This is a genomic window from Pectobacterium versatile (assembly GCF_020166435.1).
GTDB classification, from domain to species: Bacteria; Pseudomonadota; Gammaproteobacteria; order Enterobacterales; family Enterobacteriaceae; genus Pectobacterium; species Pectobacterium versatile.
In genome coordinates this window covers 288358-346028 of sequence record NZ_JAINZP010000001.1, presented here as the reverse complement: position 1 = coordinate 346028, position 57671 = coordinate 288358, and the positions used below count along the sequence as shown (strand labels likewise).

Sequence of the window (57671 nt, the reverse complement as noted above, 5' to 3'; positions counted from 1 at the left end):
TGAGAGATGCGCAGCATACCTGTCTGCTGTCGCATGATGATTTCGCTGCTGCATGACGTTACGCAACCAGCTATGAACGCCATATCGCCGCGCAATGCCCAGTCAATGCGAAACCTCATAGGATAAAGTGCTGATGATAGGAGCGCCAGCGTTTAACACGGATATTTCGCGATTAAGGCGCTAAACGATCGATCTGCCAGCCCTCGTCCTGCCGCTGGTAGAAAAATCGGTCATGCAGGCGGTGTTCACCGCCCTGCCAAAACTCAACAGAATCGATAACGACGCGGAAGCCCCCCCAGAAGCTCGGCAAAGGCACCTCACCATTCTGGAATTTTTGCTTCAATTCCAAAAATTTGCTTTCCAGCACGCCACGCGCTGAAATCCGGCTGGACTGCTTTGATACCCACGCACCAATCTGGCTGTCTTTCGGGCGACTGTGGAAATATTTCAGCACCTCAAGCGCCGGCAGCTTCTCTACGCGTCCCAGCACGATGACCTGCCGCTCCAGCATATGCCAAGGGAACAGCAGGCTGATGCGTGGATTGTTTTCCAGATGATGGGCTTTGCGGCTGCCCATATTGGTATAAAACACCATGCCTTTCTCATCATAGTGTTTCAGCAGAACGATACGCTGGTAAGGCTGTCCGTGTTCATCCACGGTCGCAACGGACATCGCGGTAGGATCGGCCAGTTTCGCGTCGCAGGCCTGCTTCAGCCAGCGTTCAAATAAATCCAGTGGATTAGCGGGAAGATCGCTACGGCGAAGCCCGCCACGCGTGTATTCACGGCGGATGTCAGCAATATCGGCGGGTTGAATAAGAGGAGAACCGTCAGAAGAGGAGCGTTCCTGAGTCATAATATCCTGCTGTCGCAATGTCGGGCCAGAAGCGGGCGAAAATCCCATTTTGCTCCCGTACCCGAAAAATCGCAATCAGCAGCGGCATCCGACCGTGCGGCGTCAGTTACATCGGTGCCAACACACAGTCGTCTACGATAACCCGTTCACCCCGTTGGATAAATGCACGGTCGCCTTTACTCCAGAAGGTGTAGGTATCATCACTGTATCTGACGCCAGACGCGGACACCACTTGAGGGAGCGTCAGACGTTCACCGTCCATCAGGAAACTCACCTGTGGAGTCGCTTCACCGCCCTGCTGTAGCGTAACGGTTAGCGGCATTGTGCCGCATTGATAATGCAGCGTTTCCACCGTCTGTTTATGGCCAAAATAGCTGCACCCGCTCAGCAGCATGAGCGCTGTCCCCGCCAGCAATCGTTTCATTTTTTCTCCTGTCATTTTTGTCGATGGCGGCAACTGGCGCTGCCGTTCATTTAAGTTTAACAAGAGGATAACCATGAGCCTCTCGGCAAAATCTGATTAATCCGCGCTGACCGGATAAATCGCGCCTAACACCGTTTCCTGACTTGCCCCCGTGACGGACGGCAGATTGCCCGGCAGCCCTGATAGCGTGCGTGACGCCAGCCAGGCAAACGCCAGCGCTTCCATATCATCGCCACTCACGCCACATTCATCCGTCGTGCTGACTTCGATGCCCGGCAGCAGCGCCGAGAGACGCGCCATAATGAGAGGATTACGTGCGCCACCGCCGCAAACCAGTAAGCGTTCGCATCCACCGACCAACAGCACCTGTTCAGCGATGCTCATAGCCGTTAACTCAACCAGCGTCGCCTGAACATCCTGCGGCGCTATCGGCGGCAGACCAGCCAGCATTCTTTCCAGCCACCCCAGATTGAAATACTCACGCCCGGTGCTTTTGGGCGCTCGCAACGCAAAATAAGGATCGGTCAACATTCGGCGTAGCAATAGCGGATTTATCTGACCGCTCATCGCCCACACGGCGTCTTTATCATACGGTTGCGTGCAGTGCCGCCAGATCCAAGCATCCAACAACATATTCCCGGGCCCCGTGTCGTAACCGCGCACGGGCGCACCCGGCACCAGCAGCGATAGATTGGCGATGCCACCGATGTTGAGCACGATACGTCGTTCGACAGGATGCAATAGCAATGCATGGTGGAACGATGGCACCAGCGGGGCGCCCTGTCCGCCATAAGCCAAATCTCGGCGGCGAAAATCCCCTACGGTCGTGATACCAGTCAAGGCAGCAACACGGTTATTATCGCCTATCTGCAACGTACAAGGTGCATCACCCGTGGGCTCATGCCAAACCGTCTGCCCGTGGCAGCCAATCGCAGTGATATCCTGCGCACCTAGCGCCACCTCTTTAAGCAGCGTCAGCACGGCTTCTGCAAACAAGATTCCCAGACGCGTATCCAGTTGGCCAAGGGCAGACAGCGTTACCGCCTGCCCCTGACACATCCCCAGAATGGCCATTTTGATATCCTGCGGGATCGGGTGACAATAGCTAGCCTGCTGAGCAACCGTATGCTCGTCAATCGCGACTAGCACGACATCCACACCATCAAGACTGGTTCCGGACATCACGCCAATATATCTGCCTGATCTCATCATATAGCCTTTGCCCTGTGGGATAAAAAGAGAACATCGATAACAATCGTTACCACGGGGATAAAAATAGCACGTTAACACACTGAATTATTAAATTTTTTGTGTTTTTGCCACACAGGTTAGATTTTAACCCAGAGTGGGGTTTTGATAAAATTTGCTACAAAAAAACCATTTCTCATGCGCTTTACCCCTCTGTTTATACGCAATTTAAGCGCACTATTATATTCTGAAAAAAAGAGTAAAAAGAGTGGCATGCTATACTGAGCCAGACCATAATTTATTGGTATAACACTGCGTCGGCCGAGGCTGAGCCAGCCCGACATATTCGCTATTAAGGAGTCCGTATTATGATGAAGCGTTTACTTGTGGTTACCCTTGCTGGGATCACACTGGCTGGTTGTGCTAATACCAGTACGCTTTCAGGTGATGTTTACAGCGCATCCGAAGCTAAACAGGTACAGACCGTGACCTACGGCACCATCGTTTCTATGCGCCCAGTTCAGATTCAAGCGGGAGAAGATTCTAACGTTATCGGTGCGTTGGGTGGTGCGGTACTGGGTGGTTTTCTGGGCAACACTATCGGCGGCGGTTCTGGCCGTAGCCTAGCGACAGCGGCTGGTGCGGTGGCAGGTGGCGTAGCAGGTCAAAGCGCAACGGGTGCACTGAACCGGACACAGGGCGTAGAGCTGGAAATCCGTCGTGATGATGGTAGTACCATTATGGTGGTACAAAAACAGGGCGATACGAAATTCAGCGCGGGTCAACGCGTTGCCATGGCAAGCAATGGCCGCAGTATCACCGTTTCTCCACGCTAATATTGTATGACGATCGCCGCTATCCGCGGCGATCGTCACAACGAATTAATTAACTCCCAGAATGAATAACCAATAACAGGTATTGGTATACTCGTCATAACTAAAATTGCATGTACGTTGGCTACGCTATTTGGCACACTGACGTGTACCTCGCCCTGCTGGGGTCGCTGCAAGCAGCGTTCAAATCTGCCTTTGGCAGAGTTGTTACCTCGCCCGAATCACTTACTCGTGTAAGCTCATCGGGACTCTTTCTCTTGCCGCGTTACGAGACACATCTGCATGCGCCTCGCCCTTACGGGCCAACGCTTTGCGTTGTTCAAAATGCTAACGCTTTGTCCTGAAATTCGAATTATTTAGAGTACAATATTGCTGGGATTTAATTCTCCCTTTGCGTAACCCAAATTTAGCTACGCTTGATTTTCATGTAATGCCAATATATTTTTCTCAAGTCGCGAAACTAGCAGCGCTAATTCATCAACCTGCTCCGGCGTAATACCAAATAATACTTCATTACGTGTATGACTAATTACGCCATTAACTGCCTGTATTATCGGTTCTGCCGCATCAGTCAACATAATACGTTTTGCCCGACGATCGTGTGCACAAACGTGGCGAGTGATTAACCCTTTCTCTTCAAGCTGATCCAACGTCCGAACTAATGAGGGTTGCTCTATCCCTATCGCTTTGGCCAGTTGAATTTGCGACTGGCCCGGTGGCAAATGGTATATATTATGCAACGTAACCCAATGTGTTTGAGTTAATTCGAGTGGTTTTAAACGATGATCGACCAGTGCACGCCATACACGCACTAGACGAGCTAAATCAGATCCTAATGGCAGTTCCATCATCTTTCCTTATTGTTAGCACGCTAAATTATATCCCTGGATGGCAATCAACTCTGATTTATAAAAATAAAAAAATGGTTTTATTATTGTATAAAATAAATCCTTCACGGAAGGTGACTTTATCAAATAAATGTTTTTTAAAATAATCTCCCGTTTATTTTATTTAAGCGAACATATCAGCATTTCTTAAGCAAAATTTCTGCGAAAATAGAACGCTTAAAAAATCATCTAAAAAAACGATAACTGACTAGATCCTACGGGCATATCGGCTCTATCCGAACGTTGTAACCGTTTCATTCTCTGACGGCACAGGCGCAGTATATCCTGTTTCTGCATATCACTCATTTGGTTCCAACTAAAACGTTCATTACGGCTGCGAAAGCAACCACGACAATATCCGCGTTCGTCCGTTTGACAAATACCACTACATGGATTAAGGACGGCAAAGAGTTCAAGTTGCTCTGGCACAACCCCTCCCGCTACAACTCTCTTTATTGAAGCCCTGTTCTTCTGTACTGGCAAGCCCAAATGGACAGTCACAATGAAAATAATTAGATAATCATTGTAATAACTGACTATTTTTTACACGTAAGGCAAATCCATATCAACCCAGCGCACCGTTTATCCTTGCTTACAGTACGTTTTAACACAAACCTTATCGCAGTGCCGCATTTTTAGCATCATCCGAATGGCTTAGACTCTGCAGAACCACGACGTTATACTTTTCCTCTACTGCATGTTTTAACGAGGATACTATGCGCTTACTTCATACCATGTTGCGTGTTGGCGATTTACAACGTTCTATCGATTTCTATACCCAGATCCTAGGCATGCGCGTGCTGCGCACCAGCGAGAATACCGAATACAAATACACGTTGGCTTTCGTCGGTTATACCGAAGAGAGCGAGGGTGCGGTTATCGAACTGACCTACAACTGGGGTGTCGACAGCTATGATCTGGGCAACGCCTATGGTCATATCGCATTGGGCGTTGACGATGTTGCCGCAACCTGTGAGCGTATCCGCAAAGCGGGTGGCAATGTGACACGTGAAGCAGGCCCAGTCAAAGGCGGCACCACGGTTATCGCATTCATCGAAGATCCAGACGGTTATAAAATTGAATTAATCGAAAATGCCCACTCTGGCAAAGGCCTCGGTCACTAATTTTCTGCGCACTACATTCTGATCACTACAGGTGCTGTATCAGCGCCTGTTCTTATCTCTCCCCTGTCATCTCCACCGTTTGAAACGGCAACGGGCATGCTGCATCTCCAGCCAAAATTTGCAATAATGCGCGCTGCGTTTTGCTAACGATTAAGAGAAAAATGGCTGATAAAAGTGATCTGAACGCCCTGAACGGCCGTTTTCGTGGGTTTTATCCGGTAGTGATTGATGTTGAAACTGCTGGATTTAATGCGAAAACCGATGCCTTGCTGGAAGTCGCGGCAGTAACATTAAAAATGGATCAAGACGGTTGGTTGCAGCCAGATGAAACGCTACATTTTCATGTTGAGCCATTCGAAGGCGCGATTCTGGAACCCGCCGCGCTGGCATTTAACGGCATTGACCCCACCAATCCGCTACGCGGTGCGGTGAGTGAATACGATGCACTGCATGAAATTTTCAAAGTCGTGCGTAAAGGAATCAAAGATCAGGGCTGTAACCGCGCTATTATCGTGGCACATAATGCCACATTCGATCACAGCTTTATGGCCGCAGCAGCGGAGCGTTGTAGTCTGAAACGTAATCCATTCCACCCTTTCGCCACATTCGATACCGCAGCGCTCAGCGGGCTGGTTTTAGGCCAAACGGTTCTTGCTAAAGCCTGTATTACCGCCGGTATTTCGTTTGACTCCAGCCAGGCGCATTCCGCGCTGTATGACACTAATCAGACCGCGTTGTTGTTCTGTGAGTTGGTTAATCGTTGGAAACGTCTGGGTGGGTGGCCAATGGCGCTGGAAGGAAATTCGCTCGAAGACACGTCAACCAAAGACTGAGAAGGCACCAACACGAATAGTAAAAAACGGGTGCCATAAGGCACCCGCTGGGAATATTCACGCTCGCAGCCTAACAATGCCTGGCATTGTCATTACGCATGATGAAAGAATTATTCTTGATCGGCCTGCTGCGCTTTGTATTTGTCAGCCGTTTCTTTGATCAGCGGTTGCAATTCACCGCGCTGAAACATTTCCATCACGATATCACAACCCCCAATCAACTCACCGTCAACCCACAACTGCGGGAATGTCGGCCAGTTCGCGTATTTCGGCAGCTCAGCACGAATGTCTGGGTTCTGCAAAATATCAACATACGCAAAACGTTCGCCACAGGCAGACAACGCCTGAACAGTCTGTGCGGAAAAGCCGCAGCTTGGCAATTTCGGGGAGCCTTTCATGTACAGCAGAATCGGGTTTTCAGCAATTTGGCGCTGAATTTTTTCAATTGTCGGTGTCGTCATCTTCTTGCTTCCTTAATTCTATAGGATGGCTAACGTCCAAAGCGCTAGCCATGAGCCGCCGTCAGAGGTGCTACGACAGCGACATTGACTCAGTGATATTGTACCGATGCCACGAGCCACAAAAAAACGCCATTTTTTGTAGGGTTATTTTTTCCTGAAGTCATTCATCATTGATGAAATCAACGTCAGAAAGCGCTGATAAATCAAGCGAAAAAATAACTATTAACGTTTTTTCACTATTCTGTATGAATAAAGCGACCGTGCCCACTTTTTTATGACGCCGTTTTCAGGAATACTGTAAGGATTGAGCGAGTTAAGGATTATGTTCGGTCACTGTTATTATGCGCTTATTTATTACTCTTTTTATATTATTTTTCAGTAACCTATCCCTGAATGTGGTTCAGGCTGCGCCGCATACCCCGCATTCTGCGCCGAAAAAAAGCACCGTTGAAGAAACGAATAAGAAAAGCCGTCAAACAAAGGGTAATGCCAAGTCACCGACTCCGATCAAAAGCAAAAAACCAGAACCTACCGCCGCCAGCAATAAAACCAAATCCCGCAACGCTAACAAATTGACAGAAAAAAAACCGTCACGGACGCAAAGCGGCACGCCTGCACTAGTGAAAAAAAATCTTAAAAAACTGAAGCTTGAAGAAGTAAAGCAAACAACGGCACAGGCCAGAGTCAAAACTGGGTTAAAAAAGACCGCTTTCAAAGGGAAGGGGGATAAAAATCCGTCCCCCACAGAGAAAGGCATGGCGCTGAGCGCAGCGCATAAAAAACGTTATCAGCATGCAAAAACAACGGCAATGAATAAATTGATGAGCCAAATAGGTAAACCTTACCACTGGGGAGGATCCTCTCCCTTTACCGGATTCGACTGTAGCGGGCTGGTCTATTACGCCTATAAGGATGTCGTCAAGATCCAAATTCCACGCACCGCAAATGAAATGTATCACTTACGTGATGCCGCCCCGATTAAAAAGAGCGAACTGGAAAGTGGCGATCTGGTCTTCTTCCGCATCAATAATCGTGGCGCAGCCGATCACGTCGGAGTTTATCTGGGTGAAGGGAAATTTATTCAGTCGCCGCGTACGGGGTCAGATATTCGCATCAGCAAGCTGAGTGAAGATTATTGGCAGGAGCACTACGTTGGCGCGCGCCGCGTAGTTACGCCACAGACAATTCGTTAAGAACGGATTATATTTGGTATACCCTAAATAATTCGAGCTTCAAGAAGCAGACAAGAGAAGATCAAATTCGTCGGGAACGAATTTGACCAGCAAACGGCTGGCCTTTGAACGCTGCTTGCAGCGGCCCCAACGGGGCGAGGTCCACGCAAGTGGACTGAGTATCGAAGCCAACGCACAGGCAACGTGAAGTATGACGGGTATAAAAGCGATTCAGACACGTTTATGCATCACAAACGTGTCTGAATGCCTAATCAGCACATGAGCGCCGATCGGTTAGTTCAGCACCGCAATAAAGCTAAACGTGATGATCACAGCCAACGAACCAACGGTTGTCAGCAAAGACATCTTCAGATCTGTATCCATAAATCACTCCTTATTAACGAATAATTTTCATCTGAAACTTCATCTAAAAAAAACACCACCATACGCAGCAGAACCGATTTAAGCAGTTATAGCTACAAATAATAGGGTTATTACGATTCTTTCATAATTCTAGCGAAAAATCTCGGATGAATGCATCACTATCGGATAAACGCATCACTAATAGTATAAATTAGCCCTTTCACTTTCATGATAAATCGGACACAATCCGCTGTTTATGAAAGCGCTGCGTATCAGTCGAAAAACGTCAACCCAGACCCCTTCGGTATAACATTCGGCATTCTCCTTCTGAAATCCTGTTTTTTAGCTTAGAAGAAGAACTTTAAACGTAGGCAAACGATTAACAATATACTTACGTCTGTAACAGGTAAGTTCAGGAGTCATTTTTAGATGGCAACGATTAAAGATGTGGCAAAACGTGCTGGCGTTTCCACCACAACCGTATCGCACGTGATCAATAAAACACGTTTCGTCGCCGAAGAGACTAAGGCAGCCGTCAGGGCAGCAATCAAAGAATTGCATTATTCACCCAGCGCCGTCGCCCGCAGCCTCAAAGTTAATCACACTAAATCTATCGGCTTGCTGGCCACATCCAGCGAAGCCCCCTATTTCGCCGAGATCATTGAAGCCGTTGAAAACAGCTGCTATGCCAAAGGCTACACGCTGGTGCTGTGCAATTCGCATAACGACATCGGCAAACAGCGCGCTTATCTTTCCATGCTGGCGCAAAAACGTGTCGATGGCCTGTTGGTGATGTGCGCCGAATACCCGCCCGAATTATTAGGTATGCTGGAAGATTATCGCAGCATTCCGATGGTCGTTATGGACTGGGGACAGATGCACAGAGATTTTACCGATACGATCATCGATAACGCCTTTGAAGGCGGTTATATGGCGGGCCGCTACCTGATTGAACGCGGCCATCGGGATATCGGTGCCATCCCCGGCACTCAAGAACGCAACACCGGAAGCGGGCGCTATCTCGGCTTTTTGAAAGCGTTGAAGGAAGCCGACATCACCGTGCGCGACGAATGGGTGGTTCGGGGCGATTTCGAACCGGAATCCGGTTATAAAGCCATGCATCAGATTCTTGCGCAGAAACAGCGACCAACAGCCGTGTTCTGTGGCGGCGATATCATGGCGATGGGTGCCATCTGTGCGGCAGACGAACTGGGCCTACGCGTGCCGCAGGATATTTCAGTGATCGGTTATGACAACGTGCGCCACGCGCGTTTCTTTACACCGGCGTTGACCACTATCCATCAACCGAAAGAGCGGCTGGGGCAATCCGCCTTTGCGATGTTGCTGGATCGTATTACCAGTAAGCGGGAAGATGCACACGTCATTGAAGTACACCCGACGCTGATTGAACGGCGCTCGGTGGCAGACGGCCCCTACCTCGACTATCGCCGCTAACTACAGCAAGTCTGAGCAGGAATAAAATTAAAGTGGGCTGTAGATTGCGCGTCGGCAGAAAAGGGATACCGGACGGTAAAGATGCCGTCCGGTATCCTAGGATGTACAATGTAGGAATTACTCTTCGTTGGCGAGTTCGCTCGCCTGCTTGCTAGCCAACACGCGCTCGACGGTATCCACCACGGCCTGTGTCTGCGGGTCGATTTCAATATTGATGCGATTCCTCAGACGTTTCTGCCCCAGCGTGGTACGGTTCAGCGTTTCTGGAATTAAATGCACGCAGAAGCGCCCGCGGGTGACTTCCCCCACCGTCAGGCTGATGCCATCAATTCCAACAAAGCCTTTATGCAACACGTATTTCATCAGCGCTTCATCAGCCAGGCGGAACCAAATCTGATGGTTATTTTCTGAAACCTGAATCTTGACCACTTCCGCCGTACACATGATGTGCCCCGACATAACATGTCCACCGATCTCATCACCGAATTTCGCGGCTCGCTCAATATTGACGACATCGCCTTCATGAATATCGCCCAGATTCGTTAATCGCAGCGTTTCCTTCATGAGATCAAAACTGACACGATCGCCGTCAATGGCGGTTACCGTCAGGCAGCAGCCATTGTGCGCCACCGATGCACCGGGCACGAGCCCAGGAAGCAGCTCGGGTGGGAGTTGGACAATGTGCGTGCGAAAGTTGGATTTTTCTTCAATCGACACCACCGGCGCGGTGCCCTGAACAATACCGGTAAACATGCGGTTTGCCTCTTAAAAACAAAGAAATGACTCTGTGCAGTGTGCCCGATATTTCACGGAAAACCAAACCGGAATGCCATATACCACATTGCTATCGAAACTGTAGCGTAACAAAAAGAATATATTCTCTTCCATGCTGGTTTACTTTCGTTAAGCCGTTACAATAACGCTCTCTTTATCCCGATCTGTTTTTCATATCTGAGTCATTTATCCTGCTATTACGTTAGTCATTCAAGGAAGGTATCCGTGCAACAGTATCTGACAGAAGCGCGTAAATTATCGGCGCTTGCTGTTCCTGTCATTATTGCGCAAGTGTCTCAAACGTCGATGGGTGTGGTTGACACCATCATGGCCGGTGCTTATAGCGCCACCGATATGGCCGCCGTCGCAGTGGGAACCTCAATCTGGCTCCCCGCTATTCTTTTTGGTCATGGCCTGCTACTGGCGTTAACGCCTGTTGTCGCCCAGCTCAACGGTTCCGGCCGTCGCAATCGTATTTCTCATCAGGTGCGGCAGTCCTTTTTCCTCGCTGCCATCATTTCGGTGCTGACGATGCTGGTGCTGTATCAGGGGGAATACGCGATTAACCTGATGAGCGACGGTTCACCTGAACTGGCTGCGAAAGCTATCGGCTATCTGCACGCGTTGCTGTGGGGCGTACCCGGCTATCTGTTCTATCAGGTTTTACGCTGCCAGTGTGAAGGGCTATCCAAAACCTACCCCGGCATGATGATTGGATTCATCGGGTTGTTAATCAACATCCCGATTAACTACATATTCATCCACGGTAAATTTGGTATGCCCGAACTGGGCGGCGTAGGTTGCGGCGTCGCCACCGCGTCGGTTTACTGGATCATGATGCTGCTGATGATGCTCTATACCCGACGTGCCTCCTGGCTACGTGATATCCGTCTTCATCGCCCGGCATTCCGGCCAGATTTTACCGTGCTGAAGCGCCTGTTTGGCCTTGGTTTACCCATCGCGCTAGCCCTGCTTTTTGAAGTCACGCTGTTTGCCGTGGTTGCCCTGCTGGTGTTACCGCTGGGGGTTGTCGATGTAGCAGGTCACCAAATTGCCCTGAATTTCAGTTCGCTGATGTTCGTCCTTCCGCTCTCGGTGGGTGTCGCTACTACCATTCGCGTCGGACATCGGTTAGGGGAAGGTTCGGTTGAGAACGCCCGCATTGCCGCGCATACAGGGATCATGGCCGGCGTAGCGCTAGCCTGCTGTACGGCAATCTTCACCACGCTGCTGCGTGGGCCGATTGCCCTACTCTACAATCAGGATCCACTGGTAGTAGCAATGGCCTCGCAGCTCATGTTGTTGGCTGCGCTTTATCAAATTTCTGATGCCGTTCAGGTAATCGGTACTGGCGTATTGCGTGGCTATAAAGATACCCGTTCGATTTTTTATATTACCTTTGTCGCGTATTGGGTGTTGGGGTTACCGAGCGGCTATTTGCTGGCGTTGACCGATGCCATCGTGCCACGCATGGGGCCTGCGGGTTTTTGGTGTGGTTTCATTATTGGCCTGACGGCGGCGGCGGTGATGATGGTGACGCGGATTCGTTTCCTTCAACGTCAACCCGCCGCACGGATTTTAGCGCGCGCCGCCCGCTAGATAACGTTTCACCCAGTTTTATACCCTAAATAATTCGAGTTGCGTGAAGGCGGCAACCGAACGAATCCCCAGGAGCTTACTCAAGTAAGTGACTGGGGTGAGTAAGGGCAGCCAACGCACAAGCAGCTTGAAGAATTACGGGTAACGTCGAAAAAAACGACGAAATGGATACAACCCCAGCAATCAAACTGGCAAGAGCACAAAATTGCATTTTTCCTCTTGCCAGTTTTCCCCTTGATCGCTACTATTCGCATCGCTGTCAGACATGCAGCACGGTATCTCAATGCGTTCATAGCTCAGTTGGTTAGAGCACCACCTTGACATGGTGGGGGTCGTTGGTTCGAGTCCAATTGAACGCACCATTTCTTGTTTTTCCTGCGAATTAATTCTTTTTTATTTCACCTCTTTTATACCTCATTTGTCCGTTTATACTGGCGGTTGCAGGCACCGTATATTACCCCATTGACACAGCGGTGAGAGTAAAAGGCCAGAAGAAGTTGACTCCCCTACCAGGTTTTTAGGGTTATTCATTGGCGAACCACGTTATTCGCGAATTAGACTTGCGGGTGAATCAAACAATACTCATCCCGATATCAAACCCTTCTCTGGCGGCAACCAATGCGTTGCTGGTTTTCACCGCACCGCCAATTACCACCGTGTGATGAGCCCCCCCCCTTAATTCCTCGATCAATGCTGTCGCTGGCGTATACCCCAACGCAATGACCACCGTATCAGCTTGCAGCGCATACTGACCACGTTCATTTTCCACCCTGACTTCAGTTTCAGTAATTTCCGTTACACGCGTGTTCAGACAAGATGCCACGTCATAGTCGTTGAGTAATGCCTGAAGATGGACTTTACTCACGCCATCCAGCTCGATCAGCAGTTTATCGCGCAGTTCCACGAGGGTGACCTCTTTCTGCTGCATGGCAAGATGCGCGGCAGTTTCACCGCCGACCTCACCACCACCTGCGACGACAACCCGTTGCCCAACCGTTACATTTCCCAACAGGACATCCTCAGCCAATACGACATGAGGTCGGTGAATCCCCTTAATCGGCGGCAGCGAAGGGTTACCTCCGGTAGCAACAATCACCATATCGGGTTCACCTTGCTCCACCAGCGTTTTAGTCAGCGTGGTATTGCAGAGGACTTGCACATCGTGTTTCGCCAGCTCTCGGACAAGCCAGCCGGTATACGTTGCCAACTCTCCCTTGCCCGGCGGAAAAGCCGCAGAACGGAACTGCCCGCCCAATGAGGCATTTTTCTCGAATAGCGTAACGTGATGCCCACGTAGCGCAGCGCTACGTGCCGCTTCCATCCCCGCTGGGCCGCCTCCCGCGATATACACGCGTTTAGGTTCATCCACCTTGCTGTAATCCAACTCACCTTCTCGCCCGAGGGAAGGATTGACCAAACAGGTAAACGGCGCGCCGTGATACAGGCTTCCCGTGCACCCCTGCATACAGCCGATGCAATAGCGGATGGACGCTAAATCGCCCGCTTTAGCCTTATTCGGCAAATGCGGATCTGCCAGCGACCCACGACCCATAGCAATAAAATCCGCTTTTCCCATCGCCAGAATAGTATCCGCCATGCGCGGATCGTTGATTCGGTTCACCGTGATAACCGGAATCTGCACCAACTGCTTAATCTCTTCTGCCAGCGATACCGTCCAGGCATGGCCGACATACATGGGTGATACTGTACCGTACTTGTTGCGATCGCCGTAAGCACCTACGGACACATTCAGTGCATCAACACCCCACTTTTCAAGCAGTTGCGCCAATACACGCGCCTCGGAGATATCCCTCCCACCGACCACGCCTTCATCGGCAGAAAAACGCACGGTGATAGGAAAGTCCGCACCGACCTGCTGTCGAACTGCCTGATAGATCTCCTGCAAGAAACGAACGCGATTATCAAAATGACCGCCATATTGATCGATACGCTTGTTAGCATACGGCGAAAGAAATTCCGCAATCAGATAGCCATGCCCAGCATGAATTTCCACACCGTCGAAACCAGCCAGCTTAACCCTGCGCGCGCAGTTACCGAAATCCTGCACGAGCTGCTGAATCTCACTCATCGTCAATGCTCTAGGTATCTCCTGCAACCATGGACAGGGAATGGCAGAGGGCGCGACAGGCTGCATGCCACCATTGACACGTGAAGAACTTTGTCTGCCAGCATGGTAGATCTGCGCGAAGATTTTACTTTCGTATTGATGGATGGTGTCGGTCAGTTTTTTATGGCTGGAGATTTGCTCGTCATTCCAAAGCCCGGCAATAAACTGGTATCCCATAGCATGTTCATTGATGGCATAGTCTTCCGTGAAAATCAGCCCCCACCCGCCTTTCGCTTTCTCTTCATGGTAAGCGATATATTTATCACTGGCCGTTCCATCACGATGACAATAATTTGCCACCATAGCGGGGACGACAAGCCGGTTAGGAATAACACACTGATTTATTTTATAAGGGTGAAACAGTTTCTTAAACATGGTTTACCTCTCTCACGACATTTTTATGTGAATGAAATTTATTTCAATTTATTTCTTAAATTTTAAATTCAGTATCCAAATAGACTGAAAATATAATTCAATACATACTGAGCATTAGAATTTATTTTAAAAGATTACACTGAATAGCAAATATCATTCAATAAAAGTTGAGTAAAAGATCACGAAAATAAAAAAATTACAAAATAAAAAAACGACAACCCATCGAAAATGGATACCAATGTAAATAACAATTAATTTTGTGTTATTGTTTTGTTCGGGTCGCTTCTACATACTGGCAACATAATAGACACACACATCAACACTATATTTATATTCCGTAAAATAATGATATTATATTAATAATATATACTCTAAATAATTCGAGTTTCAGGAAAGCAGCAAGCGAAGGAATCCCGATGAACTTACTCAAGTATGTTCATCGGGTGACTGACAAATCTGCCAGAGGCTGGTTTGAACGCGGCTTGCAGCGGCCCCACGGGGCGAGGTCCACGCAAGTGGACTGAGTATCGTAGCCAACACACATGTAACTTGAAGTATGACGAGTATATCCATAATCATTGAAGATGCTTGATTTTATGTGACGTGGAGATCATGCTGATCCGCTATGAAGATATTTATTACCGACGAGCAGAAAGACGAACTTGAGCACCTTCATGACACAACTTATACAGTTCGTAATCGTATTAAAGCTGTTCTTCTTGCCTCGGAAGGCTGGACCTCTGCGCCTGCACGAAACGACGGGAAGCCGAATCCGGCTGAATATACTGGGCGCGCTGAATCTGAGCGCAATAGAATGCTCATGGAAAGTGATGAACGGACATGTGTGGAATAATCAATTTTTAAAAAAAACTCGTGACGTTCGGAATGCAATATTCAATCTTTATCAACCACATTGCCAGAAATAGCAGACTCACTGACGTCTGGAATTCACGCTCTTTTTCAGGTACTCAAACCTGCATCTTGAGGTTTATTGGGTATATAATAATTAATACTCTATATAATTCGATTTTCAGGACGGCGGCAAGCAAAGGAATCCCGATAAATTTACGCAATCGAGTGATTCGAACCAATACGCATGCAACTTGAAGCTGGCGAATATAGCACCGATAAAGAAATACAGGGCATAGCCTATTGGGGTTACCATTATTTCAATTTACCGAGACCATTATGGGAAACGTTTATCAGATCGCGCTGGCAGAAAAAGCCGAGCAGAAACGCACGCTGTCGTTTGAATGCTCAATTCACGATGATTTGTTCAAGATTCTGGAAAAAGTCGATGGCAAAATGGACATGACGCCGGAACAGACTCAGACCTTTATTGTGGGGTTGAAGCTATTTAGTGAAGTGATGATGCAGAATAGAAAGCACCCGCTGTTTAAGGAATTCGCTGCCCCGTTCAGAGAATTTATGCTTAATCTCAAGAAGCAGTGATCCACACAGGGTCACGCAGCAAAAATGCTGCTCCCCGCGCCGTGAAAACACCGGCGTGGGGAGCGTGACGTCTTACTCTGCCAGATCGAAGCGATCCGCATTCATCACTTTCACCCAGGCTGCGACAAAGTCATTCACAAACTTCTCTTTGCTGTCGTCCTGTGCGTAAACCTCAGCGTAGGAGCGCAGAATGGAATTGGAGCCAAAGACCAGATCCAGACGCGTCGCGGTCCATTTGACTTCACCCGTTTTACGATCGCGGATTTCATACAGGTCTTTACGGTACGGCTTCCACGTGTATTTCATATCGGTCAGGTTGACAAAGAAATCATTCGTCAGCGCCCCTTCACGATTCGTAAATACGCCGTGTTTGGTGCCACCGTAGTTGGTCCCCAGTACACGCAGGCCGCCAACCAGCACGGTCATCTCTTTCGCCGTCAGCCCCATCAGCTGGGTACGATCGAGCATCAGCTCTTCCACGCTCACGGCATAGTCTTTCTTCAGCCAGTTACGGTAGCCATCGTGAATAGGTTCAAGGACGTCAAAAGACTCTGCATCGGTCAGGGCATCGGTGGTGTCGCCACGTCCCGGTGCAAAAGGCACGATTACCTGCACACCAGCCGCTTTCGCTGCTTTCTCAATCCCCACATTGCCCGCCAGCACAATGGTATCGGCCACGCTGGCCCCCGTTGCAGCGGCAATACTTTCCAGAACGACTAACACACGCGCCAGATGTTCAGGTTCGTTCCCTACCCAGTCTTTCTGCGGGGCAAGGCGAATACGCGCGCCGTTGGCACCGCCACGCATATCAGAACCACGGAACGTACGGGCGCTATCCCAGGCGGTTGAGACCAGTTCACTGATGGAAAGGCTACTTTCTGCAATGCGTGCTTTGACCACATCAACATCATAGTCGGTACGGCCAGCCGGAACCGGATCCTGCCACAGCAAATCTTCCTGCGGCACATCTGGGCCGATGTAACGCGCTTTTGGCCCCATATCGCGGTGCGTCAGTTTGAACCACGCACGGGCAAACACTTCGGAGAAGTAGGCCTGATCCTGATAGAAACGCTCGGAAATCTTGCGATATTCCGGATCAATTTTCAGCGCCATATCGGCATCGGTCATCATCGGGTTGTAGCGGATAGACGGGTCTTCAACATCAACCGGCTTGTCTTCTTCTTTAATGCTGACGGGCTCCCACTGCGATGCACCGGCTGGACTCTTCTTCAATTCCCATTCGTGATTGAACAGCATGTGGAAGAAACCGTTATCCCATTGCGTCGGGTGTGTGGTCCAGGCGCCTTCCAGCCCACTAGTGACAGTGTAACGACCCTTACCCGTTCCTGTCGGGTTACTCCAACCAAAACCTTGTTCTGCCACATCCGCACCTTCCGGTGCCGCCCCCAGCAGGCTGGCATCGCCATTACCGTGGGTTTTACCTACCGTGTGCCCGCCCGCTGTTAGGGCAACAGTTTCTTCATCATTCATCGCCATACGGGAGAACGTCACACGCATATCCTGTGCGGTACGCAACGGATCGGGATTGCCATCGACGCCTTCCGGGTTAACGTAAATCAGCCCCATCTGTACGGCCGCCAGCGGGTTTTCCAGCGAGGTACGATCGTCGCTGCCATAACGCCCTGTGCTCTCTGCCAACCACTCTTTTTCCGATCCCCAGTAGGTATCTTTTTCCGGATGCCAGATGTCTTCACGACCAAAAGCGAAACCGAATGTTTTCAGCCCCATGGATTCATACGCGATATTGCCCGCCAAAATAATCAGGTCTGCCCAACTGAGCTTATTGCCGTATTTTCTTTTGATTGGCCACAGTAAACGGCGCGCTTTATCGAGGCTGACGTTATCCGGCCAAGAGTTAAGCGGTGCGAAGCGCTGATTACCGGTTCCGCCGCCGCCGCGACCATCGGTCGTACGGTAAGAGCCCGCCGAGTGCCAGGCCATACGAATCATCAGGCCGCCATAGTGGCCCCAGTCCGCTGGCCACCACTCCTGGCTATCGGTCATCAGTGCATGCAGATCTTTTTTGAGGGCATCGACATCAAGAGTTTTAAGGGCGTCGCGGTAGCTGAAATCGCTGCCTAACGGGTTGGTCTTGGTATCATGCTGATGAAGAATGTCGAGATTGAGGGCATTTGGCCACCAGTCGGTGTTTGATGAGCCAGTAGAAGTATTTCCGCCGTGCATAACCGGACACTTGCCGGCTGGTTTAGTGTTATTTTCGTCCATCGTTATCTCCCAGTATGTTGCATTGCCTTAATCACTGCGCAAGAAGGTGGGGTCGTTCTCCAATAGCCTTACCTTATGGCAGCGGAGCACATCACCGATTCCTTCTTCTTGATGCAAGACAGTGCCAGAGTCTCCCTATCATTTATAATTGTATATGCTAACTTCTGCGATAGCTTAACCTGATTAAAAGCGGCTCAATGCACATTTTTCCTATCTGCATCAATAATCTCGCCGATAGAACAGTTTGCGATAATGAGCCTGCTTATCATGGATAGTACCCATCGTTTAAGGATCGAGGTATCGGGGCTACCGCGACGGAGAACGGAGTATGAACTGAGTAATTTCGGCGCGTTTCCCTAAGCGGATCGGAAAACCGTTCCACAGGCCCGCGCCGTTGCTCACGTAGAGATGCATGCCATCCACGTCATAGCCGCCGGACACATAGCCTTCATTCGCCAATTGCGTCACCCAATGCATACCCAACACCTGACCGCCGTGCGTATGGCCGGAGAGCTGTAAATCCACTCCGGCACGCGCATTCTCTTTCGCCCCGGTTGGTCGATGACTAAGCAGAACAACGGCGGTATCCGGCGCTATCCCGCTGAGCGCCGCAGCCGTATCTGGTAGCAGCTGTTGAAAATCAGCAGCGGTGCGATCGGTGATCCCTGCCAGCACAAACGCGGCATTATCGCGTTCAATCGACACATTTTCATTGAGTAACATACGTAAGCCCAACGTATTCAGTCGTTGCACCCATTGCGTATATTCCACGTAATATTCATGATTGCCCACGATGGCAAACACGCCGTGTGGCGCGGTCAGGTTACGCAGCGGTTCCATATCATCGTGACGAGCACTGACGGTGCCGTCGGCCAGATCGCCGGTAATCACCGTCAGATCGGGCTTAAGTGCATTGGTTTTTGCCACCACCGCCTCCATCCAGGGGCGCTGTAACAGGCGGCTGGCATGTAAATCCGTTAGCTGTACCAGCCGGAAACCATCCAGCGCGGGCGGCAACTGCTTCAACTCAACCTCTACCGTACGTACCTCGGGAACGCGCACGACTTCCCACACGCCAATCGCCGCCAGCCCCATCGCCACAACGAAAATTCCACCACGCAGCGCCATATTGTTCAGCAGAACCTGTCCAGCAGACCGGGATAACAGACGCCCCACGACACCGATAAGATCGATAGCCAACAACAAGAACGCGGATATCAGCAGCGCGCCAAACGCCCATCCCAGAAACATCAGGACAAACGCGGGCACTTCCGGCGACGCCATCGTGCCAAAGAAGGTACGTGTAATCAGATGATGCTGCGACACGAGCAGCAGCAACAGCGCCAGTATGCGCTTCACGGGCACACCGACACGCAAGCGCCAGACCAGACGCCAGATAACATAGAGGGCGATAAGCCCGGTAATGACATGAAACACGGCTAGTTTTCTCTCTTTATCGGTGATGTCGGTATATTGACGCGTAAATTTTACACTATGACGCACACATTGCAGATCAACGCGGTAGAGGTGTTGTGTTGCCAGAAGGTGCAGATTAACATGACGCCATTCCATGCTGTACACATCATTGAGCAGAATGAACCCCGCTCGCTGGGGGCAGGTTGTGCATCATTTTGATTAACCAAGGACATTTATGTTCGATTACACCGACTTTCCCGAGCAACGGCAGTCCAAAATCAGGCAGATCCTCAGCGAGGAAGGTAAAGTCGTCTGCGCCCAGCTCTCACGTGAATTGAACGTATCCGAGCACACCATACGGCGTGACCTGAAAGAACTGGCGCAATCCGGTGCCTGCAAACGCGTCTACGGTGGTGCAGTCAGCATGCCACCAGAAGTGATTGATTTTGCCAGTCGAGCCACTATTGATGCCGCCCAGAAAGATCGCATCGCTCAGGCGGTCATCCCGCTGATAAAGCCCAACAGCTGTGTCTTCTTTGACACTGGCACCACCAATCTGGCGGTGGCGAAACAGATCCCAATGGGCCTGAAGTTTACCGCCGTGTGTAATTCGCCCATTATCGCGGCAGAACTGATGCAGTATCCGGATGTAGAAGTGATTTTTCTTGGCGGAAGGATTCAAAAAGAGGTCGGCGGCGCGATTGGCATCGATACGCTCAGGCAGCTAGAGAAGATGTATTTCGATCAATGCCTGTTAGGAGGCTGTGCCTTTGATGCAAATGAAGGCCTGACCGTTTTTGAATATGACGACGCCGAATTCAAAAAATGTCTGGTGACCCGCAGCAGCGAAGTGATCGTGGCTCTGACTGCCAATAAGATCTCCGCATTAACGCGCTATCGCGTGGCGGCATGTGATGAAATCACCACGCTGGTGACCGATGATGAAATCTCTCCTGCCTGCCAGAGCGTATTAAGCGAAAAAAATCTCGATGTGATTATTGCCCGATAAAGCGACGGTAGCCCCAGCGGCTGCCGGTTCACTTTATGAAAGCAGCAGCTTTATCGTTTTTAATACCCCATCGTCGTCATTGCTGCGGGCAATAAAATTCGCCGCCGCTTTAGTTTCTTCAAACGCATTGCGCATCGCAAAGCTGTAAGCCGCACGGCTCATTAGCTCAATATCATTGTAACCATCGCCGAACACCATCGTTTCATCGGGTGTAATCGCCAATTTATCCTGAAGGATTTCGACGGTGTGTCCTTTGTGTACGCCAACGTTGGCAATATCTATCCAGGACGCTTCGGAAACCACGATATAGACATGGTCGTGAAACGCATCGAGGTACTTCGCCGTCTCGTGACAGTGCCCTTCTGGGTCATAAACCGTGATTTTCACAAAATCATCGGTCACAGCAGCAAAACTGGGTATCAGCGTCACGTTGGTGTACGACTTTTTCACCTTTTCCAGTAAGGCAGGGCTAATCGTTTCTTTCACCATCGCTCCCTGTGAGGTACAACCGATGACCACGTGCCGATCGTCTACGCTTTCCAACACGCCAATCAGGCTCAAGGCAAGACGGTTTTTGATGAGCGATTGGTAAACGTAATTTCCCTGATGCTTAATGCGCGTCGCGCTGTCACCCAGAATCCAGATATCTTTCGCTGCATCGCCAAAAAGCGCTTCGACCCGCTCACACTGTTTGCCTGTGCAGACAGCAAATCGCACATCCTTCTCTTTCATTAATGCATAAACGTCGGCAAACAAGGCTCTGTTGTAATCGCCATCGCTGTGAAGAAACGTGCCGTCCAGATCGGTAATTACCAACTTGATCATTCCACTCCCCTTTCAGATTGTACGTACACAGATAGCCGCGAGTCAGGCTGTAATCTGCCTGAACAAAGAGACATCGCTTTTGTGCGGTGTGTTAGATGATTGACGTGATGATTAACCGTTAACGCTCGATTTAGCTCGACAAAGTAATAAACACTCTACAACGAGCATAACGCGGACAATAACAATCACTTTTCGTCAGATTTATTGAGATATTACGCGAAAATAAGCATAGCATTTATTGATAATGCGCAACAAGAATCAACATCAATCAATAATGAGCAATAAAGAAAAAGAGTGAAAAGCAGTGGCAGAGCCGCGATGAAGATGGCTCTGCCACACGTCAGAGGTTATTCAGAAAGTAAACATCATGAAGATAGCTTCATCAGAACCAGGCCGCTAACGATCAACAGCGCAGCAATAATCCTCATCAAGCTGGCAGGTTCATTCAGGAATACCAATCCCACCACAAACGCCCCCACCGCGCCAATTCCCGTCCAGATGGTGTAAGCCGTGCCCAAAGGGAGAGATTTCATCGCCATGGATAACAGCGCAAAACTGACGATCATGGCGACAATCGTGACAGCCGATGCGCCTATTTTCGTGAAGCCATCAGACAGTTTCATGCTGTAAGACCAGACAATTTCAAACAAACCGGCGAGCGCTAACAGAAACCAGGCCATACCCAGTTCTCCTTTACAGTGAAGATGGGTCGTCCCATGAGTCCTTTTCGCGCCAGGGGTCGTCCCCTGTCAGGATGATATGCCGCGATACGATAACGTTGCGCTATCAGGGAGTAAAGTCTTTGCGCAACAGGCCACCAGCCGTCTAATCGCTTAAAAATTTTCGGGAGAAATTTTTAACGTTGCGTCAGCAACAGCCCGTAAAGGAGGCAGGTGGGAAGCTCGTCATAAAAATGAACCACCACAGGGGCATCATTCGACGAATTCGGCTAAACATTCAACACTTGAAAGAAGATGATAAACAAAGCGCTTGCCACCAACGCCGGAGCCGTCCATAATAGCGCCCATTCCAAACGCTGGAATGAAGAAAAGCATTCTAATCAAAACGTTACTGATTAAGATGTTATCTACTGTACGACCGTAGCTCAGTTGGTTAGAGCACCACCTTGACATGGTGGGGGTCGGTGGTTCGAGTCCACTCGGTCGTACCAATTCATGTTCTGCAATTTTAACCTGCGCCCGTAGGTTGATGAATGTGAATTGAAATTCTCCCTTACTCGTATCCTGTTAAATTTATCAAAACCCATTCGAATTCAGTATATTTACCCCTTATTTTAAGCCCGAACTCAGCGCTGAATCCCAATCAGGAATGACAATTCTGCGACCGATACATGGGCGAGTGTGCCAAGCGTAGCTGCACACATTTCCCAGCAATCGGGCACGTATCGCCCTGCCCCGCTCACGATACAGGGTGGAGGCTTTTTTTGGCGATGTGCATACGATTGGCCTGTGCCTTGTGACCCTCATTTCAAGCAGCTTTTTTTCTTATAATAATAGTTACATACCAGCACATATTAATGTCATTCATAATCAAAAATCTTGACGAAATAAATGATGACCATCATTATAAAAGCCAGATCATTTTCTATAAGAGATGATAAACCATGGCTGGCTGCCTATTTGTCGAAAGAGCATCTTGAAAACAGCGAGAACGGTTGTCCCATAGCAGCCCTCGGTTCAGAAATGCTACGTCAAGCGCCCGAAGTGCGGCACGCTGCCACCAGACAGTGTACTGGAGTCAGGGATCCGCAAGGACCTGCAACTTGATGTGAAGAAGTCTTCGTAAATCAATGCATACCAGTCATGCCGGCTGGTTTGAGCCCAGACAGGCTATATTTCCCTTGCTGGGTAGATGCACGGCATAACCCAACGAATGTGAATTGGAGAAAAAAATGACGTTCAAAGCACTGCTTGCTACCAAAACTGGCGATATAGCCTCAACCCATCTCGTCAACTTCAAAGATGAAGATCTCATGCCTGGCGATGTTACCGTCTCCGTTGAGTATTCTACAGTAAATTACAAGGATGCCTTGGCCGTCACTGGCCGCAGCCCCATCATCCGTCATTACCCGCTCATTCCTGGCATCGATTTCGCCGGTATTGTCGAGCGCTCAAGCTATCCGGGCATTACCGTTGGCGACCGTGTGCTGGTCAATGGTTGGGGATTAAGCCAAACCCACCACGGCGGCTTTGCACAGAAAGCACAAGTGCCTGGCGACTGGTTGATCAAGATCCCTGACGTATTTTCAACCAAAGATGCCATGGCCATCGGTACTGCTGGTTATACCGCAGCGCTATCCGTGCTGGCACTGGAACACGGCGGTCTGACGCCCGATCGCGGCGACATTCTGGTGACGGGTGCCAATGGCGGCGCAGGCTCGATAGCCATCGCGCTGCTCTCCGATCTGGGCTACCGCGTGGTCGCTTCCACCGGGCGTCCTGAGGAAGCGGATTACCTGCACAGCCTTGGCGCCGCCGAAATCATTGATCGCAGCACGCTATCTGAGCCTGGTACACCAATCGGCAAAGAACGCTGGGCTGGCGTCATCGATTCAGTCGGCAGCCATACTCTGGCCAATGCTTTAGCACAAACCCAGTATCGTGGGGTAGTCACTGCCTTCGGTCTGGCTCAGGGTACGGATTTGCCTGCGTCCGTATTCCCCTTCATTCTGCGTAACGTCACCCTTGCAGGTATTGATTCAGTCAACGCGCCCCAGTCCGCACGTTTGCAGGCGTGGGCGCATCTTGCCCGCAATTTGAATCTGGACAAACTGGCACATACCACGCAGGTGATCGGTCTGGCCGATGTGCCCGTCATCGCCGAACGCGTACTGGAAGGCAAGGTGCGTGGGCGCACCGTTGTGGACGTGAACGCATGAGTATTCACACCGCCTCTCGCAGCTTCCGCTATCTGTCCATTCTATCGGCGCTGCTGTTCTTTGCGCTGGCTGCGATCTGGTTATTCACTCCCGCAACGCTACTCGCCAACTGGGGCGTCGCTTTCGGTGGCGGTGTCGAAGGTCTGATCGGCCGCCGTGCTGCACCGCTATATGCTGGTATCGGGGTCATGCTTTTTGCCCTGAGAAATGCGCCACCTTCCGCCGGGCGAACGGCCGCAGTCGCGGGCTTCATCACGGCCTGCCTGCTGCTGGCGTTGCTGGGTGCTGTGGAGTGGGCCGCAGGACGGGTTAATGCGGGCATCCTGTCGGCAATTGTGGTCGAAATCGTTCTGCCGCTGGCCTTTGTACTTGCCATTCGTGCAGAACGGAAAGGCCCGTCGCGCCGCTAGGCGGGCTGCAACATAGAGGGATACACCGTCGGCGTTATCCCTACTTCAAGCGTTATTCCTCCCTCAACAGGCAAAGGACTACATCATCATGAAGGCATTTTTCATCAATCGCTACAAGGACACGGGCCAGGTTGGTCAACTACCCGACCCCGAAGTCGGGCACAATGACGTATTAGTGCAAGTGCACGCCGCCAGCATCAACCTGCTGGACGCCAAGATCCGTAAAGGCGAATTCAAACTTATTCTACCGTATCGTCTCCCACTGGTATTGGGCAATGATCTGGCCGGTGTGGTCGTGCGCGTCGGTCGCAATGTCCGTCAGTTCAAGGCGGGTGACGACGTTTATGCGCGTCCCCCGGAGGATCGTATCGGCAGCTTTGCCGAGCTGATCGCCGTGAAAGAGGACGCGCTGGCACTCAAGCCGGCTAATCTCGACATGGAACAAGCGGCTTCCATCCCGCTGGTTGCTCTGACAGCCTGGCAGGTGCTGGTCGATACCGCACAGTTGAAGCAAGGTCAAAAGGTGCTGATTCACGCAGGCTCGGGCGGCGTAGGCACTATCGCCATCCAGCTTGCTAAGCACCTCGGTGCGTTTGTCGCGACCACCACCAGCACCAGCAATGTCGAATGGGTGAGAAATCTGGGTGCCGATGTTGTGATCGACTACAAAACACAGGCGTTCGAAAACGAGCTGAAGGACTACGATGTCGTCCTCAACAGTCTGGGCAACGACGTACTCGAAAAATCACTTCAGGTGCTCAAGCCCGGCGGTCGGCTTATTTCTATCTCTGGACCACCAACCCCCGCCTTCGCCGAGCAGCAAGGGCTATCCTGGTTCCTGAAGCAGATAATGCGCCTGTTGAGCCGACGTATCCGCAAAAAAGCCGACAAACACGGCGTGCGCTATGACTTCGTTTTCATGCGCGCAAACGGCAACCAGCTACGGGAAATCACTGCACTGATCGAATCCGGTGCAATCAAACCCGTCATTGATCGTACTTTCCCACTGGCATCGACCACAGAGGCACTGGCTTATGCCGAGCAGGGAAGATCGAAAGGCAAAGTCACCATCAGTATTAGATAACTCGATGTCGCTAAATAGCGAAAGACGTTTCACTCACGGGAACACGGTGATGTGCTGGTGTGATACCCAATGTGCCATTAGATGGCTCTGATCGGACAGGCCAACGGAGGCTGCTACATCGGCGGCACCGCGGACCGAAACGAACACTGTTTCTCGGCATTTAGGTGCATTACATTAAGACAGGCGTGGAGAGGAAGGCGATAAGCTGCACTAAACCATTGATTCAATCGAACGAAGCTAAGCACGCCAGCAAATCCTGCTCATCACGTCAGAAAGCGCGAGATTTCAACACGCCTATAGGTAACATCCAAATAACCTACAAATAACTTAGGGCACGAGAATTCTCCCCACCACACGCCTTCGTGCACTTTTATTCTGGCAAACAATACCCCTAAATGATAAATTAACTCGCTGATTTTAGTCAGTTAAAAACTGTTAGCAGACGGATTCTGCCTCGCAACAAAGATAAAAATAATCACATCAGGAATGTAAATGAAACCTTTCATTAAAGTTACAATGCCTTTACTTGCGCTTTCCGCCGCATTTTCGTCTCATGCCGACGAGACCATTCCACCAACGGCCGTATCCGATCTTTATATTAAGACTCTGGTCAACCATGACGATCAGGCTATTCGTCAGCTAAATGATTACCTTCGCCCCGACCGTCTGCGTTCAGGCCGAAGTGCCGACTATGCAAACGCGGCTGAACTGAAAGAAGCCGATAAAGCCTTTCCTGGTGAAATAGCCGAAATGGCGCAGGCCTTGTTTCCAGAACCGCTTAGAGAAGGGCTCCGATCGCCTCTGGAAAGCTTGATGACGACCGTGCAGCAGGCCAGACAAAAATCCGAATGCAAATCCCTGTCAGCTGGCGAGCCAGAAAAGGACAGTAACGGCATACTAACCACTCAGGTGACATTTGAATGCGTTCTGGTGAAAACGAATGAAACCTGGGCAGAAGGTGTGCAGCGGCTGGCAAAAAGTAATTGCAGCGCCTCACAGTGCAGCAGTGAACTGAAAAAACTACAGGATGCTTACTCAGCGCCCGTCAGTTTTACCTATCAGGGAACCTTTTCACTGAGCAAAGTGCCTCAAGATAAAGACAAGGCATGGCGCAATGATTTCGCCAGGGAGACGTTTGACGAAATGCTAAGCCAGTTCTGAGCCTGAGACCTCCAGCCCCTTTGGGGTAGAGGTTCCATCGTTTAAGACACGTAAATCGTTTTTTTCGGCGGGCGACAATCCGCCGTTAACGAGCAGCGGCCTTACTGGCCGCGAGTCTCCAGATACAGCACCGTGGCGGCAACGCGGGAGCGCACATTTAGCTTGCGCAGCATGTTGCGGATATGCACCTTTACCGTCTCTTCTGAGATATACAGCACGCCAGCAATTTGTTTGTTGGACAACCCTGAAGCCACTTCCTGAAGTACATCCAATTCGCGCTCCGTCAATACGGTAAAAGGCGACGGCGTGTCCTGTATAGCAATTCGGTGGCGCAGTACCTCTCGCACCTGTTCACTAAAGGCATCACCGTTGCGAATGGCCTCCAATAAGTGTTCTGGGGCGCTGTCTTTAAGCAGATAGCCATCGGCCCCCGCATCCATCAGCGTATAAATATCGCTGGGTGCATCAGAAACCGTCAGCACAATAACGCGAGCGCAGATCCCATCACGCCGCAGCGCGTGAAGCGTATCCAACCCGCTTAATCCTTTCATGTTGAGATCGAGCAAGATGATATCAGGAGAATCCCGATTCGCGAGGCTTAACGCCTCCATGCCGTTGCTGGCTTCCCCAATCACGTCAAAGATGGCGTCAGTTGCCAGTAACTGACGGATTCCCCGGCGCATAAGCGGATGATCGTCAACGATCAGCACACGATAAGATGGTTTTTCTGACATGCCCAGCCCCAATGTAATATGGATCTTATTATTTTTTATTTATGATTTATCCCTGTCATCTTTCAAGTTACGTGTATGCCGCTCGAATTATTCAGGGTAGAGATTGTTCGTGTTGTCGCGTTCACGCGCGGTCGTCGGCGTCGAAAAACAGACGCTAACCTGCGTTCCCCCTTCAGGGTGGAGGCCAATAGATAACGTTCCTCCTAACCGTTCGGCGCGCTCCTGCATAATATTTAAACCATAATGTCCTGCGGGTTCCTCCTGATTGATAATGCCGCAGCCGTCATCACGAATATCAACACAGTAACGCCCATCTGGCTGCGTACGACAGTTGACGGTAATCGTCGTCGCCTGCGCGTGTTTAATGGCATTCAGCACCGCTTCACGGATGATTTGCAGCAAGTGAACCTGCTGTGATGCATCCAGCACCTGCGTAGGAATACGGCAATCGATATCAATCGTCGCTGGCGTCTGCGCTCTTAGCGGCTCAATCATCTCCTGCATCGCCGCCGGCAAATCGGCCTGTTGCAGCGTCAGCCGGAAGGTTCCCAGCAGCTCTCTCAGTTGGCGATAAGCATCGCTTAACGCCTGTTCAAAATCTGTGATGATCTGCCGAGCCTGCGCATTTTCTTCCGATACTGCACGTTTTAATAACGCCATCTGGATATTCAGATAAGACAGCACCTGAGCCAGTGAGTCATGCAGTTCACGTGCAATGGTGGCGCGCTCTTCCATCAGTAACAGCTGCTGGTAGTGCTTCTGCGCCTGATTGAAATAGAGCCCGCGACCCAACATATTAGCGACACTTTCCATCAGCTGCGCCGACGGCTGCTGCGCTGATGCCTGCCACCGCAGCTGTCCAAACTCGACCTCTTGCAAACGGATCGGCAATGCCCGCCACGCGATCTGCTCATCCGGCTGGCCTTCACACAACCGCCAGTTCTCCCCTACCCGCATTTCCAGACAAACGACCGTTTCATAGCGGTGAACAATTTGCAGAATCTGCTGAAAGCAATGCCTGTCGATCGTGCTGACGTTCATCGCCTGAGAGCAGTTGTACAGCACCTTCAGCATGCGGTTCACTTCCTGCAAGCGCAGCGTTTTCTGACGAACCTTATCTTCCAGAGAGCGATAGAGTTTTTGCAGTTCGTCAGTCATGCTACTGAAGGTTTGCGCCAGTAACCCCAATTCGTTAGGCAGATTGACGTCCAGCCGCGAATGGGTAAAACGCCCTTTCTCGATGGACGAACAGGCCGCCATCAGCTTATTCAACGGCACGACCACCTGGCGACGAATGCGGCGCAGCGTAAAGAAGATCAGTATATAGATAGTGATCGAGCCAATTATTGATGTCACAACGACTATCATCATCTTGCGTTCGGAATAGTGCTGCAACGCCAGCACAAAGAGATCGATCTGCGTGACATAGCGAACAATATTGTCCTGATACCACACCCGATCCCCCGCATTCAGGCGCTCATCCATCGTTTTCCAACTCTGTAACAGCGCCGCATAACGATCGCGCACATCGCGCGGTACATACCAGCGATCCAACAGGTGAAAAACCGGGGAATCCAGCGTTTGCGCATAGAGGCGGCGATGCGGTTCTAACGCGGCACGATCGCCCTGTAGGTCATACCCCATGCGATAGCTTTGCATACGCATCGATCCAGCAACGTTGATCGCTTCCGCATCGCGTAAACCGCTGGCTAACGTCAACAGCGCAATGCCCGTCGTCAGAAATGAAAGCAACGCGATATAAAAAAACGCGCGAGCCAGACTGGTAGAAACAGGACGTTTGACCATCACAACGAATAATCCTCTTTGGCGTCATACCTACTCTAAATAAGTAGATCAGCATTTCAGCGTACTATCACGATCCCCACTTACTCCCGCAAGCCGATAAGGCGCGAATCCTACATAAGCTTGATCCGGCACCACCATTTACCTCTAAAGGGTGATTATCGCATACAGCCTAAGAGGAATAGTGTAACCCCTACAAAAACAGCGTGTTTTCTATTGGATATTTCATTGAGTGCCAGAGCGAAAAACTGCCATGACTAACCTCTCCCGGCGTTCCCTACTGACTGGTGGCCTACAGCGGGCAGACAACGCGTTGCGTCCGCCGTGGAGCGGTGTGGAAAGCCATTTCCTGAGCCAGTGCACGCGCTGCAACGTCTGCGTTGATGCCTGCGGCGCGGGGATTATCCAGCGTGGTTCAGGCGGTTTTCCCACTGTCGATTTCCAACACGGTGAATGCACATTCTGCTACGACTGTGCTCGCGCGTGTCCAGAAGCGCTGTTCGCGGAGAGTCACACCTCGCCGTGGGAATACCACCTGACGATCCAGGATGCCTGTTTATCACTGCATCAGGTGGAATGCCGCAGCTGTCAGGATGCGTGTGAAACAGGCGCGATACGATTCCGCCCCACCATTGGGCGCGTTGCTGCACCGTCCATCGACGACGACGCCTGTACCACCTGCGGCGCCTGCATTTCCGGCTGCCCTGTCGGCGCCATATCGATGAAAAAAATCACAGCGGGATATCACACCGCGCCAGCGCGTCTGCCGACGCAACAGGAAAACCGATGAGCACAGTCTGGCATGTTTGCAGTGTAGTAGTTCACGTCAACACGGCGCAGATGGCAGCCGTTGGCGAGGCGTTAGCGACGCAGCCCAATCTAGAAGTGGGTGCCAGCGATAGCGATACCGGAAAAATGGTCGTGGTATTGGAGTCAGATTCAGAAGACACGCTGTTAAAACAAATAGCGTCAATACGCGAGCTTACAGGCGTACTGGCGGTTTCGCTGGTTTATCACCAGCTTGATGAACAGCCTTTTGATGAACAATCTTTTGCTTTCGATGAACAACCTCTTGATCAACAAGCTCAGGGTGAGGAAATACTATGAAACTCAGTCGACGACACTTTATGAAGGCGAACGCGGTCGCAGCGGCAGCCGCGGTCGCAGGCATCACCATACCCACCGCGGTTCGTGCCGTGACCGAACAGTCGGATGCTATCCACTGGGATAAAGCCCCTTGCCGCTTCTGTGGCGTAGGGTGCGGTGTGTTGGTGGGGACGCAAAACGGCCGCATCGTCGCCAGTCAGGGCGATCCTGAAGCGCCGGTTAACCGTGGATTAAACTGCATCAAGGGCTATTTCCTGCCAAAAATCATGTACGGACAGGATCGCCTGACCCAACCTTTGCTGCGTATGCGTGACGGCAAATTCGATAAAGAAGGCGAATTTACTCCGATTTCCTGGGATCAGGCATTTGACATCATGGCGGAGAAATTCAAAACCGCACTGAAGGAGAAAGGCCCGAACGCGATAGGCATGTTTGGCTCTGGGCAATCAACCATTTGGGAAGGCTATGCGGCCGCCAAACTGTTCAAAGCGGGCTTCCGCTCCAACAATATTGACCCCAACGCGCGCCACTGTATGGCATCAGCGGTCGTCGGCTTTATGCGTACCTTCGGGATGGATGAACCGATGGGCTGCTACGACGATATCGAGCAGACCGATGCGTTTGTCCTGTGGGGCTCTAACATGGCGGAGATGCACCCGATTCTCTGGTCACGCATCACCGACCGCCGTCTGTCGAACAGCAATGTCACGGTCGCCGTGCTGTCCACCTACCAGCACCGCAGTTTTGAACTGGCGGATAACGGCATGGTGTTTACACCGCAAACCGATCTGGCCATTCTCAACTACATCGCCAACTACATTATCCAAAACAATGCGGTGAATGAGGCTTTCTTTACCCGCCACGTCAACCTGCGCCGAGGCGTGACCGATATCGGTTATGGCCTACGTCCGACACATCCGTTGGAAAAAGCGGCGAAAAATCCGGGTTCCGATGCATCTGAGCCGATGAGTTTTGAAGAGTACAAAGCCTTTGTCGCCGACTACACGCTGGAAAAAACGGTCGCGCTCAGCGGCGTTCCCGCCGACCAGTTGGAAGCGCTGGCAAAACTCTATGCCGATCCGAAGAAAAAAGTGATCTCTTACTGGACGATGGGCTTTAACCAGCACACGCGCGGCGTCTGGGCGAACAATCTGGTTTATAACATCCACCTGCTGACGGGCAAGATCTCTCAGCCGGGCTGCGGGCCGTTCTCGTTAACCGGGCAACCTTCTGCCTGCGGCACCGCGCGTGAAGTCGGCACCTTCGCCCACCGCCTGCCAGCAGACATGGTGGTGACTAACGAGAAACACCGCGCGATGGCGGAAAAGCTGTGGCAGTTACCGACAGGCACGATTCCTGAAAAAATCGGCTTACACGCCGTCGCACAGGATCGGGCGCTGAAGGACGGCACGCTGAATGCCTATTGGGTAATGTGTAACAACAACATGCAGGCCGGCCCGAACATCAATCAGGAGCGTATGCCGGGCTGGCGCGATCCGCGTAACTTCATCGTCGTTTCCGATCCCTACCCGACGATCAGCGCCTTGTCCGCTGACCTGATTTTGCCTACCGCAATGTGGGTGGAAAAAGAAGGTGCCTACGGCAATGCCGAGCGCCGGACGCAGTTCTGGCGTCAGCAGGTTAAAGCGCCGGGCGAGTCAAAATCGGATCTGTGGCAGGTGGTGAGCTTTGCCAAGCGCTTCGCCATCGAGGAAGTGTGGCCGGAAGAACTTCTGGCGCAGAAACCGGCCTACCGCGGCAAGACCCTCTACGACGTGCTGTTTGCTAACGATGTCACCACGCGCTTCCCGCTCAGCGAATTAGCGGAAAACCAGTTGAACGATGAATCTCGCGACTTCGGTTTTTACCTGCAAAAAGGCCTGTTTGAAGAATACGCCGCGTTTGGCCGCGGGCACGGTCACGACCTAGCGCCGTTCGATACCTACCACAAGGTTCGCGGGCTGCGCTGGCCGGTCGTTGACGGCAAGGAAACACAGTGGCGCTATAGCGAAGGGCACGATCCTTACGTCAAAGCGGGAGAAGCCTACCGTTTCTACGGCAAACCGGATGGCAAGGCGGTTATTTTTGCGCTGCCGTACGAGCCTGCCGCAGAAGCGCCGGACGACGAATACGATCTCTGGCTCTCCACCGGCCGCGTGCTGGAACACTGGCACACCGGCAGCATGACGCGTCGCGTACCGGAACTGCACCGCGCCTTCCCCGAGGCCGTGCTATTTATGCACCCGCAGGATGCCAAAGCGCGCGATCTACGTCGCGGCGAGAAGGTCCGCATTATCTCGCGCCGTGGTGAAGTCGTCTCGATTGTTGAGACACGCGGTCGCAATAAGCCACCACGTGGGCTGGTCTATATGCCGTTCTTCGATGCCGCACAAATGACTAACGTCCTGACGCTGGATGCGACCGATCCGCTGTCGAAAGAAGCGGACTTTAAGAAGTGTGCCGTCAAGCTGGCTAAGGTGTAACGCGCATGGCACGCCCGGAGAATTCATCACCCGCTCGCCGTCGCTTTCTGCGTGACGCCGTCCGCGCCGTTGCTGGCTTATCAGCAGCGGTGACGGTTCTCGGCATTCAGCAGCGACGCGCTCAGGCAGACGTACTCCGGCTACGGCCGCCGGGTGCACTGTCTGAGGCGGCGTTTTCCGGTGCCTGCATACGCTGTGGCCAATGTGTTCAGGCCTGTCCGTACGACACGCTAAAGCTGGCAACGCTGGTCTCCGGCTCCGCAGCCGGTAGCCCTTACTTTGTCGCACGCGATATCCCGTGTGAGATGTGTGAGGACATTCCCTGCGTGGTCGCCTGCCCCAGTGGTGCATTACAGCCGCTGGACGCTATTGATGACGCCCGCATGGGATTAGCGGTGCTGCTCGATCAGGAAAACTGCCTGAACTATCAGGGGTTACGCTGCGATGTCTGCTATCGCGTCTGCCCCCTCATCGATAGCGCCATCACGCTGGAACCAGAGCGCAATGCCAGAACCGGAAAACATGCCCGTTTTCTGCCGACGGTGCATAGCGATGTCTGTACCGGCTGTGGCAAATGTGAAAAAGCCTGTGTGCTGGAACAGCCAGCGATAAAGGTCTTGCCGCGCGCGCTGGCAAAAGGCGAACTCGGACACCACTACCGTTTCAGTTGGCTGGAGGCACGCGATGGCAAATCGTAAGCAAGACGCCGGACGAGAAGCCCGGACGAAAAAAGGCTGGTGGCGCAGCCACCGCTGGCTGGTCTTACGTCGACTGACACAGTCTCTGGTGCTGCTCATGTTCCTCAGCGGCCCGCTGTTAGGCTTCTGGATTCTGCGCGGTAACTACAGTGCCAGCCGCTTGCTCGACACCGTGCCGCTCAGCGATCCGCTGATGGTGCTGCAAAGTTTGGCTAGCGGTCATCTGCCTGCCGCCCTCGCGCTGGTCGGTGCGCTGATTATCGCGCTGAGCTATGCGCTGGCAGGCAAGCGCCTGTTCTGTAGCTGGGTCTGTCCTGTGAATCCGCTCACCGATTTAGCCGCCTGGCTGCGTCGCCGTTTCGGCATCACCGCCTCGGCAACGCTCCCCCGCAATCTGCGCTATCTGCTGTTGATTATGATCGTGGCAGGCAGTGCGCTGACGGGCGGGCTGCTGTGGGAATGGGTCAACCCGGTTTCACTGATGGGTCGCGGGCTGATTTTCGGGTTTGGTGCAGGTATCTGGCTGCTGCTGGCGCTATTTCTGTTTGATTTATTGGTCGTGGAACACGGCTGGTGCGGACACCTTTGTCCAACGGGCGCGCTGTATGGCGCGCTTGGCAGCAAAGGCGCACTGGTTGTGGATGCCACCGAGCGTGAACGCTGTACGCGCTGTATGGACTGCTTTCATGTCTGTCCAGAGCCACAGGTACTTCGCGCGCCCTTGCTCGATAAACACAGTCCGGTACAGGTCACTGACCGAGACTGCATAACATGCGGACGCTGTATTGATGTCTGCGCTGAAGACGTTTTTAAAATAACCCTTAGATGGAAATCGGGAGCAAAGTCATGAAAAGCCTGAGAATGGGATGGTTTCGCTGGATCACCGCCCTGGCGATAATGGGCAGTGCGATAGCAACTGCACAGGTCGATTTAAGCCAATCGCCGGAAGTCGCCGCGACACAGCCGGGAAATAGCCGGATGCCGAAGCAGCAGGAGCGTATGGCGCTCAACTATGTCAACCAGCCACCGATGATCCCGCATAGCGTGGATGGCTATCAGGTCACCCCGACCTTTAACCGTTGCCTACAGTGTCACGGCGTGGAGAGCTATCGTTCCACCAGCGCCCCCCGCGTCAGCCCAACCCATTTTGTCGACAGAGACGGCAAAGTGCTGAGCAATGTCGCACCTGCACGCCATTTCTGCCTGCAATGTCACGTGCCGCAAGCGGACAGTTCGCCGATTACCGGTAACACGTTCGCCCCTTCTAAAGGCTTTGGACAGTGAGGTTTGCTATGAAACAACCAGGAAAAGTGGGACGGTTGTTGCGCCAGCTGTGGCAATGGTGGCGTCGCCCAAGTCGGCTGGCTCTGGGAACGTTGCTCATTATCGGCTTTGCGGGCGGTATTTTCTTTCTGGCGACATCCCAGAAAGGCATGGAAATGAGCAACAGCGAGGCGTTCTGCATCAGCTGTCATGAAATGCGCAATACCGTGTATCAGGAATATATGGAAACCGCGCACTACAGCAACCGCAGCGGCGTACGCGCCACCTGCCCGGACTGCCACGTTCCGCATGAGTTTGTGCCGAAAATGGTGCGTAAGATTCAGGCCAGTAAAGAGCTGTACGGCAAAATAATGGGCACGATTGATACGCCACAAAAGTTTGAAGCACACCGACTGACGATGGCGCAGAGCGAATGGCGGCGCATGAAAAATAACAATTCTCAGGAATGCCGTAACTGTCACAATTTTGACTACATGGACTTCTCAGGGCAAAAAACGGTCGCGGCGGAAAAACACAGCGAAGCGATAAAACTCGGTCAAACCTGTATCGATTGCCACAAAGGCATCGCACACAAACTGCCGGACATGCACGGCGTCAAAAGCGGGTTATAACCCGCCCCCTTCGTAACACTCGGGACGGCGTATGCCGTCCTCAACACAAGCGGAAGCATCCGCCCTTCCCTAGTATTTTTGTGAATACCGTGAGGGTTTCGTGCGCAATAAGTAGTGAGATCTTCTGCAACTCACGTCGCACGCGCCCGACGCGGGACGGCTCAATTGCCGTCGCCCCGCGACCCCTGGCTTTTTGCGTGGAATTACGCCGCTTCGCGGTGCCTTCGGCGTTCGTATCCGCTGTTCGGACCGCCTGCGACGTGCTCCCAGCACGGCGCAGACTTTCGCGGCGTCCATGCCGCTCATCCGGCGTTTACGCTCACCTCAGCGCAATTATTTACGCGAACTTACCCCATAAAATCAAAAGATTGAACTTCGTTCATTGTTATTTTGGGGCGGATGTTTCCGCCTGTGCTGAGAGCGGCCTTAGCCGCCCCGTGTCGGGCGCGTGCTGCAACGGTTGCAGAAAAAACCGTGGGTAATGCGCACGAAACCTTCACCGTAACAACAGAAACAACAAAAGGGCGATATATCGCCCTTCTGCTATTGATGATGAAAATAAAAAAGGATTATTTCCCCGTGGTCGCCTGCACCGACATTGACGCTTTCGCCTGTGCCACGCTGCGCTCAATAACTGCTCGGCGCGTGTCGTTTTGCGGTAACAGTTGCAACATGGCTTCCCAGGCGTTAATCGCGTCCTGATAGCGCTGGGCTTCATAGGCATTGAAAGCCAATAGGCTCAGTACACGCACATTGGTCGAGCCGGAATTCATCAGTTCACGCAGCATGTCACCACCGCGTTGGCTATCACGCGGGTCGGTAGATCGCGACAGCAGATCTGCATAGTCCAGCGCTAGGTCCGTATTTTTCGGATCGAGCTGGAAAGCCTTGGCAAACGCCTGCACGGACATATCGTAGTTATTCAGCAATCCCGCAATACGCCCCAGCATCCACCAGTCTTGTGGATTGTCTGGCTGCATTTCCAACTGGCTACGCAATCCCAGACCGAGACGCGCGACGTCTTCAATGGTCAGTGGTTCGGCGTCAGGATCCAGTGCTCGCTTCATCAGGTCCGGCGTTAACGCCACAACCTGCTGTAACTCCTGCACCCGATTAACCGCGGAAATCTTCCAAAACACACCGAGGCTGACGATAACCAGCAACAGCACACCCGGCAGCAAAACCCAGCTGTTTAGCGGACGCTGTTGTGCCTTCGCATCGCTGGGAATGTCCTGCAATAGCGTATGCTGGAGTTCCTCAACCAGTTGAGCACGTTCCTGCTCATTGGCGACATCCACAGTAAGCTCACGCAGACGATCGCGATACAGCGCCTGATTGATCGCATCGCGATCGTATTCGCCTCGTGACGACCACGGCGCAAGCAGCAGCGCGGAAAGCGCAATCAGTGATAGTACAATGGTTGCGATCAGTAGCATCATTCGGATTTCCCCTCACGTTCCAACAGCGTCTGCAAGCGCTTCTTATCCTGTTCGCTCATCGGTTCTTTGGCACTTCTGATGCGACGAGCACGCCGAATAATCACCCATGATCCCACAGCCAGAAACAGCGCAGGCAGGAGCCACAGCAGAACCGTAAAAGGCGTGATCGGCGGTTCATACGTCACAAAATAGCCGTAACGATCCACCATATAATCGACAACCTGCTCTTTCGTTTGTCCCTGCTGCATCAGTTCATACACTTTCTGCCGCATATCCGAAGCAATCATCGAATTGGAATCGGCAATGCTGTTGTTCTGGCATTTCGGGCAGCGCAACTGCATCGTCAACTCACGAAACTGTTGCTCCTGCGTAGCATTGTCAAAACGCAATACCTCGGAAGACGCCAGCACGCTGAACGACAGCAGCAGCGCGCTAAGGAAACTCAGCACTCTCATGCGCCGCCCTCCTTGCTGTATTTGTCCCACAGCGGTTGCAGCGTTTCTTGCCACACCTGCATGTTGAGATCGCCCGCATGGCGATAGCGAATGATGCCTTTCCCGTCGATCAGGAACGTTTCCGGCGCGCCATACACGCCCAAATCCAGCCCCAGCATGCCGTCGCCATCAAATAAGCTCATCGCATAGGGGTTGCCTAGCGTCTTCAGCCATTCGACCGCTTTGGGACGTTCATCTTTATAATTCATGCCCACGACGCGGATTCCCTGCGCCGCCAGCGTGTTGAGAAACTGGTGCTCCGCACGGCACGTCGGGCACCAGGTCGCCCAGACGTTCAGCAGCAGCGGTTTGCCATCGCTCAGCTCAGATTGGCTATAAACCTTTCCTGCCTGATCCAGCGATTCAAGACGAAACGCGGGAATCGGTTTGCCAATCAGGGCTGACTCCAGCCGCATGGGATCGTCGCCGTCGCTGTTACGCACCAGTTGCCATAGCAAGGCAACGGCCAGCAGTAAAAACAGGACAAGCGGAATTAACAGAATCTTACGACTCATGATGCTGTCCCCCGAACCGCGCGACGCAGGCGATAACGAGGATCGAACATGCACAGGATGCCCCCTAACGCCATCAGCCCCCCGCCGTACCAAATCCAGCGGATAAAGGGTTTGTAATACAGCCGCACCGCCCAGCTACCGTCATCCAGCTTTTCACCCAAAGCCGCATAGAGATCGCGCGTCACACCCGCATCAATGGCGGCTTCCGTCATGATCGCGCCACTGGTGTTGTAGAAGCGTTTTTCCGCCTTCAAGATCGCTTCCGGCTTGCCGTTGTGCGTCACCTCAATCGTCCCTTTCGCGCTTTGCCAGTTCGGCCCCACGACATCACGCACGCCTTGAAACGTAAAACGGTAATCGTGGATTTGTATGCTGTCGCCTGCCCGCATCCGCACATCGCGCTCAACGCTATAATTTTGGCTGAAGGCGATCCCTACCACCGTCACCGCCAGCCCAATATGACCGCACACCATGCCCCACTGGCTCAGTGAAAGTGTGGTCAAGCCGCGCAGCAGACCATGACGACGGGTGGAACTGGTATGCAGCTCGTACACCGTTAAGAAGAACACCCACAGCGCCATCGACAGGCCGACCACCGTCATGGCAACAACGGAATCCTGTAACAGCCACGGCAGTAGCAGCGACAGTGCCGCCGTTACGACCAGCGCAATCAGCAGCAGCTTACGCAGCTTTTGCGGTTCGTCGCGCCGCCAGCGAACCAGCGGCCCCACGCCCAGCAATAAGGCAAAAGGGGCCATCAACAGGGTAAACATGGTGTTAAAGAACGGCGCACCAATCGAAATGCTGCCCAAGCCTAGTTGCTTATGCACCAGCGGCAGCAGCGTTCCCAGCAGCACGACGAGCGTTGCCGCCATCAGGATCAGGTTATTGCCAAGCAGGAAAGTCTCACGCGACCAGAGCGAATTCGTGACCCGCGCCCGTACTCGGTTGCCTTTGATAGCGAACAGCAGCAAAGAACCGCCGATGACAATGACCAGAAACGCGAGAATAAACATGCCGCGCGCCGGATCGGAGGCAAACGCATGCACCGACACCAATACACCGGAACGCACCAGAAACGTCCCTAAGAGGCAGAGCGAGAACGCACCGATGGCCAGCAACACCGTCCAGGCCTTGAAGCTGCCGCGTTTTTCGGTGACCGACAGAGAATGTAGCAGCGCCGTGCCCACCAGCCACGGCATCAATGACGCATTTTCCACCGGATCCCAGAACCACCAGCCGCCCCAGCCGAGTTCGTAATACGCCCAGCCCGAACCGAGCACGATACCTAGCGTCAGGAACGACCAGGCCGCCTGCGTCCACGGTCGGGACCAGCGAGCCCATGCGCTGTCCAGCCGCTCAGCCAGCAGCGAGGCGACCGCAAACGCAAACGCCACGGAAAACCCGACATAGCCCATGTAAAGCAGCGGAGGGTGGAAGATTAACCCGACATCCTGCAACAGCGGATTGAGATCGCGTCCGTCAATCGGATAGTCCGGCAGCGTGCGCGTAAAGGGATTCGACGTCAGGATGATGAACAGCAAGAAGCCGACATTAATCATCCCCATGACGGCCAGCACGCGGGCGACCGCATCCAGCGACATCCCCCGGCTGAATACCGCCACGGCGAAGGTCCAGCCGCTCATCAGCAGCACCCAGAGCAGCAGCGATCCTTCATGTGCGCCCCACGCGGCTGCCACGCGATACCACACTGGCAGCGCGCGGTTTGAGTTATTGGCTACGTAGAGGACGGTGAAATCATTAATCACCAGTGCATGCACCAACACGAGGAAAGACGCCAAAATGCATGCAAACAGCGCCCAGGCAAGAGGACGCGCCAAGGCCATCAGACGAGTATCCTGACGCGATGCGCCCCACAGCGGATACACGCTGAGCAACAGCGCAACGCCTAGCGCCAGACAGAGCAGATAATTGCCCACTTCAGGCATCATAACCGTTTACCCTCTGTGGCCGCCACCGGCGCATGACCATGCTGCCCTTCCATCGCCGCTTTGATTTCCGGTGGCGTGTAGTTTTCATCATGTCGGGCAAGTACTTCTTTCGCCATAATATGATCGTCGGTATCCAGAATGCCCTGCGCCACCACCCCTTGCCCCTCGCGGAACAGATCCGGCAGCATCCCGTTATAGGTCACATCCACTGAACCCTGCGCATCATAAACGGTGAAGCGGACTTCCAGACTTTGGCTGTCGCGGCGCACGCTGCCCGGCATCACCATGCCACCGACGCGTAAACGCTGCCCAATCGCCGGTTTTTCCTGTGTTTCGTTCTTGCCGTAAAGAATTTCACTGGGCGTATAAAAGAGATCGATATTTGAGCTCAATGCATAGAGCGTCAGCGCTATCGTCACTACCGCACCGCAGACCACGGCCACGATGGCATAGAGGCGGGTTTTACGCGGCGTACTCATTGCACCACCTCCATCGTTTCCGACTGACGGGCCGTACTCTTACGCTGCTCGCGCGCCTGCTGGCGGCGGATATCACTCAGTAATGTGCGGCGACTCAAGAGGGTATGACCGACCAATGCGCTCAGCGGTAACAGCGTTAGCACCACTGCCAGCCACACGTAAAAGGCATAGCCGCCCATCGCAAAGAAATCTTGCCAACTCGTGAAAGCGATGTTCATCGTGCTATTCCTCCTTTATTAAGCAGCGCAGCCACCCAAGGCGCGCGGCGCTGCTGCACCAGTATCAAGTTACGCAACCGCATGAGTGACAACGTCACGAACAAGCTCATAAATCCTAACATCATGATTCGCAGCGGGAGACGCATAGCGGGATCGATCGTTTTCTGCATTTTTGTCGATCCCTGATGCAGGGTATTCCACCACTCGACCGAGAAATGGATGATGGGTAAATTCACCACGCCAACTAGCACCAGAATGGCCGCCGCACGACCGGCAAGACGGCGATCGTCAAAGGCGTTGTAGAGCGCGATGATGCCCACGTACAGAAACAGCAGAACGAGTTCCGACGTCAGACGCGCATCCCACACCCACCAGGTCCCCCACATCGGTTTGCCCCAGGTGGCGCCCGTCGTCAGCGCAATAAAAGTAAACACCGCGCCGACCGGTGCCATCGCCGCCACGGCCAGCTCCGCCGTTTTTGACTGCCGAATCATCCCGATAAGCGCACATATCGCCATCACCGCATAGACGCCCATCGACCACACGGCCGCTGGCACGTGCAGGTACATAATGCGATACCCTTGCCCTTGCTGATAATCCGCAGGCGCAAACCCAAATCCCAGCAGACAACCGCCAATCAGCAACGCGGCGCTGATCAAGGCAACCCAGGGGATAAGCCTGCCGCAAAGGCCATAAAGGCGATCCGGCTGCGTAAGCTGATAGTTTTTTTTCAACATAATCGTGTGCTCACTTTGCGTAAAACTCATCCCAATGGGACGATGAAGGCGATCCTGAGATCGGAAAATTATTGTATGCTCACCCGCAATGCCGCCGCCGTGGCAAACGGGCTCAGGGTGGCGCTGCCCGCCAGAAAGGCACCGAGGATGGCCAGATACCCACCGACTGGCAGTTGCATCATCGCGGCCTCGACCGACGCCGTCGCAAATATCAACAACGGTATGGTGAGCGGCAAAACCAGCAGGCTTAACAACACGCCGCTGCGGCGCAGCCCGACCGTTAATCCCGCGCCAATAGCACCCAGAAAACTGAGCGTTGGCGTGCAGAGCAACAGCGTTAACGCCATCACCCACCAGCCGTGGCTGTCCAGCCCAAACAACAGTGCCGCCAGCGGAGAAAGCAGTAACAGCGGCAGCCCACTGACCATCCAGTGCACCACCACTTTCGCCAACACCACTAACGGCAGCGGCAAAGGCAACAGCGTCAGCTGTTCCAACGAGCCATCCTGATAGTCATCGCGGAAAAGGCGATCCATCCCCAGCAGCGAAGCGAGCAGCGCCGCCACCCACACCACGCCGGGTGCCACACGCATCAATAGCTGCGGCTCTGGTCCAATAGCCAGAGGAAATAAGATGATGACGATCAGGAAGAACCACAGAGGGTTAAGAATTTCCGCGTTATTGCGCAACGCAACGCGCAGTTCTCGAGCAATCAGCCGCCGCATTATGGGGTTCTCTCACTCGGCGTAAGCTGGATACAGCGAATATCCTGAGCGAACGGACGCAGCGGCTGATGGGTGGTTAAAATGATGATACCGCCACGCGCAATATGGTGTTCCATACGCTGTGTCAGCATTTCGACGCCTGCCACATCAAGCGCGGTCAGTGGCTCATCCAGAATCCACAGCGGGACGTCGGTGAGCCACAAACGCGCCAGCGCGACACGACGCTGTTGTCCCGCCGAAAGACGCGCCACGGGCACATCTTCATAGCCAGCCAGCCCGACGGCGGCCAACGCTTGCCAGAGTGCATCCTGATCCTGTTGCGGATAGAAAAAGCGCAGGTTCTCTTCACCCGTCAGGACGCTTTTTATGCCCGGCTGATGGCCTAACCACAGAAGCTGCTGATTAAACTGCTCGCGCATACGGTTGATGCGTTGCCCTTGCCAGCAGATCTCCCCCGATTCAGGCGTCGCCAGACCGCTTAGAATGCGCAATAGCGATGTTTTGCCCACCCCGTTGGCACCGGCAATCTGCACCATTTCTCCCGCGCTGGCCGTAAACGACAACGCGCTGAACAGCACATGCTCATCGCGTATGCAAACCACATCGCGCGCTTCTAACATCGGGGTGTACTCCTACTTTCTAATGCCATATACCCTAAATAATTCGAGTTGCATGAAGGCGGCGACGCAGTGAATCCCCAGGAGCTTACATAAGTAAGTGACTGGGGTGAGCGAGAAAAGCCAACGCACATGCAGCTTGAAGTATGACGGGTATAGAATAACATGGTGCCTTTACTCCCCCTCTTGGTGGCCGTAACCCTAAAGAGTTAATCTTTTTTATTGAGATCAATAAAATCGGTGATTCCGGTTATTTCTGTCATCGAGTCGTATCGAAAACCACGCCGACACGCTTAAACCGGAAATATATTGGGCATATTTTTATGCAGCCGCCGAGACCGTTTCGTGCGCCACAAGGCCTTCATTTCATGCTACCTCTCCGCACGCGCCCGACGCAGGGCGGCTCAATCGCCGTCGCCCTGCGAACCCTGGCTTACCGGCTAAATTATGCCGCTGCGCGGTACCTTCGTCGGTATCCGGCTTTACGGACCGTTTGCGACACGCTCCCGGCGTGGCGCAAGCTTTCGCCGCGTCCTGCGGCTCATCCTAAGCCAGCTACCTCCTCAGCATAATTTCTCACGCCGGATAACAGGCGCGACCAAAATCCCGCTAAAGCAAAACGTATCACACGTTATTTCTGGCTATTCTTCAGCAGCGTTGCCGTGTTGATCGCCTCGATCAACTGGACGCGATTAACCCGCGGGCTGTACGTGTCCAGTAAGCGCTGCCAAATCGTAATCGCGCGTGCATAATCGGCCTTCAAGAACGCATCGGATGCCAGCAGCATCAACGCCGTCACTTCATTGGCATCCAGCGCCAGCGCTTTATCGACCATCTCTTGCATCGGCGGTGTGACGGCCTGACCGGCCTGGTAATACAGCACCGTTGCCAGTGCCGAATACAGCTCAGCACTGTCACCCTTCAGCGCAATCGCCTGCCGATAAGCGCGCAACGCGTTGTCATACGCGTTGCGGTAAAGATAATATTCACCCAGCTCAGCCCAGAGGACGCTGTTGCCCGGCGTTTTACGAATGTTGTCCTGCAAGGCAGTAAGCTGTTTTTCCTGCTGTTGCGCGTCGCTAAAATCATGGAGTGGATCGGCAAGTCGCTGGCGTTCCGTCTGAACCAGCGCAGCACGCGGGCTTAGCATGTAGAACGTCGCACTGCCCAATAAGATAACGATGACCGCAGCCACAACGACAATGGCGGGCATTGGGCGCTGCGCAAAAGAAGAAGGAGAGGCTAACGGCAGATCGTGGGACAGCTCTCGACCCAGCATCTTTGCCTCATGCTCGGACAGATGCTTTCCTGCCTGTTCACACTGAAAATGCCAGATGCGCTCCGCTAAACGCTGTAGCTTGTCATCCCCCTCCGGCTTGCGCAGAGACAGTAGCGGCCATAGTAGCCCGGCCGCCAGAACGACAATCGCGACGGCGACGAACACCATACTCAATAGGTTCAGGTCCAACAGGCTCACGCTTAACAGGCTCATGGGCGCGCCCTTCGATTCTGCCGCCGCATCACCCGCCACGCGATAACCGCAATCGCTAACAGCAAAAGCAGCGGCGTGAGCCAAAGGATGCTGGTTTGCATTTTCATCGGTGGGTTGTACTGAACAAAGTCGCCATAGCGTTGATTCATAAACGCCATAATTTCTGACCTGTCCTTGCCCTGCTCCACCATGGAAAAGACCTCATGACGCATACTCACCGCCACGGGCGAATTCGATTCCAGCAGACTCTGGTTCTGGCATTGTGGGCAGCGTAATTCGCCAGCAATCGCCATCGCAGCCTGACGCTGCGCCTGACTGGAAAACGCCCAGGTATCGACCACCTGAGCCTGTACAGAAAAAGCCAGCAGCATGAAAAGGAGCGCAATGTATTTACTCATAGGCCCTTCTCCCTCTGAACCACCCCAGCAGCGCGCCCGCGACCATCAGTAGGCCGCCACCCCACACCCAGCGAACACCGGTTTGCACATAGAAACGCATGGCATAGCGGTTTTCGCCGGTTTTCTCTCCCATCACGGCATACCATTCTCTGATCGGCCCCCAGGCAATGCCCGGCTCAACCATCTGCTGTTTACGTGCGTTGTAATAACGACGTTCCGGCATGATGCGGGCGATCGGTGAGTCGCCACGATAAATCGCAATCACGGCCTGCTCGGCGGTGTAATTCTGCGCCGCCACTAACTCCAGCTGTAAAAATCGGAAATGGTAGTCGCCCAGCGTGACCTGTTCTCCCTGACCCACATTGGTACTGATTTCCTGCTTGCTGCCCGCAGAGAACGCGATCCCCAGGGCAAAGAGCGCCACGCCCGTATGCGCGAGCAGGGCAGGAAGCTGCTGACGTATCGCCGACAGCGGCTGTAACCACTGTGCGGCCATAACCCAGCCGATCAGACCCGCCGCCAGTGCGACGGCGTACCCATGTGGCCATAAGACCAGCGCGGTGATGACACCGACAGCCAGCGTCACTTCGAAACGCCGGACAGGCCATCGCGCACTGCGTTTCCAGTAGCCTCCCGCCGCTACCCCGATGAGCAACAGCATCAGGCCACCGAAGGGCAAGAGCACACGGTTAAAATAGGGCGCGCCCACGGAGATTTTCCCCCAACCCGCCAGCCCATAGATCATTGGGTAAAGCGTGCCAAGTAATACCACCAGCGCGACGGCACTGAATAACAGCAACACCAGCAATATCGCCATTTCCCGCGACCAGCCGGAGAAGCGGGCAGCAGAATGGACAAGCTGAGCCCGCCAGCCATAAACCGCCAACGCCGCCATACTCAAGCAAGCAAACAGGATAAATAGAGGCACCGCACGGTCATGTTCGAGAGCGAATGCATGAACCGACACCAGTATCCCGGAGCGCACAATCAGCGTGCCCAACAGGCATAAAATGAACGTCAGCAACGCCAATATCAGCGACCAATGGCGAAAGATGCCGCGCATGCGGGTGACAGACAGGCTGTGCAGTAATGCGCTGGCCGTAAGCCACGGGAGCAGCGAGGCGTTCTCTACCGGATCCCAGAACCACCATCCTCCCCAGCCCAGTTCGTTATAGGCCCACCACGATCCGAGGATGATTCCTAGCGTCAACAGGCTCCAGGCGGGCAGCGTCCAGCGCCAACAAATCCAGGCGGCGGGCGCAGTAAACTCACCGTGAATCAGGGCGGCTAACGCCAGCGCCGCACTCACAGTTAGCCCGCCATAGCCCAGATAGAGCAACGGCGGATGAAGAATAAGGCCAATGTGTTGCAGCATGGGGTTGAGATCTCTTCCCGCCACCGCTGGCGGGAAGAGACGCACAAAGGGATCGGAGAAAAAGACAATGAACACCAGCAGCGCAGTCGCGATCACGGCCAGCATCGCCAGCGTCAGCGGAAACAGATCGCTCTCCGCCTTACGATAGCGACAGGCGAACACGGCACTCCAGCCGGTTAAACATAACAGCCACAGCAGCAGCGATCCTTCATGCCCGCCCCAAACCGCCGCAATTTTTAGCCCCAGCGGTAAATCACGATGGCTATGCTGGGCGACGTAATTAACAGAAAAATCATCCTGTACCACGCTCAGCGTCAGCGCAATAAACGCAAACAACACAAGACCAAACAGTACCAACGTCCAGCACCGCGCCAGTCGGTAAGTACCCGACCAGCGCAGGGAGTAGCCTGAAAATGTCAGCAACGCCGTCTCCACACCGACGCAAACCGCCAGCGACAGCGCGACATACCCAAATTCTGGCAATAACAACATTAACAGGCCTCTTGCTGGGAATTAGACAACGGTTAACTGCCCCGCATAGAGGATAAAGAAGCGCAGTAGCAAGACGCCCACCAGACTCATACCGCAGACCGCCAGCACGCCATAAGGTGAATGCTGTCGGTTAGCCCATGACTTGAGCAGCAAGGGAAGGATTAATCCAATCCCTACCACGCCCAGCCAGAACCACACGGCCCAGAACCCACCACCCACGGCGGCCACCAGCGCCCGCTGCTTCCCATCGTCCCCTAAAGCAAGGCCGATAAAGAACGCAAACAGTAAGAAGATTTCTAGCCACATGACCGGCGTTTCGACACGGTGTACAAAGTGCGCTTCTTCACTATGCGGATTGCGACGATAGCGGCAGGCCATGGCGATCAGCGCTACTGCGGCACCGGAGGACACCCCCGAAAACAGGAATAGCGCCGGTAAGATCGGGTTATTCAGCAGCGGATAGGTCTTCAACGCGGAGAGTAAAAACCCGGTATAAGCCCCTAACATCACCGCCAGCAGTAACATCACGATATCCAGCGATTTCTGCATCGGTGCCAGCCAGCCGAGCACCTTGGGAAGCATGACCAGCTTCGGCAACCAGCGCTGTTGCAGCACGATAACCTGCTCGCTGAAAATGTTGACCAACCAGACCGCCAGCGCCGCCATATAGACCTGAAACAGCATGACCCCAACCGACATCACCGAGGTAAAGCTGTAATGGAACATAAGCTTCCAGAACGTCCAGGGGCGCGTCAGGTGGAAAACCAGAATCAGCAATCCCAGAATAATGGTGCACGGTGCAAGAATCAGTGTGGTGCGCATTAACGTACTGTCGGCGGTTGCCTGTTCGGGGTGGTAGCGTCGCAGTAAGACCGACAGCGTCACCAGTCCCGCAGAAATGCCCACCAGGAACAGGTAAATCGCAATCGGCCAGTCCCAGACTAACGAAGCAAAATGGAATGCGCTTGAAGACACGGGCGTCATTGATGAACCTCCCCGTATTTAAACGGTACGCGATAAACCTTAGGACGAGTGCCGAGCGCGATTTTGTAGCGATACGTCGGCTGTTGACGAAGCAGGCGGGAAATCTCGCTGTCAGGATCGTCAAGGTTGCCGAACGTCAGCGCGTTCGTCGGACAAGACAACACACAGGCGGGCAGTTTTCCGGCTTTCAGGTTAGTCTTGCGGCAAAAATCGCACTTGTCCGCCGTTTTCGTCTTCGGATGAATAAAGCGCACCTGATAAGGACAGGCAGCAATACAGTATTGGCACCCTACGCACAGATCGGGATTCACATCCACAATGCCGTTTGTCGCATCACGATACGACGCCCCGGTCGGACACACGTCAACACAAGGCGCATGATCACAGTGCTGACAGGAGTGACGGAAAAAGCGGTATTTCACGTCTGGGAAGGTCCCAATCGGTTCGCTGCGAATGATCGTCAAGCGCGAGACGCCTTCCGGCACCTGATTGACTTCCCGACAGGCATCCATGCACGCCGTACAGCCGATACAGAGCGATTCATCGTGGATCATGCCATAGCGGACGCCGTTGATATTCAGCGTCTGTGCGACGACCTGCCCCGCCGTACTGGTGATGGCAATGAGCCCCCCCATACGGGCAAGAAATTGACGACGAGAGCAACTCATGGCTGCCTCTTATTACCCAGATGAACTGAGGCTGGGTTGAAGTCTGGGTTATTGCGCTGATCGCTATGGCAATCCACGCACAGTTTGATGCGGCTCTTGTCGTTCAGCGTCTGCATACTATCCTGCGTGGGGTGCAACTGGTGGCAGCTAGCGCAGGCCACTTTCGCGACATGCACATCGTGTGGCCAAAACGATTTCTGCAACTGTTCCGGCGTATGACATGACATACAGACGCTGTTTTGTTCTTCCACCTTATACATCGGGAAGTTAAAGCGCATGACATCTCTAACGCCTTCGCGGTGCATCGGCGATGGCTTGCCGTGGCAGTTTGTGCAGGTCAGCTGTTTCTGGTTATGCGGGTTGACGGCGGAGGCATGTTTGCCCTGCATGCCATCCTCTTCCGGTTTATGGCACTGTAGACACGCCTCATCGGGATTGCGCTGTGGCATGACTTCCCAGCGCTCTCCTTTTTCCGCCTGAGGTGCGGGCTGCGTCAGCCCTGGCAATGCCCAAAGCATGCCTGATACCAGCACCCCGGCAGTCAATAACGAACGTAATACGCTCATATCCACTCCACTTTATGATCGCCCGCGTCCACGGGCGATGAGGGGTTATTAGTTCAGTCGCCCAGCTTTGCGCGCTTGCTCATCCCACTGCGGCACTACCGTATTCAGGAAATCCTGTTTTTCGGCTTTGATTTGCTGCATGTTGAGCCCAATCGCCTGCTGCGCTTTCTCTTTCGTCGAGATATCCGGCAGCTTGACTTCCCCTGTCACCCCTTTTTGTGCCAACAGACGCACCAGTTTGGTTCTCGCCTCGGCGGATTTACTCAGCGAGGTGCCGAGCATCCGTAAGCCTTCATCCGGCGCATGCATGTGAATACCGTGAGAGGCAACCGCCAGATCCCAGCGCCATTGCGCGTGGCGAATATCCATCAGAATCGGCTGCATTTCTGCTTCGGTTGCACCGGCATCCCAGGCCGCTTTAGCCTCAAAGTGCGCGTGAACCAATTGCTCTTCTGCTTTCAGTTTTAAGTCCTGAATAGCCGTTTTGCGTTCAGCAACCACCTTCTGCATCGCCGCTTTATCCTGCGTGTGGCAATTGGTACAGGTTTCGCCGTAATTGTCGAAAGGGTTGCCGATCTTGTGATCGGTATACAGCTTGCCGTCCGCGTTTTTCACTTTCGGCATATGGCAGTCGATACAGGTCACGTTGTTTTTACCGTGAATACCAATGCTCCAGGTTTCATATTCTGGATGTTGGGCTTTCAGCATCGGCGCGCGGGAAAGGGTATTGGTCCAGTCGGAGAAGGAAATGGCGTCATAGTATTTTTCCATGTCTTCGACTTTCGTGCCGTTATCCCATGGGAATTTCACCGCTTTGTCTTTACCGGAAAAATAATACTCAACGTGGCATTGTCCACAGACCATCGATTGCTGCCCAAACCGACTGGTTTGATCAAACGGTTTGCCAATGGCTTCCATTGCACGCTCTGCGTAAGGACGGGACAGCGTCAGCGCCGGTTTGCCCTGAGCAAAATCTGGGGACGCAGTATCATGGCAGTCCGCACAGCCGAGATCGTTAGTAATCTCGGGCCCGCCTCGCGCCCACTTGCCTTTGAAGTAACCGTCCTCGCCTTCCTGTTGGATCAAGCGGGCGACATCCGGGCTTTTACAACTCCAGCACGCCATCGGCAGAGGGCCATCTTCTGCCGTCTTGGGTGCACCGGTACGCAGCGTTTCACGCACGTCCGTTATGGCGTAGGCATGGCCGCGCGGCTTGTTATAGTCTCTGGAGAAGGGATAACCCGCCCAGAGGACCACCATCATGGGGTCTTCTGCCAACGCATCATGACGTTCAGACTGTTCAGTGGTCGCTTTCCACGAGTTGAACTGATCGGGGTGTTGATTGGTGAATACGGAGTTTCTTGCTTCTATCGGGGCGGGTGGTGGTGACACCGGAGCATCAGCGGAATAGGCTGGCATCATTAGAAAGAGACTGGCTACCATGCCCCACAGATAGGAGATTGACGTGCTTATCCTGACCATGCGTTTGTGTCCAAATTAAGCCGCCTACTGGCGGTCATTTTAGTTATCCATTTGACAGAAACCACAACAACTGTCGTGACATTACTCGCACTATGAATAACAAAAAGATGCATTAAAAATATTGTTTTTGATCAAAGGTAAAGAAAAGTAATGAATCGTATCGAAAGTTATATGAGGATTGTCTCAGTCACAGCGGGTGGACATAGCAGGATATGGCGAGGGGATTAAGCGCTGAGGGCTGAAAAATTAATCACTTAAAAAGCGGGCGCTTAAGTATAAAGGTAGATGGCGAAAATACTGAGATGAAGTGCCCATTTCGGCAGTTCATCCCCGTGTATTTGCTGATAAAGCGCGGCGTTTTGCCTGATAGAAAAAGTTCAGAAGCTCAATAAGTGGGGCTTAAGTGAAAAATAGTGCCCCAGAGTATACCCTTCCGGGATTTTTATTTCCCTTGACCATAGGCCAACGCCAACTTGGCGTAGAAATCTTCCAGCGTGAAGCGGGCATCAACGGCGTTATACACTCGAATCTGGCGCGCATTGTCCTGCAGTGCATAGGTCAGGTCGTCGTTTAGCTGCGGTGCGTTGACCAACGTGTAGTGGTATTCATGGTCATCCAGCAGCAGAGAAACCGAGGGGTTATCACCCAATACCCAGACTTCGCTTTTCGGCCAAGGAACGTCCTTGATGGTTTCGGAAATCGCACGATTAAACTCGATCAGCTGTTGCCACAGATACTCCCCAACTTTCCCCTGCGGCTTAACGCGTACGGCAAGCTCAGACAGCGAGACGCGCACGGACATATAAACATTATGCGGCACCTGCCACAACGGCACCTGAGACTTGAATACGCTGTTCGCCGCGACCGGATCGTTAAACATATTGTATTCCCAGCCACCTTTCGGATAAGGCATTCCACCAATCCACACCACCGTCATTTTACTGGCGATCGTCGGTTCAGCCTGTAGCGCGGCGGCAATATCCGTAATCGGCCCCATGACTAACACAAACAAAGGATGCGAATCGTCTTTTAACGCTTCCTTGATCAGCATCTGCGCCCCTTCACTCAACGCAGGCGCGCCACCGTCGGCTTTCAGCGCCTGCGTCGCACCGCGATAAACGGGAATGTCCGTTTTCCCCATAACCTTCATCAGGCGTTGAAGCTCATGATAGCTTTCCATCATGCTGTTTTCGCCATCACGTTTCATCAACGGCGCAGTACGAGAGTAATGGGCGGCAATCAGCCCTTTTACCTGCATCGTTGGCGTCAGCACCGCATGGGCAACGGCAAAATCATCGTCAGCCTCGTTTTTCGCATCGGCGCTAATAATGACGCGGATCTGTTTATGATCGGCTACATCAAAAGGTGAAGTTTGAGCCTGCGCAGTGAACGCACTGAGGAACGGCAATGCCACGATCAGCATGACAAACCGGGAAAAGTACCTGTGAATAGACATGATTATCCTTAACGGTGCTTGGCAATCGTTGATATGACAGCTCGGCGATTCAAGCTGCCATCAGAGAAAGCAGGCATGCCACGACGCAGCCCGCAGCATGAAGACGCTATTTAAAAAGCTTCTGAACAAACTCGCTGTAGGCCGGTCGCCAGACATCCATTTCATGGCCGAGATTCGGATAATGGCGGTAGTCAAACCGGATATTTTTCTGCTCCAGTACGGTTTTCAGACCCGCAATATCCTTACCGGTGATGTTGTCGGTTTCACCAATCACCACCGTGAAGTTCTTCAGTTGCTGATTGATCTGCTCCGGTCGCTCAAGCTGTGCGGCGACGGCTGCATTCGGCACCGTTTCGGTAGTCACGCCGCTGAACGTTGCCAGCCAGCCGAAGTGATCCAGGTGGCTCATGCCGGATACCAATGCCTGATAACCGCCCTGAGACAGACCGGCCAGCGCCCTGCCGTTCGCATCCTGACGGACGTTAAAGCGTTTGCCGATCTCGGGAATAATGTCATGGATGAGTTCCTTGTCCGCCGCTAGCGCATTGCGCGGATAGAACACTTTACGGCGCTCCTGCGGCGGATAGTCTTCCGGAATAATACCGAGAACGTCCGTTTCCGTATCAGGAATGACGACCAGCATCGGCTCAATCTTTTTCTCCGCCAGCAGGTTATCCATCATCTGCGGTATCCGCCCCTGCACCACGGCCGATGCGCCCGTGTCGCCAAAGCCATGATAGAAGTACAACACCGGCAGCGGTTTTGACGATTCGCTATAGCCCGGCGGCGTCCAGACATAGACCTGACGCTCTGATTTCAATGCTTTCGAGTGATAGGTCAGCGTTCTTAGCTCACCATGCGGTACCTGACGCACATCCAGAATGCTCCCCGGCACCAGAATCAGGCTGGTATTCACCTGACGCTGCGGTTTAGTCAACGCCGTGCCGGTATCGACGGTGCGGAAGCCATCCACGCTGAAAAAATATTCATACAGGTTCGGTGCCAGCGCTGACGTTTTGAACGACCATACGCCAGATTCATCTTTCATCATCGCATGGGACACGATGCTATCGGGCGTCGAACCGGTAAAAACACTGACCTGCTTCGCCGTTGGCGCAAACAGGCGGAAAGTGATACTGCTATCCGCGTTCACCGCCGTGACATACTGGCTTACGGGGACGGTTGCCGCGGGCATAACCGGAAAATCGGCTGGTAGCGCGAATACATGCATTGAGGCGCAGGCAAACAGACTTGTTGCCAGTATCGACACTGTTCGATTCTTTAAATTTATCAGCATATTGTTGTTCCATCTTAAAGAATGGCAGGCATTGCAGCCTGCCATATTTGCAGTAATACGTTGTTACCACCACACCTCAGCTTGAACACCAACTATAAACTGAGATTTATTTTTATCATCCGAGAATTTGTAGCCCGAAATCTCATTATCCAGAATATTTAAGTAAGTACCGTAGAAACGAATTTCCGGTCTGGAGTTCAGGATGCTGGTATCAACTTTCAGCGCATGATAAAGCGTGGTTTTATAACCAGACTCGCGGAAATTCACACCGGCTTGATTGGTATTTTTCTGCGTAAACCAGCCTAGCTCCACGCCAGTTTGGTTATAGTTATCCCAAATATAGGCGGGACGAATAACGGTACGGATACTTTCGAAATCGCTGTGCGCACCCGTTTCATAGCTATAAATATCATTACCCCAGGAGTACACCAACGCATTAGCCATGATGACGTTGTCATGCAAATACATTTCACCTTGTGAAATTACGCGAAACGCATTACCGCCCGTGTGATCGCCATAATAGTTTTCACCCTGTCCAATTGACGGATTACCGTCATTGTAACGGGCAAACCCACTGGCGATAGAGTTATTCGCTGACTGCAACGTAAATTCGTTAAATCCACCGCGTGCATCCAGCTTCTGTTTGACGATTGCCGTCGCCAGATAGCTGTCCTTCATTTTGAAGTATTCATTATTGCTTTCGTTATGTTTCTGGCTATCGTTCTTATTTGCCATCACATATTTACCAATCAGCGTTAGCGCACCGTCTTCCCACAATGGTAGGTTTTTATACCGAACCTCCATCGTGTTGGTATTCATTTTGGTTTTATCCGCGTTTCTACCAATATTCGGGTTTTCGTATTCTCGGGCATAAACATTAACGTCTTCACGCGTCAAAGCGAGATCTAATTTACCCGGTCCCGCATTCATATTCTCTATACCAACCCCAGCACCGGCATAAACACGATCGCTTTTCCAGTCCAGCATTTGAATTTCATATACGGGGAGGACATGTTTACCGACCCAAAAATCTGCTTCTGGCGCAAAAGGCAGGAAGCCGTTGGTTGTCAGGTACAAATCGGAGAACTGAAGGACGTTCTCATTACCCGTATTATCACCAAACCAGCCCGCGCTGTATTGCTGTCCAACGTTTCCGTCGAGTTTAACCACGGCGTGTGCCGTCTTGCCATCTTTGTTATAAACGCGCTGGGTGAGAAGAAGATCGAACCAACCAGAATGTTCATTACCAAAACGACCTAAAGAACCAATGGCATAGGACTCCGGTGAACCATTTGTCCCGGTTGCCCAACCGGAACGTAAATAACCGGTATAGGAGAAACCGATGTCATCTTTAACGTATTTGCTAATTTCATCCAACGTTAGCGGTTTTTGCTGTGTATTTGCAGCCGTGACAACATCAACCGAGCTTGCCGCAGAGGCGGCTACCGTATGGTTAGCCGGAGAACTGTCAACGGATGCAACAGCCCGTGTTTTATCTTTCGCCGTTGAGTTTACGGCAACTTGGGTTTTATTCTCTGCGATCGTCTTATATTCGCGCAGCTCTTTTTTGGTTGACTGCAATTCGGCTTTATTTGCCGCCAGTTCTTTCTCCAATAGTTCCAGTCTTTCCTCTACGGTCAATTTCGCGGCCATAGCACCATTAGACAAAAACACTGACGACATCAGTAATACCATCATCTTTACAGGGAATTTTTTACGCATGATTATTATCCGAGTAGGGTACATTTTTAAATTGAAAACAACATGCCTTCGACGCTAGCCGAAAGCTCGTCTATTTATAAAAGTTTGAAAAACCCAAATGACCGTTTATATGATTTAATGGCTAGTCAACACCCTCCCGTTTCATTTTATTCTCCTGCCATCTTTCCCATGGGTAGTAAAAAATAGAGTTCGCATTCATTCCAGAATTTTTTTCTGAGAATGAATGCGTAAATAACGTAGCGATACGCTGATTTATTTCAACGCTTCTCCGTTAGAGGAAATAACGTCTTTATACCAGTAGAAACTTTTCTTACGTCGGCGTTCTAACGTACCGTTCCCTTCATCATCACGGTCAACATAAATGAAGCCGTAGCGTTTCGACATTTCGGCTTTTGACGCACTAACCAGATCGATCGGGCCCCAGCAGGTGTAACCCATAACCTCAACGCCATCTTCAAGAGCTTCACCCACTTGATACAGGTGATCGTTCAGGTATTTGATGCGATAGTCATCGTTAATGCTGCCATCGCTCTCAAGTTTGTCTTTAGCACCTAAGCCGTTTTCCACAATGAACAGCGGCTTTTGGTAGCGGTCATACAGATAGTTCAGCAAATAGCGCAGCCCTTCCGGGTCGATCTGCCAGCCCCACTCGGAGCTTTCCAGATGCGGGTTAGGCACCATATTCAAAATATTGCCGCGGGCTTTCAGGTTCACTTCTTCATCAGTCGTCACACAGCCCGTCATGTAATAGCTGAAAGAAATGAAATCGATGGTTTCTTTCAGCGACTGACGATCGTCTTCCGTTACTGTCAGCGTAATACCGTGCTGTGCAAAGAAGCGCTTCATGTACGCAGGGTAGTATCCTCGGGTTTGTACATCACCGAAGAACAGCCAGTCGCGGTTCTGCTGCATAGTTTCCAACACATCGCTTGGCTTACAGGTCATCGGATACATCATCGCGCCCAGCAGCATGTTACCGATTTTGGCATCAGGGATAAGTTGATGGCAGGCTTTTACTGCTTTGGCGCTCGCAACCAACTGATGGTGAATCGCCTGATAAACCGCCTGTTTATCGCTTTCAGTGGGTAGTCCGACTCCCGTAAACGGGGCATGCAGCGCACAGTTAATTTCATTGAACGTCAGCCAGTATTTCACTTTGTCTTTATAGCGCTGGAATACCGTGCGGGCGTAGCGCTCGAAGAACGTAATCGTTTCACGGCTTCCCCAGCCGCCGTAATTCTTCACCAGACCGTACGGCATTTCATAGTGGGACAGCGTCACCAACGGCTGAATACCATACTTTGCCATTTCATCAAACAGGCGATCGTAAAATGCCAGTCCTGCCTCATTCGGCTGGGCTTCATCGCCCTGCGGGAAAATGCGTGTCCAGGCAATCGAGATTCTCAGGCATTTGAAGCCCATTTCAGCAAAGAGCGCGATATCTTCGGGATAGCGGTGATAAAAATCGATCGCCGTGTCTTTAATGCCGCTGTCGCCCGGCGTACGCGTGACGATCTCGCCAAAAATACCCTGTGGCTGCAAATCGGACGTTGATAGCCCTTTTCCGTCCGTTAAATACGCACCTTCAACCTGATTGGCAGCGATCGCGCCGCCCCACAAGAATTCTTTCGGAAACTGATGGCTCATCTTTTCTCCTCCCAATTGGGTCATAAATTTCAATGTCAGCGGATTAACGTCAACAACGCGCCCTGTTCCTGCACGGTGTTTCCGGCGGTAGGCAGAACATCAACGTAATCTTCGCTATTGGTGATAATGACGGGCGTTGTCGTGTCATAGCCGGCTTTCTCAATCGCCTGATAATCAAACTCCACCAGAAGATCGCCCTGCTTCACAACATCGCCGGTCTTAATGTGTGCAGTGAAATACTGGCCATCTAATTTCACCGTATCGATACCAACGTGAATGAGCACCTCGGCACCGTCTTCAGACTCCAGTCCGATGGCATGATTGGTCTTGAACAGCGAGGCAACCGTCCCATTCACCGGTGAAACTACGCGTCCGGCCTGCGGTTTAATCGCGATGCCTTTTCCCATTAATCCACTGGCGAACGTTTCATCACCGACCTGCTCAAGTGGCAGCACCGTTCCCTCAATCGGGCTGTTTATTTCTTGCTTACGCGTTGCATCGTTCTGGTTCTGCGTGGCTTGCGGTGCCGCTGTAGCCGCGTTTACTGCTGGCGCATTATCTTGCGGCGGAATCCCAAATGCCCAGGTCGCTACCGCAGCGAAGGTGAATGCGATGGCCGTACCAATAATGGCAGCCCAGACCGAGTTATCGACGCCTGTCGGTGGGATAACCTGCGTAAAGGTGAAGATGCTCGGGAAGCCGAAGGAATAAATGGTGGTATGGAAATAACCCAGAACACCGGCTCCAATTGCACCGCCTAAACAGCCAAAGATGAAAGGACGCTTCAGCGGCAATGTGACGCCATATACCGCAGGTTCTGTAATGCCAAAGATGGCTGCCGAGAACGCCGAACCAGAAATCCCTTTCAGCTTCATATCACGAGTACGCAGCAACACGCCCAGCACCGCCCCAGCCTGCCCTAACACCGCAGGCGTCAGCAGCGGCAGCAGTGTGTCGTGCCCCAAGACGCTGAGGTTGTTGATCATCAGCGGCGTTAAGCCCCAGTGCAGACCAAAAATCACGAACACCTGCCACAGCGCGCCCATCAGTGCGCCCGCAATTGTGGAGTTCAGCCCGTAGATCAGCTGGTAGCCGCCAGCCAGCATATGCCCAAGCCAGGTTGCCGCAGGCCCAATCAGCAGGAACGTAACGGGGACTGTGATACAGAGGCACAGTAGCGGCGTGAAGAAATTGCGGATGTTGATATGCAATATGGCATTC

At 52.5% G+C, this 57671-nt stretch carries 55 protein-coding genes, 2 tRNA genes and 1 pseudogene (1 of these 58 running past the window's edge); 22 read left to right on the top strand and 36 right to left on the bottom strand.

Going from position 1 to position 57671, the window contains the following annotated elements; genetic code table 11:
• Positions 1–172: 172 nt before the first annotated feature.
• From pdxH to anmK, 3 genes are all read right to left on the bottom strand, one after another.
• Complete coding sequence (gene pdxH / locus K7X24_RS01555) at positions 173–856, bottom strand: pyridoxamine 5'-phosphate oxidase (protein ID WP_224552827.1); 684 nt, start codon at positions 854–856, stop codon at positions 173–175.
• 106 nt (positions 857–962) lie between these two features.
• Entirely contained in the window at positions 963–1280 is a 318-nt protein-coding gene (locus K7X24_RS01550) for an MliC family protein (protein WP_224552481.1), read from the bottom strand.
• Positions 1281–1376: 96 nt separating this feature from the next.
• A complete protein-coding gene (gene anmK, locus K7X24_RS01545) occupies positions 1377–2489 on the bottom strand; it encodes an anhydro-N-acetylmuramic acid kinase (protein ID WP_224552480.1) in 1113 nt (370 codons plus the stop codon).
• 347 nt (positions 2490–2836) lie between these two features.
• Between anmK and K7X24_RS01540 the strand changes: the two genes are divergently transcribed.
• Positions 2837–3304, top strand: a complete 468-nt coding sequence (locus K7X24_RS01540; RefSeq protein ID WP_005972534.1) for a glycine zipper 2TM domain-containing protein — start codon at positions 2837–2839, stop codon at positions 3302–3304.
• Positions 3305–3711: 407 nt separating this feature from the next.
• Here K7X24_RS01540 and slyA read toward each other — a convergent pair whose 3' ends face one another.
• On the bottom strand, positions 3712–4149 hold the full coding sequence (slyA, locus tag K7X24_RS01535) for a transcriptional regulator SlyA (RefSeq protein ID WP_224552477.1): 438 nt from the start codon (positions 4147–4149) through the stop codon (positions 3712–3714).
• Positions 4150–4377: 228 nt separating this feature from the next.
• Entirely contained in the window at positions 4378–4617 is a 240-nt protein-coding gene (locus K7X24_RS01530) for a DUF1289 domain-containing protein (RefSeq protein ID WP_224552475.1), read from the bottom strand.
• Between the two features lie 287 nt (positions 4618–4904).
• On the opposite strand from K7X24_RS01530, the gene gloA reads away from it, so the two are divergent.
• Positions 4905–5312 carry a lactoylglutathione lyase gene (gene gloA / locus K7X24_RS01525; protein WP_224552473.1) on the top strand — a complete coding sequence of 136 codons (408 nt, stop codon included), beginning with the start codon at positions 4905–4907 and terminating at the stop codon, positions 5310–5312.
• Between the two features lie 161 nt (positions 5313–5473).
• Positions 5474–6145 (top strand): ribonuclease T, encoded by a 672-nt coding sequence (gene rnt, locus K7X24_RS01520; RefSeq protein ID WP_224552470.1) that lies wholly within the window; start codon positions 5474–5476, stop codon positions 6143–6145.
• A gap of 110 nt (positions 6146–6255) precedes the next feature.
• Here the strand turns inward: rnt and K7X24_RS01515 are convergent, their stop codons facing one another.
• A complete protein-coding gene (locus K7X24_RS01515) occupies positions 6256–6606 on the bottom strand; it encodes a Grx4 family monothiol glutaredoxin (protein WP_039359317.1) in 351 nt (116 codons plus the stop codon).
• A gap of 341 nt (positions 6607–6947) precedes the next feature.
• On the opposite strand from K7X24_RS01515, the gene K7X24_RS01510 reads away from it, so the two are divergent.
• Positions 6948–7799 (top strand): C40 family peptidase, encoded by an 852-nt coding sequence (locus K7X24_RS01510; protein ID WP_224552469.1) that lies wholly within the window; start codon positions 6948–6950, stop codon positions 7797–7799.
• Positions 7800–8072: 273 nt separating this feature from the next.
• Here the strand turns inward: K7X24_RS01510 and K7X24_RS01505 are convergent, their stop codons facing one another.
• A complete protein-coding gene (locus tag K7X24_RS01505) occupies positions 8073–8162 on the bottom strand; it encodes a YnhF family membrane protein (RefSeq protein WP_129706256.1) in 90 nt (29 codons plus the stop codon).
• Positions 8163–8570: 408 nt separating this feature from the next.
• Between K7X24_RS01505 and purR the strand changes: the two genes are divergently transcribed.
• Positions 8571–9596 (top strand): HTH-type transcriptional repressor PurR, encoded by a 1026-nt coding sequence (purR, locus tag K7X24_RS01500; protein WP_224552467.1) that lies wholly within the window; start codon positions 8571–8573, stop codon positions 9594–9596.
• 117 nt (positions 9597–9713) lie between these two features.
• Here purR and K7X24_RS01495 read toward each other — a convergent pair whose 3' ends face one another.
• Entirely contained in the window at positions 9714–10349 is a 636-nt protein-coding gene (locus tag K7X24_RS01495; protein WP_198998917.1) for a riboflavin synthase subunit alpha, read from the bottom strand.
• Between the two features lie 246 nt (positions 10350–10595).
• On the opposite strand from K7X24_RS01495, the gene K7X24_RS01490 reads away from it, so the two are divergent.
• Together K7X24_RS01490 and K7X24_RS01485 are read left to right on the top strand one after the other, a co-directional pair.
• Entirely contained in the window at positions 10596–11969 is a 1374-nt protein-coding gene (locus K7X24_RS01490) for an MATE family efflux transporter (RefSeq protein WP_224552465.1), read from the top strand.
• A gap of 285 nt (positions 11970–12254) precedes the next feature.
• Positions 12255–12331: transfer RNA gene (locus K7X24_RS01485), tRNA-Val, on the top strand.
• A 209-nt stretch (positions 12332–12540) separates the two neighbouring features.
• On the opposite strand, the gene K7X24_RS01480 is transcribed toward K7X24_RS01485, so the two are convergent.
• A complete protein-coding gene (locus tag K7X24_RS01480) occupies positions 12541–14472 on the bottom strand; it encodes an FAD-dependent oxidoreductase (protein ID WP_224552463.1) in 1932 nt (643 codons plus the stop codon).
• Positions 14473–15097: 625 nt separating this feature from the next.
• Here K7X24_RS01480 and K7X24_RS01475 point away from each other — a divergent pair.
• Positions 15098–15214, top strand: a pseudogene (locus tag K7X24_RS01475) (IS630 family transposase); the annotation flags it as partial.
• 446 nt (positions 15215–15660) lie between these two features.
• Complete coding sequence (locus tag K7X24_RS01470; protein ID WP_224552461.1) at positions 15661–15924, top strand: DUF3861 domain-containing protein; 264 nt, start codon at positions 15661–15663, stop codon at positions 15922–15924.
• Between the two features lie 72 nt (positions 15925–15996).
• Here K7X24_RS01470 and katG read toward each other — a convergent pair whose 3' ends face one another.
• Together katG and K7X24_RS01460 are read right to left on the bottom strand one after the other, a co-directional pair.
• Positions 15997–18171 (bottom strand): catalase/peroxidase HPI, encoded by a 2175-nt coding sequence (gene katG, locus K7X24_RS01465; RefSeq protein WP_224552458.1) that lies wholly within the window; start codon positions 18169–18171, stop codon positions 15997–15999.
• Between the two features lie 306 nt (positions 18172–18477).
• A complete protein-coding gene (locus K7X24_RS01460) occupies positions 18478–19743 on the bottom strand; it encodes a metallophosphoesterase (protein WP_224552456.1) in 1266 nt (421 codons plus the stop codon).
• Between the two features lie 79 nt (positions 19744–19822).
• Between K7X24_RS01460 and K7X24_RS01455 the strand changes: the two genes are divergently transcribed.
• On the top strand, positions 19823–20596 hold the full coding sequence (locus K7X24_RS01455) for a DeoR/GlpR family DNA-binding transcription regulator (protein WP_151241975.1): 774 nt from the start codon (positions 19823–19825) through the stop codon (positions 20594–20596).
• A gap of 33 nt (positions 20597–20629) precedes the next feature.
• On the opposite strand, the gene K7X24_RS01450 is transcribed toward K7X24_RS01455, so the two are convergent.
• Both K7X24_RS01450 and K7X24_RS01445 read right to left on the bottom strand, forming a co-directional pair.
• The gene (locus K7X24_RS01450) at positions 20630–21421 is read right to left on the bottom strand and encodes a Cof-type HAD-IIB family hydrolase (protein ID WP_224552454.1); all 792 of its coding nucleotides are present in this window, start codon (positions 21419–21421) and stop codon (positions 20630–20632) included.
• Positions 21422–21786: 365 nt separating this feature from the next.
• Positions 21787–22101: a DMT family transporter gene (locus K7X24_RS01445; RefSeq protein WP_039359393.1), complete on the bottom strand. Its 315-nt coding sequence runs from the start codon at positions 22099–22101 to the stop codon at positions 21787–21789.
• A gap of 414 nt (positions 22102–22515) precedes the next feature.
• On the opposite strand from K7X24_RS01445, the gene K7X24_RS01440 reads away from it, so the two are divergent.
• The 5 genes from K7X24_RS01440 to K7X24_RS01420 all read left to right on the top strand — a co-directional run bounded on the left by K7X24_RS01440 (position 22516) and on the right by K7X24_RS01420 (position 26975).
• A tRNA-Val gene (locus K7X24_RS01440) sits at positions 22516–22592 on the top strand.
• Between the two features lie 741 nt (positions 22593–23333).
• Positions 23334–24320 carry an MDR family oxidoreductase gene (locus K7X24_RS01435; protein ID WP_119158734.1) on the top strand — a complete coding sequence of 329 codons (987 nt, stop codon included), beginning with the start codon at positions 23334–23336 and terminating at the stop codon, positions 24318–24320.
• The gene (locus K7X24_RS01430) at positions 24317–24730 is read left to right on the top strand and encodes a hypothetical protein (RefSeq protein WP_162847962.1); all 414 of its coding nucleotides are present in this window, start codon (positions 24317–24319) and stop codon (positions 24728–24730) included. Before K7X24_RS01435 ends, K7X24_RS01430 begins: the two co-directional genes overlap by 4 nt.
• 88 nt (positions 24731–24818) lie before the next feature.
• Positions 24819–25814, top strand: coding sequence for an NADP-dependent oxidoreductase (locus K7X24_RS01425; RefSeq protein WP_224552452.1), 996 nt, complete (start codon positions 24819–24821; stop codon positions 25812–25814).
• 492 nt (positions 25815–26306) lie between these two features.
• Positions 26307–26975 (top strand): hypothetical protein, encoded by a 669-nt coding sequence (locus K7X24_RS01420; RefSeq protein ID WP_224552449.1) that lies wholly within the window; start codon positions 26307–26309, stop codon positions 26973–26975.
• 101 nt (positions 26976–27076) lie between these two features.
• On the opposite strand, the gene narP is transcribed toward K7X24_RS01420, so the two are convergent.
• Together narP and narQ are read right to left on the bottom strand one after the other, a co-directional pair.
• Entirely contained in the window at positions 27077–27709 is a 633-nt protein-coding gene (gene narP, locus K7X24_RS01415) for a nitrate/nitrite response regulator protein NarP (RefSeq protein ID WP_109224672.1), read from the bottom strand.
• 87 nt (positions 27710–27796) lie between these two features.
• Positions 27797–29515 (bottom strand): nitrate/nitrite two-component system sensor histidine kinase NarQ, encoded by a 1719-nt coding sequence (gene narQ / locus K7X24_RS01410; protein WP_224552447.1) that lies wholly within the window; start codon positions 29513–29515, stop codon positions 27797–27799.
• Between the two features lie 250 nt (positions 29516–29765).
• Here narQ and napF point away from each other — a divergent pair, with 250 nt between their 5' ends.
• From napF to napC, 7 genes are read left to right on the top strand one after another with little or no spacing between them, the layout of a single operon-like run.
• Positions 29766–30302, top strand: coding sequence for a ferredoxin-type protein NapF (gene napF / locus K7X24_RS01405; protein ID WP_224552445.1), 537 nt, complete (start codon positions 29766–29768; stop codon positions 30300–30302).
• Positions 30299–30619, top strand: coding sequence for a chaperone NapD (gene napD / locus K7X24_RS01400; protein WP_039489143.1), 321 nt, complete (start codon positions 30299–30301; stop codon positions 30617–30619). Before napF ends, napD begins: the two co-directional genes overlap by 4 nt.
• Positions 30616–33102 (top strand): nitrate reductase catalytic subunit NapA, encoded by a 2487-nt coding sequence (gene napA / locus K7X24_RS01395; protein WP_039537949.1) that lies wholly within the window; start codon positions 30616–30618, stop codon positions 33100–33102. Before napD ends, napA begins: the two co-directional genes overlap by 4 nt.
• Positions 33103–33107: 5 nt before the next feature.
• Positions 33108–33800 carry a ferredoxin-type protein NapG gene (napG, locus tag K7X24_RS01390; protein ID WP_039505888.1) on the top strand — a complete coding sequence of 231 codons (693 nt, stop codon included), beginning with the start codon at positions 33108–33110 and terminating at the stop codon, positions 33798–33800.
• Complete coding sequence (gene napH / locus K7X24_RS01385; protein ID WP_211045188.1) at positions 33787–34650, top strand: quinol dehydrogenase ferredoxin subunit NapH; 864 nt, start codon at positions 33787–33789, stop codon at positions 34648–34650. The genes napG and napH overlap by 14 nt, the downstream gene beginning before the upstream one ends.
• Positions 34647–35084: a nitrate reductase cytochrome c-type subunit gene (gene napB, locus K7X24_RS01380; protein WP_010307737.1), complete on the top strand. Its 438-nt coding sequence runs from the start codon at positions 34647–34649 to the stop codon at positions 35082–35084. The genes napH and napB overlap by 4 nt, the downstream gene beginning before the upstream one ends.
• An 8-nt stretch (positions 35085–35092) precedes the next feature.
• The gene (napC, locus tag K7X24_RS01375; RefSeq protein ID WP_010276503.1) at positions 35093–35695 is read left to right on the top strand and encodes a cytochrome c-type protein NapC; all 603 of its coding nucleotides are present in this window, start codon (positions 35093–35095) and stop codon (positions 35693–35695) included.
• A 569-nt stretch (positions 35696–36264) separates the two neighbouring features.
• On the opposite strand, the gene ccmI is transcribed toward napC, so the two are convergent.
• From ccmI to bglF, 21 genes are all read right to left on the bottom strand, one after another.
• The gene (gene ccmI, locus K7X24_RS01370; RefSeq protein ID WP_224552443.1) at positions 36265–37134 is read right to left on the bottom strand and encodes a c-type cytochrome biogenesis protein CcmI; all 870 of its coding nucleotides are present in this window, start codon (positions 37132–37134) and stop codon (positions 36265–36267) included.
• On the bottom strand, positions 37131–37589 hold the full coding sequence (locus K7X24_RS01365) for a cytochrome c-type biogenesis protein (RefSeq protein ID WP_224552441.1): 459 nt from the start codon (positions 37587–37589) through the stop codon (positions 37131–37133). The genes ccmI and K7X24_RS01365 overlap by 4 nt, the downstream gene beginning before the upstream one ends.
• Positions 37586–38143 carry a DsbE family thiol:disulfide interchange protein gene (locus tag K7X24_RS01360; RefSeq protein WP_039532147.1) on the bottom strand — a complete coding sequence of 186 codons (558 nt, stop codon included), beginning with the start codon at positions 38141–38143 and terminating at the stop codon, positions 37586–37588. The genes K7X24_RS01365 and K7X24_RS01360 overlap by 4 nt, the downstream gene beginning before the upstream one ends.
• The gene (locus K7X24_RS01355) at positions 38140–40095 is read right to left on the bottom strand and encodes a heme lyase CcmF/NrfE family subunit (protein ID WP_109224676.1); all 1956 of its coding nucleotides are present in this window, start codon (positions 40093–40095) and stop codon (positions 38140–38142) included. Before K7X24_RS01355 ends, K7X24_RS01360 begins: the two co-directional genes overlap by 4 nt.
• Positions 40092–40574: a cytochrome c maturation protein CcmE gene (gene ccmE / locus K7X24_RS01350; protein WP_224552439.1), complete on the bottom strand. Its 483-nt coding sequence runs from the start codon at positions 40572–40574 to the stop codon at positions 40092–40094. The genes K7X24_RS01355 and ccmE overlap by 4 nt, the downstream gene beginning before the upstream one ends.
• Complete coding sequence (ccmD, locus tag K7X24_RS01345; protein ID WP_119158740.1) at positions 40571–40792, bottom strand: heme exporter protein CcmD; 222 nt, start codon at positions 40790–40792, stop codon at positions 40571–40573. Before ccmD ends, ccmE begins: the two co-directional genes overlap by 4 nt.
• Positions 40789–41529: a heme ABC transporter permease gene (locus K7X24_RS01340; RefSeq protein ID WP_044205278.1), complete on the bottom strand. Its 741-nt coding sequence runs from the start codon at positions 41527–41529 to the stop codon at positions 40789–40791. The genes ccmD and K7X24_RS01340 overlap by 4 nt, the downstream gene beginning before the upstream one ends.
• 68 nt (positions 41530–41597) lie before the next feature.
• Complete coding sequence (gene ccmB, locus K7X24_RS01335; protein WP_224552437.1) at positions 41598–42254, bottom strand: heme exporter protein CcmB; 657 nt, start codon at positions 42252–42254, stop codon at positions 41598–41600.
• On the bottom strand, positions 42254–42874 hold the full coding sequence (gene ccmA / locus K7X24_RS01330) for a cytochrome c biogenesis heme-transporting ATPase CcmA (RefSeq protein ID WP_224552435.1): 621 nt from the start codon (positions 42872–42874) through the stop codon (positions 42254–42256). The genes ccmB and ccmA overlap by 1 nt, the downstream gene beginning before the upstream one ends.
• A 628-nt stretch (positions 42875–43502) precedes the next feature.
• Positions 43503–44363 (bottom strand): heme lyase NrfEFG subunit NrfG, encoded by an 861-nt coding sequence (gene nrfG / locus K7X24_RS01325; protein ID WP_224552433.1) that lies wholly within the window; start codon positions 44361–44363, stop codon positions 43503–43505.
• Positions 44360–44761, bottom strand: coding sequence for a heme lyase NrfEFG subunit NrfF (gene nrfF / locus K7X24_RS01320; RefSeq protein ID WP_224552431.1), 402 nt, complete (start codon positions 44759–44761; stop codon positions 44360–44362). Before nrfF ends, nrfG begins: the two co-directional genes overlap by 4 nt.
• Entirely contained in the window at positions 44754–46628 is a 1875-nt protein-coding gene (locus tag K7X24_RS01315; RefSeq protein ID WP_224552428.1) for a heme lyase CcmF/NrfE family subunit, read from the bottom strand. The genes nrfF and K7X24_RS01315 overlap by 8 nt, the downstream gene beginning before the upstream one ends.
• A gap of 21 nt (positions 46629–46649) precedes the next feature.
• The gene (nrfD, locus tag K7X24_RS01310) at positions 46650–47612 is read right to left on the bottom strand and encodes a cytochrome c nitrite reductase subunit NrfD (protein ID WP_224552426.1); all 963 of its coding nucleotides are present in this window, start codon (positions 47610–47612) and stop codon (positions 46650–46652) included.
• Positions 47609–48280, bottom strand: coding sequence for a cytochrome c nitrite reductase Fe-S protein (gene nrfC / locus K7X24_RS01305; RefSeq protein WP_039532159.1), 672 nt, complete (start codon positions 48278–48280; stop codon positions 47609–47611). The genes nrfD and nrfC overlap by 4 nt, the downstream gene beginning before the upstream one ends.
• Positions 48277–48846, bottom strand: a complete 570-nt coding sequence (gene nrfB / locus K7X24_RS01300) for a cytochrome c nitrite reductase pentaheme subunit (RefSeq protein ID WP_010305738.1) — start codon at positions 48844–48846, stop codon at positions 48277–48279. The genes nrfC and nrfB overlap by 4 nt, the downstream gene beginning before the upstream one ends.
• Positions 48847–48894: 48 nt before the next feature.
• On the bottom strand, positions 48895–50268 hold the full coding sequence (gene nrfA, locus K7X24_RS01295; RefSeq protein WP_223193407.1) for an ammonia-forming nitrite reductase cytochrome c552 subunit: 1374 nt from the start codon (positions 50266–50268) through the stop codon (positions 48895–48897).
• Positions 50269–50770: 502 nt separating this feature from the next.
• The gene (locus K7X24_RS01290) at positions 50771–51784 is read right to left on the bottom strand and encodes a nucleoside hydrolase (RefSeq protein ID WP_130637316.1); all 1014 of its coding nucleotides are present in this window, start codon (positions 51782–51784) and stop codon (positions 50771–50773) included.
• 106 nt (positions 51785–51890) lie between these two features.
• Entirely contained in the window at positions 51891–53081 is a 1191-nt protein-coding gene (locus tag K7X24_RS01285) for an alpha/beta hydrolase-fold protein (protein ID WP_263499211.1), read from the bottom strand.
• Between the two features lie 63 nt (positions 53082–53144).
• A complete protein-coding gene (locus K7X24_RS01280) occupies positions 53145–54803 on the bottom strand; it encodes a carbohydrate porin (protein ID WP_116362452.1) in 1659 nt (552 codons plus the stop codon).
• Between the two features lie 252 nt (positions 54804–55055).
• On the bottom strand, positions 55056–56450 hold the full coding sequence (locus K7X24_RS01275) for a glycoside hydrolase family 1 protein (protein WP_224552425.1): 1395 nt from the start codon (positions 56448–56450) through the stop codon (positions 55056–55058).
• Between the two features lie 35 nt (positions 56451–56485).
• Positions 56486–57671 carry the 3' portion of a PTS beta-glucoside transporter subunit IIABC gene (gene bglF / locus K7X24_RS01270; RefSeq protein WP_224552422.1) on the bottom strand. The gene runs 716 nt beyond the window's last position, so only the last 1186 of its 1902 coding nucleotides appear in the window; its start codon lies beyond the right edge, outside the window; it ends in the stop codon at positions 56486–56488.

What these genes read in the sequence shown, in the direction of transcription:
- pdxH (WP_224552827.1), bottom strand. Translation starts at nt 856, where the DNA reads ATGACTCAGGAACGCTCCTCTTCTGACGGTTCTCCTCTTATTCAACCC.
- K7X24_RS01550 (WP_224552481.1), bottom strand. Translation starts at nt 1,280, where the DNA reads ATGAAACGATTGCTGGCGGGGACAGCGCTCATGCTGCTGAGCGGGTGC.
- anmK (WP_224552480.1), bottom strand. Translation starts at nt 2,489, where the DNA reads ATGAGATCAGGCAGATATATTGGCGTGATGTCCGGAACCAGTCTTGAT.
- K7X24_RS01540 (WP_005972534.1), top strand. Translation starts at nt 2,837, where the DNA reads ATGATGAAGCGTTTACTTGTGGTTACCCTTGCTGGGATCACACTGGCT.
- slyA (WP_224552477.1), bottom strand. Translation starts at nt 4,149, where the DNA reads ATGGAACTGCCATTAGGATCTGATTTAGCTCGTCTAGTGCGTGTATGG.
- gloA (WP_224552473.1), top strand. Translation starts at nt 4,905, where the DNA reads ATGCGCTTACTTCATACCATGTTGCGTGTTGGCGATTTACAACGTTCT.
- rnt (WP_224552470.1), top strand. Translation starts at nt 5,474, where the DNA reads ATGGCTGATAAAAGTGATCTGAACGCCCTGAACGGCCGTTTTCGTGGG.
- K7X24_RS01515 (WP_039359317.1), bottom strand. Translation starts at nt 6,606, where the DNA reads ATGACGACACCGACAATTGAAAAAATTCAGCGCCAAATTGCTGAAAAC.
- K7X24_RS01510 (WP_224552469.1), top strand. Translation starts at nt 6,948, where the DNA reads ATGCGCTTATTTATTACTCTTTTTATATTATTTTTCAGTAACCTATCC.
- K7X24_RS01505 (WP_129706256.1), bottom strand. Translation starts at nt 8,162, where the DNA reads ATGGATACAGATCTGAAGATGTCTTTGCTGACAACCGTTGGTTCGTTG.
- purR (WP_224552467.1), top strand. Translation starts at nt 8,571, where the DNA reads ATGGCAACGATTAAAGATGTGGCAAAACGTGCTGGCGTTTCCACCACA.
- K7X24_RS01495 (WP_198998917.1), bottom strand. Translation starts at nt 10,349, where the DNA reads ATGTTTACCGGTATTGTTCAGGGCACCGCGCCGGTGGTGTCGATTGAA.
- K7X24_RS01480 (WP_224552463.1), bottom strand. Translation starts at nt 14,472, where the DNA reads ATGTTTAAGAAACTGTTTCACCCTTATAAAATAAATCAGTGTGTTATT.
- K7X24_RS01470 (WP_224552461.1), top strand. Translation starts at nt 15,661, where the DNA reads ATGGGAAACGTTTATCAGATCGCGCTGGCAGAAAAAGCCGAGCAGAAA.
- katG (WP_224552458.1), bottom strand. Translation starts at nt 18,171, where the DNA reads ATGGACGAAAATAACACTAAACCAGCCGGCAAGTGTCCGGTTATGCAC.
- K7X24_RS01460 (WP_224552456.1), bottom strand. Translation starts at nt 19,743, where the DNA reads ATGGAATGGCGTCATGTTAATCTGCACCTTCTGGCAACACAACACCTC.
- K7X24_RS01455 (WP_151241975.1), top strand. Translation starts at nt 19,823, where the DNA reads ATGTTCGATTACACCGACTTTCCCGAGCAACGGCAGTCCAAAATCAGG.
- K7X24_RS01450 (WP_224552454.1), bottom strand. Translation starts at nt 21,421, where the DNA reads ATGATCAAGTTGGTAATTACCGATCTGGACGGCACGTTTCTTCACAGC.
- K7X24_RS01445 (WP_039359393.1), bottom strand. Translation starts at nt 22,101, where the DNA reads ATGGCCTGGTTTCTGTTAGCGCTCGCCGGTTTGTTTGAAATTGTCTGG.
- K7X24_RS01435 (WP_119158734.1), top strand. Translation starts at nt 23,334, where the DNA reads ATGACGTTCAAAGCACTGCTTGCTACCAAAACTGGCGATATAGCCTCA.
- K7X24_RS01430 (WP_162847962.1), top strand. Translation starts at nt 24,317, where the DNA reads ATGAGTATTCACACCGCCTCTCGCAGCTTCCGCTATCTGTCCATTCTA.
- K7X24_RS01425 (WP_224552452.1), top strand. Translation starts at nt 24,819, where the DNA reads ATGAAGGCATTTTTCATCAATCGCTACAAGGACACGGGCCAGGTTGGT.
- K7X24_RS01420 (WP_224552449.1), top strand. Translation starts at nt 26,307, where the DNA reads ATGAAACCTTTCATTAAAGTTACAATGCCTTTACTTGCGCTTTCCGCC.
- narP (WP_109224672.1), bottom strand. Translation starts at nt 27,709, where the DNA reads ATGTCAGAAAAACCATCTTATCGTGTGCTGATCGTTGACGATCATCCG.
- narQ (WP_224552447.1), bottom strand. Translation starts at nt 29,515, where the DNA reads ATGGTCAAACGTCCTGTTTCTACCAGTCTGGCTCGCGCGTTTTTTTAT.
- napF (WP_224552445.1), top strand. Translation starts at nt 29,766, where the DNA reads ATGACTAACCTCTCCCGGCGTTCCCTACTGACTGGTGGCCTACAGCGG.
- napD (WP_039489143.1), top strand. Translation starts at nt 30,299, where the DNA reads ATGAGCACAGTCTGGCATGTTTGCAGTGTAGTAGTTCACGTCAACACG.
- napA (WP_039537949.1), top strand. Translation starts at nt 30,616, where the DNA reads ATGAAACTCAGTCGACGACACTTTATGAAGGCGAACGCGGTCGCAGCG.
- napG (WP_039505888.1), top strand. Translation starts at nt 33,108, where the DNA reads ATGGCACGCCCGGAGAATTCATCACCCGCTCGCCGTCGCTTTCTGCGT.
- napH (WP_211045188.1), top strand. Translation starts at nt 33,787, where the DNA reads ATGGCAAATCGTAAGCAAGACGCCGGACGAGAAGCCCGGACGAAAAAA.
- napB (WP_010307737.1), top strand. Translation starts at nt 34,647, where the DNA reads ATGAAAAGCCTGAGAATGGGATGGTTTCGCTGGATCACCGCCCTGGCG.
- napC (WP_010276503.1), top strand. Translation starts at nt 35,093, where the DNA reads ATGAAACAACCAGGAAAAGTGGGACGGTTGTTGCGCCAGCTGTGGCAA.
- ccmI (WP_224552443.1), bottom strand. Translation starts at nt 37,134, where the DNA reads ATGATGCTACTGATCGCAACCATTGTACTATCACTGATTGCGCTTTCC.
- K7X24_RS01365 (WP_224552441.1), bottom strand. Translation starts at nt 37,589, where the DNA reads ATGAGAGTGCTGAGTTTCCTTAGCGCGCTGCTGCTGTCGTTCAGCGTG.
- K7X24_RS01360 (WP_039532147.1), bottom strand. Translation starts at nt 38,143, where the DNA reads ATGAGTCGTAAGATTCTGTTAATTCCGCTTGTCCTGTTTTTACTGCTG.
- K7X24_RS01355 (WP_109224676.1), bottom strand. Translation starts at nt 40,095, where the DNA reads ATGATGCCTGAAGTGGGCAATTATCTGCTCTGTCTGGCGCTAGGCGTT.
- ccmE (WP_224552439.1), bottom strand. Translation starts at nt 40,574, where the DNA reads ATGAGTACGCCGCGTAAAACCCGCCTCTATGCCATCGTGGCCGTGGTC.
- ccmD (WP_119158740.1), bottom strand. Translation starts at nt 40,792, where the DNA reads ATGAACATCGCTTTCACGAGTTGGCAAGATTTCTTTGCGATGGGCGGC.
- K7X24_RS01340 (WP_044205278.1), bottom strand. Translation starts at nt 41,529, where the DNA reads ATGTTGAAAAAAAACTATCAGCTTACGCAGCCGGATCGCCTTTATGGC.
- ccmB (WP_224552437.1), bottom strand. Translation starts at nt 42,254, where the DNA reads ATGCGGCGGCTGATTGCTCGAGAACTGCGCGTTGCGTTGCGCAATAAC.
- ccmA (WP_224552435.1), bottom strand. Translation starts at nt 42,874, where the DNA reads ATGTTAGAAGCGCGCGATGTGGTTTGCATACGCGATGAGCATGTGCTG.
- nrfG (WP_224552433.1), bottom strand. Translation starts at nt 44,363, where the DNA reads ATGAGCCTGTTAAGCGTGAGCCTGTTGGACCTGAACCTATTGAGTATG.
- nrfF (WP_224552431.1), bottom strand. Translation starts at nt 44,761, where the DNA reads ATGAGTAAATACATTGCGCTCCTTTTCATGCTGCTGGCTTTTTCTGTA.
- K7X24_RS01315 (WP_224552428.1), bottom strand. Translation starts at nt 46,628, where the DNA reads ATGTTGTTATTGCCAGAATTTGGGTATGTCGCGCTGTCGCTGGCGGTT.
- nrfD (WP_224552426.1), bottom strand. Translation starts at nt 47,612, where the DNA reads ATGACGCCCGTGTCTTCAAGCGCATTCCATTTTGCTTCGTTAGTCTGG.
- nrfC (WP_039532159.1), bottom strand. Translation starts at nt 48,280, where the DNA reads ATGAGTTGCTCTCGTCGTCAATTTCTTGCCCGTATGGGGGGGCTCATT.
- nrfB (WP_010305738.1), bottom strand. Translation starts at nt 48,846, where the DNA reads ATGAGCGTATTACGTTCGTTATTGACTGCCGGGGTGCTGGTATCAGGC.
- nrfA (WP_223193407.1), bottom strand. Translation starts at nt 50,268, where the DNA reads ATGATGCCAGCCTATTCCGCTGATGCTCCGGTGTCACCACCACCCGCC.
- K7X24_RS01290 (WP_130637316.1), bottom strand. Translation starts at nt 51,784, where the DNA reads ATGTCTATTCACAGGTACTTTTCCCGGTTTGTCATGCTGATCGTGGCA.
- K7X24_RS01285 (WP_263499211.1), bottom strand. Translation starts at nt 53,081, where the DNA reads ATGCTGATAAATTTAAAGAATCGAACAGTGTCGATACTGGCAACAAGT.
- K7X24_RS01280 (WP_116362452.1), bottom strand. Translation starts at nt 54,803, where the DNA reads ATGCGTAAAAAATTCCCTGTAAAGATGATGGTATTACTGATGTCGTCA.
- K7X24_RS01275 (WP_224552425.1), bottom strand. Translation starts at nt 56,450, where the DNA reads ATGAGCCATCAGTTTCCGAAAGAATTCTTGTGGGGCGGCGCGATCGCT.